This window comes from Pseudomonas sp. MDV22-iso1 (assembly GCF_058145095.1).
Genome location: NZ_JBYVMF010000039.1, coordinates 1 through 40,845 on the forward strand (window position 1 = coordinate 1; position 40,845 = coordinate 40,845).

31 protein-coding genes and 1 pseudogene are annotated in these 40,845 nt (G+C 58.7%); 14 read left to right on the top strand and 18 right to left on the bottom strand.

Annotated elements, in window-relative coordinates; genetic code table 11:
* From AC3ZVB_RS27495 to AC3ZVB_RS27510, 4 genes are all read right to left on the bottom strand, one after another.
* The coding region (locus tag AC3ZVB_RS27495; protein ID WP_490148323.1) for a hypothetical protein at window positions 1–167 on the bottom strand (167 nt) is incomplete at its 3' end.
* Window positions 168–176: 9 nt separating this feature from the next.
* On the bottom strand, window positions 177–560 hold the full coding sequence (gene gcvH, locus AC3ZVB_RS27500) for a glycine cleavage system protein GcvH (protein ID WP_490148299.1): 384 nt from the start codon (window positions 558–560) through the stop codon (window positions 177–179).
* 398 nt (window positions 561–958) lie between these two features.
* Entirely contained in the window at window positions 959–2,467 is a 1,509-nt protein-coding gene (locus AC3ZVB_RS27505) for a sigma-54-dependent transcriptional regulator (protein ID WP_490148300.1), read from the bottom strand.
* 69 nt (window positions 2,468–2,536) lie between these two features.
* Window positions 2,537–3,451 (bottom strand): LysR family transcriptional regulator, encoded by a 915-nt coding sequence (locus tag AC3ZVB_RS27510; RefSeq protein ID WP_162441160.1) that lies wholly within the window; start codon window positions 3,449–3,451, stop codon window positions 2,537–2,539.
* A 152-nt stretch (window positions 3,452–3,603) separates the two neighbouring features.
* Here AC3ZVB_RS27510 and speB point away from each other — a divergent pair, with 152 nt between their 5' ends.
* The 4 genes from speB to betA all read left to right on the top strand — a co-directional run bounded on the left by speB (window position 3,604) and on the right by betA (window position 9,661).
* Entirely contained in the window at window positions 3,604–4,605 is a 1,002-nt protein-coding gene (speB, locus tag AC3ZVB_RS27515) for an agmatinase (protein WP_428270604.1), read from the top strand.
* A 55-nt stretch (window positions 4,606–4,660) separates the two neighbouring features.
* Window positions 4,661–6,172, top strand: a complete 1,512-nt coding sequence (locus tag AC3ZVB_RS27520; protein ID WP_490148301.1) for an aldehyde dehydrogenase family protein — start codon at window positions 4,661–4,663, stop codon at window positions 6,170–6,172.
* A 226-nt stretch (window positions 6,173–6,398) separates the two neighbouring features.
* Complete coding sequence (locus AC3ZVB_RS27525; RefSeq protein WP_194693629.1) at window positions 6,399–7,976, top strand: purine-cytosine permease family protein; 1,578 nt, start codon at window positions 6,399–6,401, stop codon at window positions 7,974–7,976.
* Window positions 7,973–9,661 (top strand): choline dehydrogenase, encoded by a 1,689-nt coding sequence (gene betA, locus AC3ZVB_RS27530; protein ID WP_490148302.1) that lies wholly within the window; start codon window positions 7,973–7,975, stop codon window positions 9,659–9,661. Before AC3ZVB_RS27525 ends, betA begins: the two co-directional genes overlap by 4 nt.
* A gap of 48 nt (window positions 9,662–9,709) precedes the next feature.
* Here the strand turns inward: betA and AC3ZVB_RS27535 are convergent, their stop codons facing one another.
* From AC3ZVB_RS27535 to AC3ZVB_RS27545, 3 genes are all read right to left on the bottom strand, one after another.
* Window positions 9,710–10,180 (bottom strand): hypothetical protein, encoded by a 471-nt coding sequence (locus AC3ZVB_RS27535; RefSeq protein ID WP_490148303.1) that lies wholly within the window; start codon window positions 10,178–10,180, stop codon window positions 9,710–9,712.
* Window positions 10,181–10,427: 247 nt separating this feature from the next.
* Window positions 10,428–14,807 (bottom strand): response regulator, encoded by a 4,380-nt coding sequence (locus AC3ZVB_RS27540; protein ID WP_490148304.1) that lies wholly within the window; start codon window positions 14,805–14,807, stop codon window positions 10,428–10,430.
* A 43-nt stretch (window positions 14,808–14,850) separates the two neighbouring features.
* Window positions 14,851–16,008 (bottom strand): response regulator, encoded by a 1,158-nt coding sequence (locus tag AC3ZVB_RS27545; protein WP_490148305.1) that lies wholly within the window; start codon window positions 16,006–16,008, stop codon window positions 14,851–14,853.
* Window positions 16,009–16,248: 240 nt separating this feature from the next.
* Here AC3ZVB_RS27545 and AC3ZVB_RS27550 point away from each other — a divergent pair, with 240 nt between their 5' ends.
* Complete coding sequence (locus AC3ZVB_RS27550; protein WP_490148324.1) at window positions 16,249–17,094, top strand: helix-turn-helix transcriptional regulator; 846 nt, start codon at window positions 16,249–16,251, stop codon at window positions 17,092–17,094.
* Window positions 17,095–17,137: 43 nt separating this feature from the next.
* Here the strand turns inward: AC3ZVB_RS27550 and AC3ZVB_RS27555 are convergent, their stop codons facing one another.
* The 3 genes from AC3ZVB_RS27555 to AC3ZVB_RS27565 all read right to left on the bottom strand — a co-directional run bounded on the left by AC3ZVB_RS27555 (window position 17,138) and on the right by AC3ZVB_RS27565 (window position 20,958).
* Complete coding sequence (locus AC3ZVB_RS27555; protein WP_490148306.1) at window positions 17,138–17,647, bottom strand: YkgB family protein; 510 nt, start codon at window positions 17,645–17,647, stop codon at window positions 17,138–17,140.
* Window positions 17,648–17,823: 176 nt separating this feature from the next.
* On the bottom strand, window positions 17,824–19,068 hold the full coding sequence (locus tag AC3ZVB_RS27560; RefSeq protein ID WP_490148307.1) for a serine hydrolase domain-containing protein: 1,245 nt from the start codon (window positions 19,066–19,068) through the stop codon (window positions 17,824–17,826).
* 324 nt (window positions 19,069–19,392) lie between these two features.
* Window positions 19,393–20,958, bottom strand: a complete 1,566-nt coding sequence (locus AC3ZVB_RS27565) for a methyl-accepting chemotaxis protein (protein ID WP_490148308.1) — start codon at window positions 20,956–20,958, stop codon at window positions 19,393–19,395.
* Between the two features lie 266 nt (window positions 20,959–21,224).
* Here AC3ZVB_RS27565 and AC3ZVB_RS27570 point away from each other — a divergent pair, with 266 nt between their 5' ends.
* Window positions 21,225–22,130, top strand: a complete 906-nt coding sequence (locus AC3ZVB_RS27570; protein WP_490148309.1) for a LysR family transcriptional regulator — start codon at window positions 21,225–21,227, stop codon at window positions 22,128–22,130.
* On the opposite strand, the gene AC3ZVB_RS27575 is transcribed toward AC3ZVB_RS27570, so the two are convergent.
* The 3 genes from AC3ZVB_RS27575 to AC3ZVB_RS27585 form a co-directional block, all read right to left on the bottom strand.
* On the bottom strand, window positions 22,120–22,896 hold the full coding sequence (locus tag AC3ZVB_RS27575) for a substrate-binding domain-containing protein (RefSeq protein ID WP_490148310.1): 777 nt from the start codon (window positions 22,894–22,896) through the stop codon (window positions 22,120–22,122). The two genes, AC3ZVB_RS27570 and AC3ZVB_RS27575, sit on opposite strands and share 11 nt — an antisense overlap.
* Window positions 22,897–22,919: 23 nt before the next feature.
* Window positions 22,920–24,212 (bottom strand): MFS transporter, encoded by a 1,293-nt coding sequence (locus AC3ZVB_RS27580; RefSeq protein WP_490148311.1) that lies wholly within the window; start codon window positions 24,210–24,212, stop codon window positions 22,920–22,922.
* Between the two features lie 188 nt (window positions 24,213–24,400).
* Complete coding sequence (locus AC3ZVB_RS27585; protein ID WP_490148312.1) at window positions 24,401–24,943, bottom strand: DUF3833 domain-containing protein; 543 nt, start codon at window positions 24,941–24,943, stop codon at window positions 24,401–24,403.
* Between the two features lie 566 nt (window positions 24,944–25,509).
* Here AC3ZVB_RS27585 and AC3ZVB_RS27590 point away from each other — a divergent pair.
* Window positions 25,510–25,782, top strand: coding sequence for a hypothetical protein (locus tag AC3ZVB_RS27590; RefSeq protein ID WP_490148313.1), 273 nt, complete (start codon window positions 25,510–25,512; stop codon window positions 25,780–25,782).
* 68 nt (window positions 25,783–25,850) lie between these two features.
* On the opposite strand, the pseudogene AC3ZVB_RS27595 reads toward AC3ZVB_RS27590, so the two are convergent.
* Window positions 25,851–26,146: pseudogene (locus AC3ZVB_RS27595) on the bottom strand (avidin-fold protein).
* 255 nt (window positions 26,147–26,401) lie between these two features.
* Between AC3ZVB_RS27595 and AC3ZVB_RS27600 the strand changes: the two are divergent.
* Window positions 26,402–27,631, top strand: a complete 1,230-nt coding sequence (locus AC3ZVB_RS27600; RefSeq protein ID WP_490148314.1) for a hypothetical protein — start codon at window positions 26,402–26,404, stop codon at window positions 27,629–27,631.
* 416 nt (window positions 27,632–28,047) lie between these two features.
* On the opposite strand, the gene AC3ZVB_RS27605 is transcribed toward AC3ZVB_RS27600, so the two are convergent.
* Entirely contained in the window at window positions 28,048–29,085 is a 1,038-nt protein-coding gene (locus AC3ZVB_RS27605) for an AbiTii domain-containing protein (protein WP_490148315.1), read from the bottom strand.
* Between the two features lie 470 nt (window positions 29,086–29,555).
* On the opposite strand from AC3ZVB_RS27605, the gene AC3ZVB_RS27610 reads away from it, so the two are divergent.
* Entirely contained in the window at window positions 29,556–30,017 is a 462-nt protein-coding gene (locus tag AC3ZVB_RS27610) for a GNAT family N-acetyltransferase (protein WP_490148316.1), read from the top strand.
* A gap of 198 nt (window positions 30,018–30,215) precedes the next feature.
* Here AC3ZVB_RS27610 and AC3ZVB_RS27615 read toward each other — a convergent pair whose 3' ends face one another.
* Together AC3ZVB_RS27615 and AC3ZVB_RS27620 are read right to left on the bottom strand one after the other, a co-directional pair.
* Window positions 30,216–31,253 (bottom strand): AraC family transcriptional regulator ligand-binding domain-containing protein, encoded by a 1,038-nt coding sequence (locus tag AC3ZVB_RS27615; RefSeq protein WP_490148317.1) that lies wholly within the window; start codon window positions 31,251–31,253, stop codon window positions 30,216–30,218.
* A gap of 9 nt (window positions 31,254–31,262) precedes the next feature.
* Window positions 31,263–32,177 (bottom strand): GGDEF domain-containing protein, encoded by a 915-nt coding sequence (locus AC3ZVB_RS27620; protein ID WP_490148318.1) that lies wholly within the window; start codon window positions 32,175–32,177, stop codon window positions 31,263–31,265.
* A 393-nt stretch (window positions 32,178–32,570) separates the two neighbouring features.
* On the opposite strand from AC3ZVB_RS27620, the gene AC3ZVB_RS27625 reads away from it, so the two are divergent.
* From AC3ZVB_RS27625 to AC3ZVB_RS27645, 5 genes are all read left to right on the top strand, one after another.
* Window positions 32,571–35,114 carry a TonB-dependent receptor gene (locus tag AC3ZVB_RS27625; protein ID WP_490148319.1) on the top strand — a complete coding sequence of 848 codons (2,544 nt, stop codon included), beginning with the start codon at window positions 32,571–32,573 and terminating at the stop codon, window positions 35,112–35,114.
* Window positions 35,115–35,219: 105 nt separating this feature from the next.
* Window positions 35,220–37,082 carry a phytase gene (locus tag AC3ZVB_RS27630; protein WP_490148325.1) on the top strand — a complete coding sequence of 621 codons (1,863 nt, stop codon included), beginning with the start codon at window positions 35,220–35,222 and terminating at the stop codon, window positions 37,080–37,082.
* A 96-nt stretch (window positions 37,083–37,178) separates the two neighbouring features.
* Window positions 37,179–37,889 carry a protein TolQ gene (gene tolQ / locus AC3ZVB_RS27635; protein WP_490148320.1) on the top strand — a complete coding sequence of 237 codons (711 nt, stop codon included), beginning with the start codon at window positions 37,179–37,181 and terminating at the stop codon, window positions 37,887–37,889.
* Between the two features lie 22 nt (window positions 37,890–37,911).
* Window positions 37,912–38,358 carry a protein TolR gene (gene tolR / locus AC3ZVB_RS27640; protein WP_194693607.1) on the top strand — a complete coding sequence of 149 codons (447 nt, stop codon included), beginning with the start codon at window positions 37,912–37,914 and terminating at the stop codon, window positions 38,356–38,358.
* A complete protein-coding gene (locus tag AC3ZVB_RS27645) occupies window positions 38,355–39,176 on the top strand; it encodes an energy transducer TonB (protein ID WP_490148321.1) in 822 nt (273 codons plus the stop codon). The genes tolR and AC3ZVB_RS27645 overlap by 4 nt, the downstream gene beginning before the upstream one ends.
* Window positions 39,177–39,292: 116 nt before the next feature.
* On the opposite strand, the gene bamA is transcribed toward AC3ZVB_RS27645, so the two are convergent.
* Window positions 39,293–40,845 (bottom strand): outer membrane protein assembly factor BamA (gene bamA / locus AC3ZVB_RS27650; RefSeq protein WP_490148322.1); only part of this gene is annotated, 1,553 nt, incomplete at its 5' end.

Genomic DNA, 40,845 nt, shown 5'->3' on the forward strand with positions numbered 1-40,845 from the left:
TCCATGCCCAGGACGCTGGTGCCTTTGATGCTTTCCGGAATGACGCTGGCGCTCAGGGCTTCCAGGGAATCAAAGCCGAGGCTGTTGAGCATGGCCTGCTCATCGCCGGAACGCGGGCCGATGTGGCGGGCGATGAATTCGTTATGGGTGTCGAGGAAAGTGGTCATGGGCAGCCCTCACGCGTCGGTCTGGTCTTGGATCAGACGGTCGTAGGCGGTCTGATCCAGCAGTTGGCCGACAGCGGCAGCGTCAGCGGGTTTGAAACGGAAGAACCAGCCTTCGCCCAGCGGATCTTCGTTGACCAGATCCGGACTGTTGTCCAACACCGAATTCACTTCCAGCACCTCGCCGTCCAGCGGCATGCTGATGCTGCTGGCGGCTTTCACCGATTCCACCACCGACACTTCAGCACCGGCGTTGAAGCTTCCCAAATCAGGCACTTGAACAAACACCACATCCCCCAGCGCCTGTTGCGCAAACGCGGTGATGCCCACGGTGACGCTGCCGTCAGCTTCGGTGCGCAGCCATTCGTGTTCGACGGTAAAACGCAATTCGCTCATATCAACTCCTCATTGTTCTGACTCAACCGCTACAGGTGGCGGATGACGATTCGGCGGGCTCGTGTCGGGAAGCGAGCTTGGCTGGAGGAGAGATAGCAAGGGCGGTGCCAAGGTTAATAAGTTGTTTTAAATCAGTGGTTTAATGTTTTTATATGCAAGATGAGGTGTGTCTGGAGTATTGAAATCAATACAGGCAGTCGAGTGGAGGAGGTTGAAGCCCGGTCCAGACAGCTTGAGAGCGTCTCGTCTTGATTTCGATACGGTATATCGATTTGTATACGGTCTTGTAGGAGCTGCCGCAGGCTGCGATCTTTTGATCTTGAGTTTCCATGGGCCACCGAAGATCAAGATCAAAAGATCGCAGCCTTCGGCAGCTCCTACAGGGGATCGCGCAGGTATCAAGATTTGTTGGATATGCCGTACTTGCGCAGTCGAATGGCAATCGCACTGTGGGAGGTTTGCAACCGCGCCGCGAGCAGTCGGCTGGACGGATAACTTTGGTAAAGCTGTTCCAGCAAATTCCTTTCAAACCCTTCGACAGCCTCTTCCAGGCTGCCCACCTCGCCATCGTTCTTGCGCTCTACCGCCGTGCGCGCAATGTCGAGATCGTCGATGTCCACCAGCGGGTTTTCGCAAATCGCCGCCGCGCGAAAGATCACGTTCTGCAATTGCCGTACGTTACCCGGCCAGCGGTTGCCGAGCAGGGCGGGAAAGGTGCTGGGCGCCAGGCGGCAGACCGGGCGCTGGATCTGCGCGCAGGCCTGCTGCATGAAGTGCTGGGCCATCAACAGGATGTCGTGGCCACGTTCGCGCAGCGGCGGTACTTGCAGGTTGAGCACATTGAGGCGGTAGAACAGGTCTTCGCGAAAGTGCCCTTCGCTGACCATTTTTTCCAGGTCGCGGTGGGTCGCACTGAGGATCCGCACGTTGACCTTGACCTCACGATCGCCACCGACGCGACGAAAGCAGCCATCGCTGAGGAAACGCAGCAACTTGGCTTGCAGATACGGCGACATTTCGCCGACTTCGTCGAGAAATACCGTGCCCTGGTCGGCCAGTTCCAGCAGCCCGAGCTTGCCGCCCCGTTGCGCCCCGGTGAACGCGCCGGGGGCGTACCCGAACAGCTCGCTTTCGGCCAGGCTCTCGGGCAGCGCCGCGCAGTTGAGGGCCAGGAACGGCTTCTCATGCCGCCCGCTGATCGCGTGGCAGGCGCGGGCCACCAATTCCTTGCCGGTGCCGGTTTCACCCTGGATCAACAGCGGCGCATCGAGGGCCGCCACCCGTTGCGCGCGGGCCTTGAGCGAGCGGATCGGCAGTGAGTCACCGAGCAGCGCATCGAAACCTTCGGCGTGATCATGGTGCAGCGCCGACAGGCGTTCGCCGATGCGGTTGGGTTGATAGAGGGTGAGCAGGGCGCCGGCGTCGGTGATCGGCATGGCATCGAGCAGCAGGGTGTGGCCGCCGAGGCTGACCTCATGCATCGGCAGACGGAAATGGTGGGCGATCAAGGTGCGTTGCAATTCGGCATCGTCGAACAGCGCGCTCAGCGATTCACCGGCCGGTTCGCGACCGCACAAAGCGATCAACGCTGGATTGGCCAGCAGCACGTGACCGCGATCATCCACCGCCAGCACCGGGTCGGAGCTGGCGGCGAGCAGGGCATCCAGTTGCAGGCGCCGACGTTGCCCCGGAAGGATGTCGACCATGGTCACCGCCTGCACGCCGCGTACGCCGAACAGGGCCTCGCGCAACTCCTCCAGCACTTCGGTGCCGAGGGTCGGGGCATCGATGTAGACGTTCGGCGGCACCATCTCCACGGCATCAAGGTTGAAGCTGCGCCCGCCGAGCAGGGCCAGCACTTCCTGGGTGATGCCGACGCGGTCGATGAAGGTGACGTGGATGCGCATGACGGACCTGCAAGATTGGCAAACGAAAATCAGTATGCCGGGGCGAATTTGAATTTGGCGAGCGTCACGTCATCCGTTAGCCGTTTTGCGTGCACTGGCCGCCAGGTCCTCGAGGAACGCCTGGAGGATCGGCGGCGGTGCCACGCCGCGCCGGGTGATCACGTCGAAGGGAGATCGCAAGCGCAGACTCTCCGGGGCCAACTGGTGCATCTCGCCACTCTTGACCCATTGGGCGGCGAAGTGCTCCGGCAGGAAACCCAGGTAGGCGCCGGAAATGATCAGGATCGCCGTGGCTTCGATGTTGTCCACGGTGGCGGCCGCTTTGCTCACGCCCAGGTGTTCGAGGTCGTATTGCTGCATGTAGCCGCGCACGACGATGCGCCCGGCCGCGACTTCTTCGAGCAGTTCCTCGCCCTCAGCCTTGCTCCCGTATAGCGGATGCCGGCGCCCGCAATACAGCCCCAGTGCTTCCTGATACAACGGCGATTGCAGCAGGCCCGGCACATGGATCGGAAAGTGCCCGATGGCCAGGTGCAAGCGGCCGTCGAGCACCCGTTCCTCCAGTTCGGCGGGGGTGCCGACGTACACGTTCAGGTGCACATCGTGCCCGCGCGATACGAAGCGTTGGGTGGTGCGCGGAATGGGCGAATCCGGGTCGGTGATGGTGGTGTCGATGATGCCCAGGTTGAGCTTGCCGCTGATGTGCTGCTTGAGCACGTCGGCGTCCATGCAGAAATTTTCCACCGCCGACAGCAGGCGCTGGGTGGCCTCGTGAATCGCCACCCCTTGCTCGGTCAGGCGGAAACCGCTGCGCCCGCGCTGGCAGAGTTTGACCCCAAGGCGCGTTTCCAGATGGGTCATCTGTTCGCTGATGGTCGACTGCCCGGCATTCAACGCCGCCTGGGCGGCCGAGAAGCCGCCGCAGCGGACAATGGTGGCAAACACCCTGAGCAACTTCAGATCGACATCGTGCAGTTGAATCACGTTGACCTCCGGCCTGTGGATGCATCGGTAATGCCGATATGAGTATCTGATGTTTGGCATTTTTTCCACGAAAACCTGCGCCCATAGTCTCTTTCAACGGCGGTCGCCTTGCAGTTCCGCCAAGCCGATAACAAGAAGTGGAGAGGCTAGAAATGTCGAACAACGGTTATGAATCCGGTCGTCTGAACCTGCCATTTGTGGGTCATTGCACCTTTGGCAAATCCCCGGTGTGCACCGATTGGGATGCCCTGGATGCCGACGTCGCGGTGCTTGGCGTGCCCAACGACATGGGTACCCAGTGGCGCTCCGGGGCACGCTTCGGACCACGCGGTATTCGCGAAGCATCGACGCTGTTTTCCTTCGGCCACGCCGGCGCCTATGACCACGAAGATGACGTGATGTACCTCACCGCCTCGGACGTGCGCATGGTCGACGTCGGTGATGCCGATATCGTCCACACCGACATGGTTACCAGTAACAAGAACACCGAATACGCCGTGCGCAAAATCCTCGATGCCGGCGTAATGCCGGTGGTGCTCGGCGGCGATCACTCGGTTCACGCGCCGGTGATCAAGGCCTTCGAAGGCCGTGGCCCGATCCACATCATCCACTTCGATGCGCACCTGGATTTCGTCGACGAGCGCCACGGCGTGCGTTACGGCCACGGCAACCCGCTGCGTCGCGCCTCGGAAATGAACCACATCGTCGGCATGACCCAGATGGGCATCCGCAACGTCTCGTCGTCCAACCGCGACGACTACGAAGCGGCCCATGAAGCTGGCTCGAAAATCCTCTCGGTACGTGACGTTCGCCGCCTCGGCGTCGAGGGTGTGCTGGCGCTGATCCCGCAGAACATCAACTACTACATCACCATCGACATCGACGGTTTCGACCCGTCCATCGCCCCCGGCACCGGCACCCCGAGCCACGGCGGCTTCCTCTACTACGAAGTGCTGGAAATCATCCAGGCCCTGGCGAAACGCAGCAAAGGCAACATCGTCGGCATGGACCTGGTGGAAGTGGCACCGGTCTACGACCCGACCGGCATGACCTCGATCCTCGCGGCGCAACTGCTGCTCAACAGTATCGGTTTCATCTTCCACGAGCGGGGCAAGGTGCGGGCGGCCGCCGCCAGCGAAACCACGCCAGCCTGATCATCGAAACCACAGCGTCCCGGCAGGACCTGACTGCCGGGCAGAGAGCATAAATATGGACACGATCGTCAAGAGTTACCTGCAGAAATTCGGCGTCAGCGAAGCCACCCAGACCTTCCTCAGCAAGGTGCAGAAGATGTTCATCGGCGGTGCCTGGGTCGAAGCCAGCGACGGCCAGACTTCCGACGTCATCGAGCCGTCGACAGAAGGCCTGATCACCCGTATTCCGATGGGCACTACCGTTGACCTGGACCGCGCCGTGCAAGCTGCCCGTGCGCAGTTCGACGGTGGCGCATGGAGCCAGGCCAAACCGGCGCAGCGCGAACGCCTGATCCAGCGTTTGGCGGATTTGATCGAACAGAACGCCGCCGAACTGGCGGAAATCGAATCGATCGACATGGGCAAGTCGGTCGCCTTCGCCAAAGACGTCGACATCCAGGGCACCGTCGATACCCTGCGCTATTTCGCCGGTTGGGCGACCAAGCTCCACGGGCGTACGGTCGAGCCGTCGCTGCCGGGCAATTACCTGGCCTATACCCGCAAGGAAGCGGTGGGTGTGGTCGGTGCCATCGTGCCGTGGAACTTCCCGCTGCAAACCATGGCCTGGAAACTCGGCGCGGCGCTGGCCACCGGTTGCACCGTGGTGGTCAAACCCGCCGAACTGACCTCACTGTCGGCCCTGCGTTTCGCAGAGCTGGTGCAAGAAGCGGGCATTCCGGACGGCGTGATCAACATCGTCACCGGACGCGGCAGCGTGGTTGGCGCGGCCATGGCCACCCACCCCGGCATCGACAAACTGACCTTCACCGGTTCGACCCCGGTGGGCATTACCGTTGGCCGGGCGGCGCTGGACGAGATGAAGCGCCTGACCCTCGAACTCGGCGGAAAATCACCGGTCATCGTGTTTGCCGATGCCGACATTCCGGCGGCGGCACAAGCGGTCGCCAACGGGGTGTTTTTCAACTCCGGTCAGGTATGCGACGCCGGCACGCGGGCCTATATTCATAGCAGCGTCTACGAGCAATTCCTGAGTGAGCTTATCGCCTACACACGCACCCTGAAAATGGCCCCGGGCCTGGACCCGGACTGCTTCATCGGCCCACTGGTGTCGGCCCTGCAAAAGCAGCGCGTGACCGAGTACATCGAGACGGGCAAGGCCGAAGGCGCAGAACTGGTCTACGGCGGCCAAGCCGTCGATGGCCCTGGTTTCTTCGTCGAACCGACCATCTTTGCCCACTGCCGCAACGACATGCGCATCGTCCAGGAGGAGATCTTCGGTCCGGTGCTGGTGACCGCGCCGTTCGATGATGAGGAAGAGGCGCTGGCCCTGGCCAATGATTCGCTCTATGGCCTGGCAGCCGCCCTGTACTCCAATGACCTGGGCAAGGTGCACAGCCTGATTCCACGGCTCAAGGCCGGCTCTGTCTACGTCAATGCCCACGGCACACTCGATCCGTCGATGCCGTTCGGTGGCTACAAGCAGTCCGGCTTCGGCAAGGACCTGGGCGCCGAGCAGCTTGATTACCTGCTTGAAACCAAGGCCGTGTGGATCACGTTGCCAGGCTGACACCTGCCCTTTGTAGGAGCGAGCTCGCTCGCGAAGGACGTTAACGATAACGCGAGCATTCAGGATAAATGCGGCGCCCTTGAGTTCATCGCGAGCAAGCTCGCTCCTACAGGTTTTCGTCATTTATACGTTTGAACATCAGGAACGGCATGGAGGCCCCCCGGGCGTCGTTCACCCGAAAGAATGCGGTTATCTCGTCATGATCTTCCAACAATAAGAGTCCATCATGAACACAAACGCCAAGTCCGCCACGAGTGTGTCCTCCCTCGATGACAAATCCGTCGTCGAGGGGCATTCGATTGACTTCATCCCCGAGGACGAACGCACCGACAAATTGTCGAGCCAGGGTCCGTTCTGGTTTCTCGGCAACTTCACCTTCTTCACCATGACCATCGGCTTCGTCGGCCCGAGCGTCGGCCTGACCGCGCTCTGGACCACGCTCGCCGGCACCCTGGGCATCATGTTCGGTACGCTGTTCATGGCGTTTCACGGTTCGCAAGGCCCGCACCTTGGCTTGCCGCAGATGATCCAGTCCCGTGCGCAGTTCGGTTACCGCGGCGTGATTCTGGTGCTGCTGGCGACGCTGTTTGTGTTCGCCGGCTTCAACATCGTCAACCTGGTGCTGATGATGCAGGGCCTGCACACGCTGTTTGGTTTCAACCCTGCCGTGATCGCGGTGGCGGTGACCCTACCGGCGGCGGTGTTGGCCATCCTCGGCCATGACTGGATGCATCGCAGTTTCAAATGGGCGTTGTACCTGTCGCTGCCGTTGTACGGCCTGGTGACGCTGGCGGTGGTGATGGGCTGGGTGCCGGATGCGGTGCTGCCGGCACTGGCGCCAGGCGAGGTCGCGCGGGCGCCGCTGGGCTTCAACTGGACCGGTTTTATCGCGCAGTTCGCGGCGGCGGCGAGCTACAACATCGCCTATGCCCCGTACGTGTCGGACTACTCGCGTTACCTGCCGAAGAACACCTCCAGCGGCAAGCTGATCGCCGTGGTGTTTCTCGGCGCTTCGCTGTCCGGTGCCTGGATGATTTCCGTCGGCGGCTGGCTGGCCGATCACCTGCACTCAACCGATGTGCTGGTGGCCCTGGGTCAAGTCGGCAACACCGTGTCGCCGCTAATCGGCACCGCGGTGGTGGTGGTGACCATCCTGGCGTTCCTGCCGGTGATCGCGATGAACATCTACAGCGCCAAGCTGACCACCCTGACCTGTGTCGATTCGATCAAGCACATCGAGCCGACCCGCAAGGCGCGGATCCTCGCCATCGCGTTCGTGATCCTGCTGCAACTGGGCGTGGCCCTGAGCATCCAGAGTTCCGGCAAAGGCCTGTCGGTGCTCGGCATCTACCTGGTGGTGATGCTGTACTTCCTGGTGCCCTGGACCTCGGTCAACCTCACCGACTACTTCTTTGTGCGCAAGGGCCGCTACGCCATCCCGCACTTCTTCATGCCCCACGGCAACATCTACGGCAGCTGGGGCCTGCGCGGTATCGCCGCCTACGCCATCGGCTTCATCTCGATGATCCCGTTCTTCTACATCTACGACGGCGTCGAGCAGCGCGAAGTGTATGTAGGCCCGCTGGCCAAGGCGCTGGGCAGCATCGACATCGCCTGGCTGGTGGGGCTGATTGTCTCGGGCCTGGCGTACTACTGGCTGAGCCGTTCGATTGATCTGAAACGCGAAGAAGCGGTGATCCAGCAGATCGAAAAACACTCCCCGCAATACACCACCGGCGACACCCTGACGCACAAGCAAGCGCTGCCGGTATTCACTGAATCGACGGTCGGGAGATCATCATGACCACGCAAAAATACGACTACATCATCATTGGCGCAGGCTCGGCAGGTTGTGTGTTGGCCAACCGCTTGAGCGAAGACCCGGCCACCTCGGTGCTGGTCCTGGAATTCGGCGGCAGCGACAAGAGTGTGGTGATCCAGATGCCCAGCGCATTCTCGATTCCGATGAACACCAAAAAGTACAACTGGCGCTACGAAACCGAGCCGGAAACCTACCTCAACGGCCGGCGCATTCACTGCCCACGGGGCAAGGTGCTGGGTGGTTCGTCATCGATCAATGGCCTGGTGTACATCCGCGGCCACGCGCTGGATTTCGACGAGTGGGAATCCCTCGGCGCCCAGGGCTGGGGCTACAAGAATTGCCTGCCGTACTTCAAGCGTGCCGAAAGCTACGAGTCCGGCGGCGACAGCTATCGCGGGCAGACCGGGCCGCTGCATACCACCAACGGCAACAACATGAAAAACCCGCTGTACGGGGCCTGGGTCGAAGCGGGGGCCGAGGCGGGTTACATCAAGACCGAAGACTGCAACGGCTACATGCAGGAAGGTTTCGGGGCGATGCACATGACCGTGAAGAACGGTGTGCGCTGTTCCACGGCCAACGCTTATTTGCGTCCAGCCATGGGCCGTTCGAACCTGACCGTGATCACCCACGCGATGACCCGCCAGGTCATCCTCGAAGGCAAGCGCGCAGTGGGGGTCCTGTATGACCACGGTGGCCAGACCCATCAGGTGCATTGCAACCGCGAAGTGCTGATCTCGTCAGGGCCGATCGGTTCGCCGCACTTGCTGCAACGCTCCGGCATCGGCCCGGCCGCGGTCCTGCGCAAGGCCGGGATCGGCGTGCGCCATGACCTGCCGGGGGTAGGGGAGAACCTGCAGGATCACGCCGAGGTGTACATCCAGTTCGGCTGCAAGGAACCGGTGACCCTCAACAGCAAGATGGACCCGTTGAGCAAACTGATGATCGGCTTGCGCTGGCTGCTGTTCAAGGATGGCCTGGGCGCCACCAACCACTTCGAGGCCGGTGGTTTCATCCGCTCCGAAAAGGGCCTGCGCTGGCCGGACATTCAGTTCCACTTCCTGCCGGCAGCGATGCGCTACGACGGCAACAAGCCGATCAAGGGCCACGGTTTCATGGTGCTGACAGGCCCGAACAAACCGAAAAGCCGGGGGTATGTACGGGTGCGTTCGGCCGATCCGTATGAGCATCCGGAAATCCGCTTCAACTACCTGGAGCGCGAAGAGGACCGCGAAGGTTTCCGCCGCTGCATTCGCCTGACCCGGGAGATCATCGGCCAGCAAGCCATGGACCGTTTCCGCGACGGCGAAATCGCCCCCGGAGCCCTGGTGACCAGTGACGAAGACCTCGATGCCTTTGTCCGTGACAACCTCGAAAGCACCTACCATCCGTGTGGCTCGTGCCGCATGGGCGAGGACGACATGGCGGTGGTGGATTCCGAGTTGCGGGTGCATGGCATCCAGGGGTTGCGGGTGATCGACTCGTCCGTGTTTCCGACCGAACCGAATGGCAACCTCAATGCGCCGACCATCATGCTCGCCGAGCGGGCTTCGGATCTGGTGCGCGGGGTGAATATGTTGCCGGCGGCAGATGTGCCGGTGGGGCTGGTGGAGAACTGGGAAAACAGTCAGCGCACGTCATTGCCGGGGCGTAACGTGCGGGTTTGAGTGAGTGATCGTTCCCATGCCCCGCGTGGGAACGATACTGAAAAAAGCTTACCGACCGCTCGCCAAGGGCGGTCGGGTTTCGACCTGTTCGAGGCTTACACGGTAGGTGGTGTAAGTGTCGCCGTCCTTCAGGTAGAGATTGCTCCGGTAAGTGCTGACCGCGCCTTTGAGTTTGATGTGCAGGCCGTTGGCGACGGGTTGGATGACCACGTCTTTCAAGTCGGTGTCAGAGACCAGGAAGGGCGGCGTCTTGCCCAGGAGCACCTTCATCGATTCGTCAGTCGATTCACGGTGATCCATATAGAACTTTAGCGATTTGGGGTCTGATCGGTCCCTGGCCTCCTCGACGATATAAAGCCACTCCCCAGGTATGAAGTTTTGCTTGTGGACTATTTTCGGAGGAAGCTCCGGTTTGTGCACGTAGCCATAGATAAGCCCCCCCACAAAGCAGAGCGTGAAGATAATTGCGAAGTACTTTTTAAGCCTGAGCTTAAGGGCTGGCCATTCGATTTTATTCATAGACTTCAACTTTGGGCGTCAATGGTTGTCGTGATAAGCGCCCAGCGTGGCGCAGTGGCGACATTTGAACAGTCAGGCAGCAGAGCCATGATCCTTGTTCAAGGCAGTGTTGAGAGCATGCCACTGCGCACCGTTCTCCAGTCCGGTTGAGTCCTGAACGGCGCGCAGGCACACGATGCAGTCATTGCGGGCTATACATTAACGGTCAAAGAGGTGATTTGCTGGAAAAGCCACCTCCTTACACCACTCATTTCTCCTGCAGAAGCTTCAAGGCACGATCAAAGTCGAACAGTTCTACCTGCGCCGCGACCAGTGCCAGACGTTCTGCCAACGCCCGCTCGAGTGGCAGGTTGCGCAGTCCTGCAAGCGCGTCCAAAGCTGCCGTGTCACCTTCGTCCAACAGATCTTTGAGCCTGTTCATTTGCTCTCTGATTGCCGGGTCGTCCAGCAGGTAATCATCTGTGGCGGCCGGCGTATCTGCCTTGAGGCAGGCCAAAGCCGCTAAGGTCGGGAGCAAGAGATGGTCGACTTGCAACGCCAGCACTTGCACTGCCGTAGCCGGCTCGCCGTCCTGGCAGGCCTGTTCCAGCAAAGCGCAGGCCTGCGCCACGGCCTTGGCGCCGATGTTGCCGGCGCTGCCGCGCAAGCTGTGCGCCAGCCGTCTGGCGGCACCAGGATCCGGATCGATGAGTGCGGCCTGGAATTGCTCAGCAAAGTCTGTCTGAGTATCGCGAAACTTGCGGAGCAGACGTAAGTAGAGATCCCTGCGCCCCATGCAGGTGGCGAGACCCGCAGCCAGGTCAATGCCCTCAAGACGATCTGGAAACCCATCGACGAAACCTGCGTTCAACGGTGCTTGAGCGGCTCGTGGCTTGATCCATTTTGCCATGGTGGCGAACATGGTTTCGACATTGAGTGGCTTGGAGATATGGTCGTTCATGCCGCATTCGAGCGCGCGCGCGCGGTCACCATCCATAGCGTTAGCGGTCATGGCGATCACTGGCAGCGTGCTGAAGCGCGGTTGCTGGCGAATCTGCCGGGTGGCCGTGTAGCCATCCATCACCGGCATCTGGCAATCCATCAGCACGCCATCGAAGTCGCCATCCTCGGCGAGGATATCCAAAGCCTCCTGGCCGTGCGTAGCGAGTCGCAAGCGTATCCCGACACTTTCCAGCAGCTCGCTGGCCAGTTCCTGATTCAGCTCGTTATCTTCGACGAGAAGCAGCCGCGCTCCATTGAGACTGGCTACGGTAAAGGCATTCTGCTGGAAGCGTTCGCCAGCCCGAGTATCGCTGTTCGTGTCTCTGCCCAGCACTACGCCGATGGCTTCGAGTAAAGAGGACGGCGTGACAGGTTTGGTCAGTACCACCGGCAACTGGATGCCCTGGCGTTCGGCTTCTTCGCGGGCTTCTTCGCGGCCAAAAGCGGTCACCATGATGACCGATGGAGTGCGCATCAAACTGGCGGAATGCATTCTGCTCACGGCTTCCATGCCATCCATGCCGGGCATCCGCCAGTCCATCAAGACCAGATCGTATGGCAATGACTTGTGCTCGGCGTCGGCCAACATGTGCAGCGCCAGACTACCGCTGCGCGCGACATCCACTTCCAGGCCAAAGCTGCGCGCCATGCTCGAGAGGATTTCACGGGCGCTGGCGTTGTCGTCCACGACCAGTACCCGCATGCCCAGCAGTTCGTTGGCCTTGAACATCCGACGCGGCTGAACCTCGTGCTGCACGTTCAGCTGTACCTGGAAATGGAACGTCGAGCCGACTCCTGGCTCGCTCTCAACCCATATTCGGCCGGCCATCAGCTCCACCAGCTTCTTCGAGATAGACAACCCCAACCCGGTGCCACCGTATTTGCGGGTGATCGAGCTGTCCGCCTGGCTGAATGACTGAAACAGGCGTGAACACTGCTCGACGGTCATGCCGATGCCTGTGTCGCGCACCCAGAAATGCAGTTGCACACTGTCCGTGTGCGCCCCCACTTCCTCCACACCAACCACGATCTCGCCGTGCTCGGTGAATTTGGCTGCGTTGTTGCCCAGGTTGATCAGCACTTGCCCCAGCCGAAGGGGATCGCCCAGCAGCGCCGTGGGCAAGTCGGGCGTGATCTGGAACAACAACTCCAGGCCTTTGCCTTCGGTCTTCAGACCAATCATGGAGGTGAAGCTGTCGAGTACGTCCTCCAAGCGGAAAGGCACTTGTTCGAGGCTCATTTTGCCGGCCTCGATCTTGGAAAAATCGAGGATGTCGTTGATGATTCCCAGCAGGTTCTCAGCTGATCGGTGCACCTTTTCAATGTAATTGCGCTGGCGTTTATCCAGTTCGGTACGCAGCGCCAGGTGGCTCATGCCGATGATGGCGTTCATCGGTGTTCGGATCTCATGGCTCATGTTGGCGAGGAACTCGCTCTTGGCCAGCGTGGCCTCTTCGGCCGCAGCCCTTGCCTCAGCCAGTGCGGTGACGTCGATATTGATGCCGGTTGCGCGCAATGGCTTACCGTCAGGGGTGCGTGAGAAGCGATTCAGCGACCGGAACGTGCGCACCTGCCCATCGTTTTGACGCACGATGCGGAAGTCGAACTCGACGCGATCATCGTCACTCTGAACGGCGCTCTCGAAGGTGCTGCTGACCCGTGCCACGTCCGCGGGATGCACCAGCGCCTTCCAGTGCGCCAACGTGCCGCCGAATCCGCCAGGCTCAAGCCCGAACAGTGTTTCTAGCTGTGGTGTCCAATAGTTTGTGCCGCTGACCAGATCAACATCGAACAGACCGATGTCACCGGACTCCTGCGCCAGATTCAGGCGATCGCTGGCAGTGCGCAGCCTGGCTTCCATCGCCCTGCGCTCACTGACATCGCGCACCGAGGCGCACACACAGACCCCACGACCCTCCAGGCGGGGCAGGTGGGAAAGGCCGATTTCCACCGAGAACAGGCTGCCGTCTTTGCGTACGCCGCTCAGATCATCCAGATCGCCGCCCATCTGCCGGGTTCCGCCGCTGGCAATGAACCCGTCGCGTAACCTGACATGCCGCTCGCGGGTAGCCTGCGGTACCAGACGCTCAATGCTGGCGCCAATCAGCTCGCCCGGTGCGTAGCCAAACAAGGTGTCCATTTGCGGGTTGGTCATCAGGATGCGGCCGTCGGCTCCCAGCACTAGCATGCCGTCCGGCGCTGCCTCGATGATGCCACGGTACCAGGCCTCGGTGGCGCGCAGTGCGGCCTGCTGGGTCTCCAACTCGCTGGCCTGGAGTTCCAGTTGCAAGGTTTGCGCGCCCATTTCGTCTGCCTGACGTCGAGTCTCCAGGAGCAGCGCCTGGGCTGCCTCACTGCGTTCCATAATGGCCATGGCACCGGCCAGCCTGGGCAGGACCTCTTGCAGCAGCAGCGCTTCGTTCTCTTCCAGCTGGCGAAAACCGGCCATTTCCATAACCCCGAGCAGGCGTTCGCCACGCAACACGGGCTGAACCAAAAGGACGCTGGCGGGGGCTGTGCCCAATGGCGTGCGTACATGCCAAAACGGTTCTGGAAGATCATGAAGCTGGCGGGGTTGGTGATCCAGTGCGCACTGGCCAAGCAACCCTTCACCGAGATCGAGTTCAGCGGGTAGAGGGTGAACACTGTCCACCGCATAACCGCCAACCAGTTGCAGGCGTTCCGCGCCTTCATAGAGAACGTAAAGCGCTCCCTGGCACATGCCCAACCGCGGCGCGATGTAGCTGAAAAAAGCCTGGGCCAATTGCTGCGGCGTCTCCGCCTGTTGCAGATCCACTTGCAGGAGTGAGGTGTGGTTTTTGATCCAGCGCTGGCGCTCAAGCTGACAAGCCTCCAGCTGCAGCGTGGCGATGGCACGCGCCAGGTCGCCGGTTTCGTTGCGAAGATCGGTGTGAGGGATCCGACCGTCCAGCTTGCCGGACGCCAATTCGTCCACCGCCACGCGGACGCGATTCAACGGCACGCGAATGGAATAACTGACCAGCCAGGTCAACAGCAAGGCTAGCGTGGAACCGCCCAGCAGCAAGATGTAGGTGATCGTAGTGCTGCGCTCTGCGTACTCAGCCAGGTTCTTCGCCGTATCGTGGATGTCGGCTTCCTTGTTGTTCTCGATCTGGGTGAGCAGCCCGTCGCCTCCCTGTTCCAGCGCAAGAAAATCGTTACTGTTGAGCAACATCAAGGCCCGCCCCAGTGAGCCCTTGCCCGCCAATTCCAGAGCCTCACCGCCATCTTTTTGCAGACGCTGTAATACCACTTCGAATTCCAGCAGGCTGCTGACGCTGCTCTGCCTGCGCAGTGTTGGACGAACCTGCTCCAGCGCTTCATGGAGTCGCTGCTGGGCGACATCCATCTGGGCTCTGGCGCTGATACGGATGTCCGCGTTGTTGGTCGCGATTGCACGTTGCATGGCGAGCAACAGATGCGGCAACTGCACCCGAACCTCCTGCACATGCTGGATACCCACCAGGTCCTGTTGATACAACTGCTGCATTTCATTTCTGAGCGAATACTGGGTGCGCAGGCTTTGCACGCCCAGTATCAGGATCAATATCAGCAGCGCAGCGAAGCCGATGATCAATTTACTGCGCAAAGACAGGCGCTCGAGCATCTCGAACAGTCTGTTCATAAACGGCCTCTTTCAGCTGGATGTGCAGAGTGATGCGCGGGGCTCAGGGACGGTCGGCAATTTGCTCAAGCAGTGCTAACTGCCTGGCCATGTCCTGGTCGCTGTCGGCAAATCGCTCGGCAATTTCACGGAACTGCTCGGCATTGGCGAGAAAAGCGTCACAGATGTCCGGATCAAAATGCGAGCCCCGGCCATCGCGGATGATTTCCACCGCCTGCTCATGGGACATGCCGGGCTTGTACACGCGGCGGCTGATCAGCGCATCGTAGACATCTGCCACGGCCATCAACCTGGCGCTGATCGGGATGTCGTCGGTGGCCACGCCTTGCGGATAGCCACTGCCATCCCATTTCTCTTGATGGCCGTAGGCGATTTCCTTGGCCAAATGAAGGAAGTCGACGTTTATTCCCAATTGATCCTCGGCGTGCTGGATGGCGTCGCGCCCCAATGTGGTGTGGGTCTTCATGATCTCGAACTCTTCGGCGGTGAGCCTTCCTGGTTTGAGCAGGATGCGATCGGGAATGCCAATCTTGCCGATATCATGCAGCGGCGCCGATTTGAAAAGCAGCTTGATGGTCTCTTCGTCGAGGAAGTGCCGGAAGCGCGGGTGGTCGCGCAACAGTTCAGCCAGGCGTTTGATGTAATGCTGGGTGCGGCGAATGTGGTTGCCGGTTTCGTTGTCACGGGTTTCGGCCAGCGAAGCCATGGCGTGGATCGTGACATCCTGGATGGCGATCACCTCCCGGGTACGGCGTTGCACTTCCTGCTCCAGAAAATCGTTCTGATTGCGCAGGAAATCGGCAACGGCCTTGAGCTTGATCTGAGTGTCGACCCTGGCCATGAGCACCGGGGGGATGATCGGCTTGGTGATGTAATCCGCAGCACCCAGGCTCAGGCCGCGAATCTCGTCCTCCGTGGCCGTCATGGACGTGAGGAAAATGATCGGTATGTGGCGAATGCGTGCATCAAGTTTGAGCTGCTTCGCGACGTCATAACCGGACAGGCCCGGCATCATGATGTCCAGCAATATCAGATCGGGTAGTGGATCAGCCTGCAGGAGACGCAAGGCTTTCTCGCCGCTGTTGGCCGCCTTGACCCGATAGTTGTCCTTCAGCAACTCGGCGATCAACATCAGGTTGTCGGGGGTATCGTCGACCACCAGAACGGTCGCTGATGGATAAACGCCCTGAGTGCTATCCATGGTTGTTGGCTCCCTTGCCAGACAATTGAGGAGTCGGCGTACTTGCACCAATCTCTTGCTGGCAAGCGTAGCTAGAAAAGCTGCAATCGCTAGGTGAGGATCTGCAGGTTGGTTCGAAGAGGCGCTGCAGGCAAAGATAAATTGATGATGGGCAAACAGTTGATACAGCATCGGAGCCACGATGGTGTGCATTTCGTCGGTGATATGATCTGGCGTGTATTTCTTGCCAAGAGATTGCCCATGGATCGCTTGTCTACCTTGTTGTCGCAGTTCGGCGTGCGCGCAAAGCTGTTTTTCAACGGCAAACAGTGCGGCTTGGCGTCTTACGACGGCGCTGAAGGACGTGGCTATATCCACCTGCTACAGGCGGGCAGTGTTGATTTACAGAGAGCCGATGGTAGAGGGTTATTACTGACCCGGCCCAGCCTGATTTTTATGCCGCGTCCCAGCCGGCATCAACTGTTTGCCGGTGAGTCCGAAGGCGCTCAGTTGTTGTGTGCATCTATGGAGTTTGGGGGTGGGGTCGATAACCCGCTGTCGGCTTCATTACCCGACTGTCTGGTGCTGTCTCTAGATGAACTGCCAATGCTGGCCGATACGCTGAAATGGATGTTCCGCGAGGCGGCGGGCTCGCATTGTGGCAAGGAGGCAGCGCTGGAACGGTTGTTCGAACTGCTGATCATCCTGTTGTTTCGACATCTACTTGATCACCACCAGTTGCATACCGGGATGATGGCTGGACTGGCTGACCCGAGGTTGTCGCGCTCTCTTTCGCAGATTCACAACGCACCTCATCTTGCTTGGTCAGTTGCGGGAATGGCGAGCGAATCAAACATGTCTCGCGCGGCTTACGCAGTGCATTTCCGGGCGGTTATCGGGCAGACGCCCGCCGATTATCTGTTGAGTTGGCGTATCAGTCTGGCGCAGAAGCGTCTTCGTGAAGGCCGGTCGATTACATTGATCGCCGCCGAAGTCGGTTATGAAAGTCCCTCGGCACTTGCGCGCGCGTTTCGACGCAAGACTGGTTACAGTCCTCAGGAATGGATCAAAGACTTGGCAGGCGGAGAAAATCGGGCATTGACCTGAAAGTATCGAACTGCTTCAGGCCATTGCGGGGGCAGTCATCGGCTCAACGGCGTTCTATCGCCGTCAGAGAATGGCCGGCCACAAATATCGAGGCGGCAAGTAACCCGATGTCTTTGAGTAAAAACTGGCCTGGAACGACTGAAATAGCGGGAAAACCCAGGCCGGGCTCGATCACTCCGGGTGTCGAGAGCATGAAGCTCAAGGTGGTGAAAAACAGTCCGGCAGACAGCGCGCCACCTATCAAAGAAAGCTTCGGTGACATCAAGCGACCTGCAATCAGCGCACCGATCGAGACCTCCAGGACGCCAAGCAGATTGGAGAAGGTGTCGACACTGAAAATGTTGTAAACCCAACCCACGAAAGGGCTGTTGCTCACCAGCGGAACCAGCCCGACCGCTTCGTAGTGCGTGAACTTCATCCCGCCGAACCAGAAGTAAATGACGGCGAGCGCAAAATAGACTCCATAAATACCCAGCGCCATGGTTTTGAACCCAAGCGTTGAACGGGGTTGGGCGCTGTTGGTTTCGTGGGTCTCGATTCCGAAGGTTTTCATGATCAATGCTTCCAGGAGTGTGGTGAGGAACGCCAATAAGCAACCCTGCGAGGGTGTGCGTTGGGGGTCGACACAGTGTTGCCTTTGCTTCCACACTCGTGGCGTCTGAACGTATTGCATCCGGTGCAGATCGTCTTGACGCGTCGGATGAGATTAACGTTATCCGACGCGCAGAGTTACTTCAACGCAGCTACCACGGCATCGAAGAATGCCATCGGGTCGATCGGCTCTTTATCAACCGGCTTTGGCTGGGCACCGAAGGTGACAATCACCACGTTATTGGCGGGGTTGACGTAGATGTTCTGGCCCTGGATACCGACCGCTGAATAAGCGCCGTCTTTCACCGAAGGCTCGGTCCACGCCGTCCACCACATGTAGCCGTAGTCCAGTGACTTGCCACCTTTGAGGGTGGTCGGCAGGGTCGCCTCCTTGACCCAGCCCTCGGGCAGAATTGACTCGCCATTGATCTTGCCGCCGTTCATGAAAAACAGCCCGAAGCGTCCATAATCGCGCAACGTGGCGCTGATACCGCTGCCACCGATTTCGACGCCGTCAGGTGAATCGAGCCACCAGCGGGCATCGCTCTCCATACCGAACGGCTGCCAGATCTTCTGCGACAGATAGTCGGCCAGTGGCATCTTCACAGCGCCACGAACGATCTCGCCGAGAACCTGCGTTTCGCCGGTGCTGTAATTGTTGACCGTGCCGGGCTCAGCCGCTCGCGGCAAACTGGCCATCAACGCCATGGCCGAATGCGGTTTCTGCGATATCTGCGCCTTGAGGAGCGCGCGACGATCAGATGCCGGATCGGTGTAGGTCTCGTTCCACTTCACGCCCGAAGACATCATCAGCACGTCGCGCACCGTCACGCCCTCGTAAGCGCTGCCCTTGAGTTCGGGAACGTAATCCACCACTTGCGCATCAAGGCCCTTGATAAGGCCGTCTTTGATCGCGGCAGCCGCCAGTGTGGAGGTGATGGACTTGGCCACCGACATCGACATCCACCGGGTTTTCTCGGTGTTGCCGCGCTGGTAGGTCTCGAACACGATCTTGCCGTCCTTGAGCACGAGCATCGCCGTAATGCTGTCCAGTGCGACGAAGTCATACAGGTCGTACTTTTTGTCCCCGACAGTGAAGCGGACGTTGGGCAATTGTTTGTCCGATTTCGGCAGCGCATACGGATGATCGCCGGCCTTGATCCGGTGGGTAGGGAACAGCCGGTCAATGTTGCGGTAGGTACTGACCGCCAGATCCGGCAGCATGGCGCCGTCATAGATCTGCTCCACGGTGCCAATCGGTTCCTGGGCGTGGGGATAATCGTCAGCCCATGCGCCCGAGGATATACCCGCAGCGAGCAGACCCAGCGAGAGAAGCAGCAACCGACCAGGCACAGCCGGACGAGAAATAGCGGAGGAGTGCATAACCTATCCTTTTGTTGTTTTTGCCATTCACGGACGCCAGGGCGCGCGCCCGCTTGAACCATAGCCTACTCATTGGAATTGCGCCGCAGCGCTTGAATGAGCGACGAAAGTGAAGCGCAGGTAGTCGTCCACTTCCTCACCGTGGTGCTGGCGGACGGACGTGATCGATAAACGGTTACGGGCGCAGGCGTCGGAGTAAATAAAAACGGGCACCTTGAAGGTGCCCGTTTTTTTGTGGTCTTCGACTCCGTCGCAGCGTTGAAAGGCTAAGCGGGAAGTTTGATGTCGCAAAACTGGCCTTCGGGAAGGCCAGCAGTCGATAGGCTATCGATTGAATCGCTCGACCAATGAATATTGCGTATTAGCGGTCTGGGTCAGCTCCTTGCTCAGCGCTGCCGAGTGCCTGGCCTGTTCAGACGTCTGGTCTGCCAGATGGGCAATGGTCGTGATATTGCGGCTGATTTCCTCGGCCACGGCGGTTTGCTCTTCGGTCGCTGCGGCAATCTGGGTCGTCATGTCCGTGATGTTCGCCACTGCTTCGCTGATCCCGACTAATGCCTTATCTGCCTCAAGCACCCACGCCACGCCTTCTTCGGCCTGGCGATGACCGCTTTCCATGGTTTTCACCGCATTGTTGGACGACACCTGCAGCTTGGAAATCAGCCCATGGATTTGCGCCGTGGACTCCGTTGTGCGCTGCGCCAACTGGCGCACTTCATCGGCGACCACCGCAAAGCCTCGACCCATGTCGCCCGCTCGCGCGGCTTCGATGGCGGCGTTTAACGCCAGCAGGTTGGTCTGGTCGGCAATGCCCTTGATCACATCGACTACCGTGCCGATTTCATTGCTGTCCTTGGCCAGTTGGGCGACTGTCAGCCCGGTTTCACCCACTACCACCGAGAGGCGCTGAATGGCTTCTCGGGTGTCTCGTGCCACTTCGCGTCCACGCCCGGTCAACACATTGGCTTCCTGAGTGGCGTCGGCGGTGCGTTGGACGTGGCTGGCGACTTCCTGGGTGGTGGCGGCCATTTGATTGACGGCGGCCGACACCTGCTCGGTCTCGACCCGTTGACGGTCAAGCCCACGGGAGCTTTCAGTGGCGAGGCCGTCGGAGCGGCCCGCCAGACCGGTCAGTTGCTCAGCCGTATCCTGCAATCGGGTGAGGCATGTCTTGAGCCGGGCAGCCTGGCTGACAAACGCCGTTTCAAGGCGTGCCTGGGGGCCACGTTCGTCGCTGTACATTTTAGCCAGCAATGCGTCGCAGGTTGAGGCTTCAGCCATTGCCAGCAGACGCAGCGCGCCACGGTTTTGCCGGCTCGAGACCCACAGCCCGAGCGGCACCGATACTCCTACAGCCAGGATCATCGCCTCGGACATGCCGAGGAACACGCCGCCCAATGCACCCACCAGGCCCATCGCCAACACCGGTAGCCTGGCGAGCAGTGCGGGTTGCCATTGATCACTGACCGGGACGGCTGACTTGCCCAGGCTGATGCGTTTATAGAGGGCTTCGGCGCGACGAATCTGCTCGGCTGTCGGCTTGACCCTGACCGATTCATAGCCCACCACCTCTAGCCCCGCGAAAATCGGCGTGACGTAGGCGTTGACCCAGTAGTGGTCGCCGTTCTTCGTGCGATTCTTGACGATGCCCATCCACGGCTTGCCTAGCTTGAGCGCACCCCACATATGAGCGAAAACGGCGGAGGGCACGTCGGGGTGACGAACGATGTTTTGAGGCGCGCCGATCAGGTCCGACGTGTTGAAACCGCTGATTTCGACGAAGGCATCATTGCAGTACGTGATGACGCCCCGCGCATCCGTTGTCGAGATGAGTTTCTGTTGAGGCCCAAGGGCAACCTCGCGCTGCGTAACCGGTTGGTTGTTTCTCATCTGTATTGCTCCTATCCCTAAGCAAGGGGCATCGGCTGCGATAGGAGAAAGGTTAATGAGTAAGTCAGAAAGCGCAGGTCATGCGTCCGAAAAGAAGGTGTCGCCCTTTGATGGCTATGGCTGGCCAGAATAGGGCGTACGGCCAGCGTTGATCGTTGCCAGGGCATTTCGCACACAGTCTCCAACTCACCGGAACCTGCGTTGTGGAATAATTTGTTACATTCATAGGATAAGCTGATCAATCTGTCAGATCCCGAGTGCGCACCATGGCCATAAACTTCGACCTTAACGACCTGCAAGCTTTTCGCGCCGTGGTCGAGCAGGGCAGTTTTCGCAAGGCCGCTGACGCCGTGCGTATCTCTCAGCCGGCACTGAGCCGGCGCATCGAAAAACTTGAAGACGCCCTTGGCGTACGGTTGTTTGAACGCACGACACGTAAGGTCAGCTTGACTCAGGCCGGGCGCGGCTTCATGCCCAGCGTTGAGCGCTTGCTGGACGATCTGGACGTGGCGCTGCTGGGTATCAGCGAAGTCGCCTCGACCCGACTCGGCCATGTCACGGTGGCCTGCGTGCCCTCGGCCGCGTATTACTTCATGCCGCGCGTGATCGCCCATTACCACCGGCAGTTCCCGAAGATCAAAGTAAAAGTGCTCGACTCCAGCGCCCACGACGTACTCAGCGCCGTGGTCAATGGCGAAGCGGATTTCGGTCTGAGCTTCATGGGTACGCTGGAGACTGAGGTCGAGTTCGAGCCATTGGTGCAGGAAGGTTATGTCGTGGCCTGTCGGCGCGATCATCCGTTGGCGGGACGAACCAGCGTCACCTGGGATGAGTTCTATCAGCAGGATTACATCTCGCTGGACAAGACCTCGGGCAATCGCTTTTTGCTGGATCAGGCGCTGACCGGCGTCGTGCCACAACGACAGAGCATCTGTGAAACCCGGCATGTGACGACGATGATCGGCTTGGTGGAAGCGGGGTTGGGGGTGGCGGCGGTGCCGCTGATGGCGATGCCGACAGCGGATCACCCGATTCTGACGCGGGTGCCGCTGACCGACCCGCAGGTCATGCGCAGTGTCGGCCTGATCAAGCGCCGGGGCCGCACGTTGACCCCGGCGGCGCTGGAACTGGCACGGCTGGTGGTGGAAATGAAAGTTCAGGTCAGCGACTGACCGAATCCAGCCCGGTGGCCTTTACATCCGGTTGAGCGGCCGAAGACGCCAGGTATTCCAGCAACGCCCTGGCTTGCGCCGGGTGTTGCGCGCCCACGGGAATGCCCGCAGCGAAACGCGTTACCGATTGCACCGACTCTGGAATCTTCGCCACAAAACTTACGCCCGGCACCGGCAGCAATTCGCTGACCTGCTGGAAGCCCAGTTGGTAGTCGCCGGTGGCAACCACCGAACCCACGGGGATCTTCGGAATCATCCTGGATTTGGGTTTGAGCTGGTCTTCGATGCCCAGGCGCTTGAACAACTGTTCCTCGATGTACACGCCGCTGGCGCTGTCGGAATAGGCGACGGATTTTGCGTCGAGCAAGGTCTTCTTCAGTCCGTCAACGGAGCTGATGTCCGGCTTCGTCGCGCCCTCACGCACGACGAGCCCGATTCGGGAATCGGCCAGTTCAACCCGTGAAGCGGGATCGACTTTGCCTTGCTTGATCAGGTCATCGAGGGCGTAGCCGACCATGATCACTACGTCAGCTTTTTCCCCGCGAGAAAGACGATTCGGAATAGCTTCCGGCGCCTTGCCCATTGATGGGCCAAGGGCGGTGTCCAGGGTGTTGCCGGTGGACGCGGCGAATTTCGGCCCGAGCACTTTGTAGGCCGCGGTGAAACCGCCGGAGGTCATCACGCGGATCTCTTCCGCCTGGGCGACGGTGCTCAAACCGAGGCTGGCCACCAGGCCGAGGGCGGCAAAATTTAATAGCTTGTTCATTCGTGTTCTCACAAAGGGCAGGTTCAAGACATCGCTGGTTGCAGGCGGCCGGTGGAGCGGCGGTAGAGATACAACGTGGCGCACAGCGCGCAGAGCGCGGCGAAACTCATCCAGTAACCGGGTGCGGCCTTGTCACCGGTGTACTGAATCAGGAACGTCGACATCGCCGGGGTGAAGCCGCCAAACACCGCCGTAGCCAGGCTGTACGCCAGGGAGAAACCGGCGACCCGAACTTCGACCGGCATGATTTCCGTGAGCGCCGCAATCATCGCGCCGTTGTACAACCCGTAAATGAACGACAACCACAGCAAGACCAACAGCATGTTGACGAAGCTCGGTGCGTTGACCAGATAAGTCAGCGCTGGATACGCCGTGGCGAGGGTTAACAGCGCCATGGCGATCAGCACCGGGCGTCGACCGATGCGGTCAGACAGCGCGCCGCCAATGGGCAACCAGAAGAAGTTCGAAACACCCACCAGCAAGGTCACCAATAACGCATCGGACGTACTCAGGTGCAGCACGGTTTTGCCGAAGGTGGGCGCGTACACCGTGATCAGGTAAAAAGCCGTGGTGGTGAGGGCGACCATCATCATTCCAGCGAACACGATGACCCAATTCTGCGCGAGGGTGCGGAACACATCGCCCATACTTGGCCGATGTTTGCGCACTTCGAATTCCTCGGTTTCTTCGAGGTTACGGCGCAGGAAAAAAATGAACGGCACGATCATGCAGCCGACGAAAAACGGAATCCGCCAGCCCCAATCGGCAATCATTGCGGGCGCCATCCACTGGTTCAACCCGTAGCCCAACGCAGCCGCGACAATAATCGCCACTTGCTGGCTGGCTGACTGCCAACTGGTGAAGAAACCTTTGTTGCCTGGAGTAGCGATCTCCGCGAGGTACACCGAGACGCCCCCCATTTCCGCACCGGCCGAGAAGCCTTGCAGCAAGCGACCGACCAGCACGAGGGCGGGTGCCAATAACCCGATGGTTTCGTACCCGGGCACCAACACAATGAGAATCGTGCCGCTGGCCATAATCGACAGCGTCACGATCAACCCTTTGCGCCGACCCACATCGTCGATGTAAGCACCGAGTATCACCGCGCCCAACGGACGCATCAGGAAACCCGCGCCAAACACCGCGAAGGTCATCATCAGAGAGGCAAACTCACTGCTGGCCGGGAAGAACACGGCTGCAATCTGCGTCGCGTAAAAGCCGAAAAGGAAGAAATCGAACTGTTCGAGAAAGTTGCCCGAGGTCACTCGAAAAATCGCACCGGCGCGTGAACGTCCGGAAGGGTTTGATGTTGTCATTGACCTGTACTCCACCGCTTTTATGACGTGCACCGCCTGGACGCGGCGCACGGTTCTTATTGGGGCGAATGGTGGAGCAGGGTGATCGATATGATAAGTGCATTGTTGGCATGCATTAATGCATGAAACGGATCAACGGGAGCTAAGGAGAGGGCGGGTAGGCGTGGAGTCCAGAAGAGCGCCGCCTGTTACTGGCTCGCTCCGACGCCCTGGCGACGAAAGAACAACGTCACCTGGCCGACCTCTACCCCGAACTTGGACATGCTGGTGCGGTTGATCAAGGTGTCCTCGTCCATCAAGTACATCCAGTCGTCCATGCTCATTTCGTAGGTCGAGTCGTCGACCGGCAGGTTCAGGCGATAACGCCAGTGCAACGTGTTGCCAGCGACCTGACCCTCGGCGACACCCACCACATCGTCCGCACGCCCGCTCCAGCGGCCCTGGCCCTCAGGCGTCAGGGTCCAGACACGGCGTTGGCGAGTGCCGTCGCTGTACACGAAGCGCTCGTCAAGAATCAGGTTGTTGCCCTCACGACGGCTGACGATGTCGACCTCGAAACGCTTGGCCACCTCACCGCTGCGCTTCTGAAACATCCCCCAGGCTTTGACGGGCTGGCTGAAAAAATGCGCCAGATCCAATGCCGGTTTTTGATCCGCGTAATGGGCGACGTCTACGCTGCCGCAGCTTGCGACGCTGAGTGCCAGTGTCAGTAACAGCAGAAATCGGGTCATTGCCTTACTCCCTGAGTGCGCAGGTGATGAGGGTGAAGTTTTGAATCATGTTGTTGTACGGTTTTCAGTCTTTCGTACAGGTTTATTGCCGTGCAATGAGCTACAGGAGCGCTTGGCGTGTCGCCGAACTGTCGCGGAAAGCGCCCGGCAGTTAATGCGTAAAGGTCAATCGAGAGCGCGATAGTTGTACGTGTCTAGGTTAGTTGTATAGGTTTTATTCAAGATAGGCGTAAAAAAGTCACCTGACAATGATCGGGTAGTCGGCCACTTCCTCTTTGCTGATAGGACCTGACCTTGTCCGCCGTTCCGATGACGCTTATAGTCCGCCCCGTCGCCCACAATGGCGATTCAGGTTTGGCGACTTGATCGATCGGGTGCGACAGCTCTGTGCTTTTTGCAGGTGCTGTTGCACGCTCGCAAAAGCTGTCTTTTATGGCAGCTGTGCGCGGGAGACCTTCGGGTCTGCCGGTATTCCGATCCCGGTTCGCCAACCTGCGTACAGCTGTCACCCATTCGTTTGGCGACGATTGGGGGCAGTCAACTTTTGCTTGATCGGAGTTTTACCTATGGACAGATACACCCCTCTTTCCGGACTCGACGAGATCCCGGCCGCACTGCTCATCGACACCCAAGCCCCACTCGACGTCCTCCAAGCCATGGCCGATTACCGCATCCGCACGGTCACGCAGGTGCTGGAAAACATCGCCTTCCGCGCCGAGATTGGTTGCGACACTGTCGTGCTGGCGGACTTTTCAAAACTGCTGGCCATTCCGCTGCGTGATGGTTGTGATTTGCTGGAAGTGATCGGTAAACGGTTACGGGCGCAGGCGTCGGAGTAAATAAAAACGGGCACCTTTAAGGTGCCCGTTTTTTTTGTGTTTTTCGATACCGTCGCAGCGTTGAAAGGCTAGGGGGGAAGCTCGATGTAGCTGGATTCACCCCCGCCAGTGGCACCTGACAACCAATCCCATACGAAGGACCGGGTGGAAAAGCCTTCGTGATCAACACCGACCGTGCCGCGAGACGCGCCAGCCAGCATTTCACATTACGTAGTCAAGCTCAGAAAAGCAGCTCAATACTATCGGGGCCTATTGCGCGCCGACTCGTTGACCCATGCGGATCCGGCCATCTTCGTAGGTGCCCGAAATTGCATTTTCCCGGACCTTGATAGTGAAATACAGTGCCATAAGAATGGTAGTGGATAGCCCAAAGCTGCCCTTCGGGAAAGGTGGCTAACGGCCAAAAGGCGACGGTCAATTTCCTGCCGTTTTCTTCTAAGATTCCAATGCTCGGAGGCCGGGTTCGACAATTTCTTGTTTCAGCTCTCGAGTTCGCGCAGGGATGATGGCAGTTCAATATTGACCTTCTAGCTCAGGGAACGTAGTCTCAACGTACTGTTTCGCTTGGACTAGTTTCTAATTTGCAGGCGGTTAATATTGATTTTAATAAGGTTATCAAGTGACTGACTTAAGCTTGGAAATAAGGACAGCGTCTAAGCGGGAAATACCTAGTATAGTAAATCAAGCAACAGAACAAGATCTCGTAAGCTTGATGAGCTCAAGCTCGCAGGAAACACTTGATGCGGTTTTGCAAGGTCTAGATCATCAGTCTTTAGGCAGGCTTTTTGCAATAATAAATATAAGCACGCTGCAGCAAGTCTTGCTCGACGCTAGCGAGTCAGCTATTGCTAATCTGATAGAGATAATCCAGCCTAAACAACTATCTAAGCTATTATCGAATGCCTCTGACGAGCTCATCGGGAAGCTTGTAGATTCAGCTAGCTCTAAGAAATCGCGACTTTCTATCGCATCGGCACTTCCAAATGATCGGAGAAAGCAGTGGTCCGAATATATTCAAAGTCAAGAAAAGCTGATATTGCAACTTAAGCAAAGCACTACTGATTCCTCACAATCACTGCTGGATGAAAAGCGAAGATTATTAAGTGATATCGAAGCAGCCATTCGTGACAAAGAAGACATGCTTCGCGGCTTTGATGATGAAGCACGCATTAAACGCGAGCACTTCGAATCAATGTCCAGCGAAGCAAAAAATCGTCTAATAGACCTACAAAACCACATTGCAAAACAGGAAGATGAAATAAAAAATCGCGAGCTTGAGCTTGCTAAACGAATAAAAGAGTTTGAGCGTACCACTAGCAAGCAGGTTCAACAGCGGATTGAATTGAAAGTCCCAGAATATGTTGCAGCAGCGGTAAATGTTCTGGAAGCAAGAGAGGCGCACTACCGAAAAAAAGCTATGCACTGGAGCATTCACGGTTCGGTTGTACTAGCACTAGCGATTGCTGGAACCATCGGGATTTCTTTATATGGATATGTCTATGGTGAAAAACTATCTAACCTTGCATGGCAAAGTCTACTTTTCGTTTCGTTCAAAGGCCTAGTGGTTCTAGGGGTTTTGGGGTTGTGGGCAAAGCACGCATTTACTGTGAGCAACGCATACATGCATGAAGCGATTAAAAGAGCCGATCGAGCGCACGCCATTAATTTTGGGAAACTCTACTTGGAGATATACGGAAACTCAGTAGACCGCAAAGAGTTAATTGATATCTTTGAGAATTGGAATATTGCAACCGAAAGCGCCTTTTCTAAAATAACAACCGATGGATTCGAACCGAAGGTGCTAGATAAGCTCGTAGAGGTCCTCAAAATCACCAACCGAAACAAGTGACAAAATGAGCTTTCTTAAGCCCTGAGGTACCTTAAATTTAATACAAAATGGCGATAACCGGTCGATATTTGGCCGGGGAAGAAATTAATCGAATGTTTTATTCGCTTTAGTTTACTCGGGGGGCCGTGGCTCTAGACCTACTGAAGGTCCGCTATGCGTCGTTTTCTATTGAAAAATTCGGTTTGCCCAAACTGTTTGGTCATTGGCTGGTTAAAACGCCTTTTTTTGCACACTGCTACGTGAAATTTGAGTAGAGTCCTCTGTCGAAAGTGAAGAATTCAATCTGCTTTTCTGCTGCGGAAACTATGGTCGACTTTTTCAACAGAATCTGTCGACTGCTGTCTCTCGTGACAGTACAGGCAGTAATCGGCCAGAAACAGTCAGTCGTTGAAAGGATAGCGGGGATGAGTCAGTAATCAGATAGGGTCAATCATTATCCCCTTCTCAACTTCATTTTTTAGTAGAAGAATATCGCCTATAACCAAATATGTATAAATAACGTAACGATCGGCCTCGTCCTGTGACGAGATCACGTGGTGAGATCCTTTTTGGGCGGCCTGAAAAATCGAGTCTAGTCTTTCGCCTAAATATCGCATGTGGGAGCCGACTATTTCATTAAAGCGATCCGAGTCGGAATTCTCTTCAATATAAGCAATTAGTCTATTAATATAATTATCTGGGCCAAGTTTAACGGTTTTTTGCTTTCCGCCTATTCCTACTTCCTTATCCGCTCTAGGCGGATATACGCCGTCAGCTGTTTCTTGAAGTATTCGGCGGCAGCTATGTACGGCATTCGCCCAGTCCTCATCATTTTCTGAAACCAAATTTTCGTAAACTGCAGAGAATTTCTTGATCGCCCCTGGGATCAATTCACCGATTTTTTTGTCAACTTTAGATCTTGTTCTTTCGAATATATCGCTTGGTATGGAAGAGAACTTAAGTTCAAAGTATACAGAGCTAACGTAGGAGTGAATGTATGCTCTACGAGCAGCTAGCCACTTGGATCTATCACTGACGATTTCCCGCAAAACTGTCCTTTCTCGAGCGTTGCCTATCGGGTTAGAAACATATTGATTTGGGTTGGCAGATGAAATAGACGTACTAACATCAGCCGCCGCAAGAATATTCTCTTTGGCTGTTACCATTTCGAGTTCTATTTGCTCCAGAGAATCGCATTTGCAATATTCTTTTTCTTTGTCGTCCTTGATCTGCTTATAAGTTCTGCCTGCCAATGCTGCAAGCTGCCAAACGCTCGATTCAATTCCCTTTGGCGTCTTTGGATAACCACTTGCTTCATACATCATGATTTGTTGCTGGTCGAAGTCTCCCACAAGCCTAGCGAGCCTACTAGCCTTCAAAGCGATTGACGTTAACGGTGCCTGGCTTAACTCAATTTCCGATAAAATCGCTTCGCTTAATGGAAGCGCTTCCTTTAGAGTGCCGTACTGATTCATTTAAGCTCCAAAGCATAATTCCGACAATATAGGAAGTAAGGTTCACTGTTAAACTTTAAATTATTTACATCCTTTCTTTACAATAGCAATGAAAGTTGTTTTGCAGGAAGCATGAGCTGATGTCGAGATTATAGTTGGCGGCACCTAAAGGGCAAGCGCGGATTTAAACTGGATTGATGAATTCGCTAAGAGGGAACAATCAGCTCGTCTTGTCTCCTTTAGACTAGAGAAATTGGTGAGCTGTATCGACGCGCGCTGGCCGACTACATTGACTCGTCTTTCGCACACCTGACAGGCCGCAATTGGCCTATTGCGGTCCGCCGCTAACTTCAGGTGCGCCCGCCCATATCCCTGAGCACCTCGGGCAAAAAATTTGCAGTCACAAGCACCCAGGTCCTTACGCCGGCGAAGGCCCTAAAGGCCTTATAGTTTTCCAATCAACGCCCCACAGATCATCCCCAGGAATCGCCATGAGTGAACCAACCAAAATCCGCCAAGCCGTCGCAACAGACGAACCCGCAGTCCGCACCTGCGCCGAGCAAGCCTACGCCCCCTACATCGGCGTCATCGGCCGCAAACCTGCCCCAATGCTCGCAGACTTTGCCTCTCAAATCGCCGCAGGCCACGTCTACGTCGCCACCACCGAAAACAACGAACTCCAAGGCTTCATCGCTTTCTTCGCGGTCGACCAACACATGTTCCACGAAAACGTCGCCGTTTCAGCCTCAGGCCGGGGGCAGGGGATCGGCAAATCACTCATCCAATTCTGCGAGGCGCAGGCAGTGCGCCTGGGCCTCACCAGTGTCCATCTCTACACCAACGCAAAGATGACCGAAAACCTGTCGATTTACCCTCGACTTGGTTACATCGAAGTCAGCCGGCATTCGGAAGATGGATTCGATCGCATCTATTTTGAAAAAACACTGGGTTGAGACCTAATGCCGGTCAGTCAAGCGAAAGTGATTCCTGTAGGAGCGAGCTTGCTCGCGAAAAAAACGCCAAGGAAACGCATTCATTCTGAACAAACGTGGTTGCCCTGAATTCTTCGCGAGCAAGCTCGCTCCTACAAAATCCTTAACTGACTGACATTAGCGTTGAGACCTGACGTGTCGGCGCCACAGACTCGCGACTCACCCCATACTAAACAACTGCCGAATCAAATTCGGCGTACTGCCCGTCCAGCGTTTAAACGAGCGACGAAAGTTGGCTGCATCGCTGAAGCTCAAATAGTCCGCCACTTCCTCATTGCTAAGCCCTTTGACTTGATACAGATACAGCGCCACCTGTTTGCGCACCCGATCCACTTGCTGTTGAAACCCGGTGTCGTGTTTTTGCAGTTTGCGTTTGAGGGTGGCGGGGCTCATGGCGAAGGCTTGGGCGGCTTGTTCCAGGCTCGGGGGTTGGCGCACCTGTTCCAGCAGGTAGGTGTAGAGGCAGTCGGTGAAGCTCTCCGCAAACCCAAGCTGGTCGATTTGCCCCACGGCTTCCAGGCGAGCGACCTGGCCGGCGGTGGCTGAGGCGTTGGGCCAGGGTTGGGCGAGGTATTCCCTTGGGATGCGCATCAGGTCCAGTGGACGTTTGAACTGGGTGTCCTCGCCCAGGTGCACCCAATACTGTTCGACGTATCGCGGTTCGGCGTGGCTGAGGCTGCACACCCACGGCAGGCGGCGGCCGCTGAGCCACTGACTCATGGCCACCAGCGAGGTCATGCTCGCTTCCAGCAGGAATCGCCATTGCTCGCCCGCGCCGCAACTGTCCAGCCAATAGACGTAGGCGAACTGTTCATCCAGCAGCAAGCGCGGTGTGGCCAACGGGCTGAGCAATGCCTGTTGCTGCACCAGCGTATCGAGGGCCTGGTGCAGGTTTTGTGCGTGGCGCAAGGCGTGGCTGACGGCGCCGTAGTGTCCGGGCAATAACCGTTGGCCGAACAGGAAACTGCTGTCGTCGGCGTCCAGCAGGCGTCGGCTGTTGCCGATCAGTTGCAGAAACTGCTGCGGGCTGAGGCGAGTCTGGCCCGCCAGAATGTCTTCGTGAAACAGCCCAGTGCCGCGTAGCAGGCGATGGCTGTCGATGTCTCGGGACAACGCGAGATCGATCAGGGTGGCGGGTTGGTAATGCCCGGGGATGAATCGGCTGTCGGCTTCGTACCAGGTGGTTTTGACGGTCATCGCCGGGCCTCAGGCGCTTTTGGCGAGCGGTTGCTTGGCCCGAGCCAGTGCCAGGTTGAGGCGTTTGAGCAGGGTTTCAGGCGTCTCGTCGAGGGCCATCACCACCGCCGTACTGGCCGCCAGTTGCAGGCGTTCACCATGGTGGCGGGTCTTGTGCGCCAGGCTGTGCACGGCGTGTTGCAGCTCTTGCGCCAGGAGTTGCGCCTGACGCTCGCCGGTGTTGGGCAGCAGCACCACAAAACGGTCGCCGGCCAGACGGCAGAGCAGGTCATGACGGCGTAGGTTGAGCAGCAGCAAATGACTCAGGGCCTGCAGTACGGCGTCGCCTTCGGCATGGCCGAAGTGCTGATTGATGGAGGCGAAGTTGTCCAGGTCCAGTACCAGCAGCGACAGCGGTTGTTGTTGGCTGATGCTGTCGGCGAGGCTGTCGGCCAGTTGCCGTTTGAGGTAGTCGGCACTGCCCAGCGGCGTGAGTTTGTCGAACAGTCGGTGTTCGCGAAACAGCCGCTCGCGTTTCTCCATTTGTGCGCTGATCGCCAGTTGTTCGCGATGCCAGTGATAGATGCCGATGGTCAACAGAATCATGCCCACCGGCATCGGCCCGGACTCCAGCCAGTGATCCCAGGTGATGCTGTCGGGTAGGCGGATGAACTCGTCAAGGCTGTCGATCCACCAGGAGAAAAAGATGCAACTGAGCCCCAGCGCCAGGTAGTTGGTGACCCGTCCGGCGGGGCGGCTTTTGAGCACCAGCCCCAGCCAGACCAGTGCCAGCAGCGCCGAGCCGCCTTCGCCGATGATGTCCAGCCAGACCCACTCACTGACGGTTTTCAGATCGCCGCAGGCCAGGTGCAGCAGCAACCCGAGGTTGGCCGCCAGCAGCAGGGCGGTGAGTTTCCAACGGTGGGGCTTGAGCACTGAGAACATGACAGCGGTCCTTGGATGAGGAAGCGATGCGCGCCAGCACAGCAGATGTTTGTGACAGTCGGGTGACGAGGCGCGAAGGGAGGGGGGAGGTCGAATCAGCTCACCGTGAATTGGTTTTTCCGCGCCGCGCCGTGCGTTCCCATGAGCGCTCCCTTGCTTCGAACGGCGTTCCGACGCGGGTGTCCGCACATCCGACAGCGAGCCTGACCGACTCACCGTTATTGCCAGCAGGTCAATTCAGCTCATTCCCACCCCCAATGCCCGGCAAACAGGCGGTTTAAAGGGCTTGCTGCCCGGTGCTGTCACAGAACCGTCACGCCCCGTGCCTAGCTTGCCCTCCCAGTTGCCGGGCCACTTGCCTGGCGTTAAGGGACTCTTTGGGGGAGGACATTCATGGACCAGCGCAGCAGTCATCCGCGCCGCGGCACCGTCGGGATCTTCAGTTTCACGCTCACGGCGTTGACCATGGCATTGGTCAGCGAACGGTTGAGCGCCGCAGACGCCACGGCCAATGTCGAGCATGTCGAAGTGGTCGGTCAGGCGGCGAGCATCAATTCGGCGCTCAAGGAGCAGCGCCGCTCTGACAACATCGAAAGCGTGGTGCATGCCGATGGCATGGCGCAGTTGCCGGACGAGAACGTCGCCGAAGCGGTGCAGCGCCTGCCGGGTGTCAGTGTCGAACGTGATCAGGGCGAGGGGCGGTTTGTCAGCGTGCGGGGCTTGGGCCCGGACCTGAACAGCGTGACTATCAACGGTACGCTGGTGCCGTCGCCGGAAAGCGAACGCCGCGCCGTGGCCCTCGATGTATTGCCGTCGGAGCTGGTGCAATCGCTGTCGGTGATCAAGACCTTGACGCCGGATATGGATGCCAACTCTTTGGGCGGCACGGTGGATGTGCGCAGCCTGTCGGCTTTCGATCATCCGGGTCTGTTCTACACCGGCAGTAGCGAGGCCAGTTACGACAAGAACACCCACCAGACCAGCCCGAAATTTTCCGGCGCGGCGAGCGACCGTTTCAGCTTGGGCGACGGCATCGATAACTTTGGCGTGGCGGCGGCCCTGAGCTGGCAGAAGCGTGACTTCGGTTCGGACAACGTCGAAACCGGCGGCGCCTGGGATTTTCAGCGCGGTGCGCGCCTGGAAGAATTCGAGCAGCGCGACTACGACATCAGCCGGGAACGCACCGGCGGCGGCCTGAACTTCGACTACAAGCCCGATGACCTGAGCAGCTATTACCTGCGCACCTTGTACAGCCGTTACAAGGACAGCGAGACCCGCAACTCCACCAGCATCGCGTTCGCCGACCCGCAGGCGGCTGGCGAGCTGGGCGATGCCGAAGGCAAACGCAAGCTCAAGCAGCGCGAAGAGACCCAGGAAATTCAGTCCTACGTGTTGGGCGGTGAACGCCTGTTCGGCCTCTGGACCCTCGGCGGTCAGGCCGGTTACAGCCGCTCCAGTGAAGACAGCCCCGGCCACATCGCCAACGCCGCGTTCGATGCCAATGACGATTTCACCGACAGCGGTTTTTATAGCAACGACAAGCCACGGCCGATCATTGGTCAGGGGTTCTACGACCCGAACAATTTCACCCTCGATAAAGTCGACTGGGAAAAACAGAACACCACCGACACCGAGAAAAACCTGCGCCTGGACCTGGCCCGGGATTACGACCTCAACGGGTACGCCTCGCAGGTCAAGTTCGGCGGCAAGGTCAGCCGGCGCAACAAGGACAACGACCTCGACGCCTGGGTCTACGAAGACTTCGACGACCTGGGGTTCAACGATGAACAGCTCAACCTCAGCCGGTTCCGCAAAGGCTCGGTGGATTACCGTCTCGGCCAGTTCGGGCCCGGCATCAGCGGCGGTGCGATCAAGCAGTTGATCGGCGGGCTGAACCGGGACGACTTCTACGACCCCGTGGAATCGACGGTCAACGACTTCAAGATGAGCGAGGACATCAACGCCGGTTACCTGATGAACACCTTCGACATCGACGATTGGCGGTTCATTGCCGGCTTGCGCTACGAGGGCACCGAGTTCGATGCCAAAGGCACCGGCGTCAGCGATGGCGAGTTCGAAGCCACCGACACCAAGCGTAAATATCACCACTGGTTGCCGGGCTTGCATGCGCGTTACCAACTGGACAAGAACACCCAGGTGCGTGCGGCCTGGACCAAGACCGTGGTGCGCCCGACTTTCGGTCAATTGGCGCCGGGCTTTGTCATCGACGGCGACGAGGCGACCTTTGGCAATCCTGATCTTAATCCGCTGGAGTCGAGCAACCTCGACCTCGGTATCGAGCACTTCATGGGACGTGCCGGCACGGTCTCGGCGTTCGTGTTCTACAAGGACATTAAGAACTTCGTCTACAACACCGACCTGGCCGGCACCGGCGCCTGGGTGGACTTCGCCGAAGCCCACACCTTTGCCAACGGTGACAGCGCAAAACTCTACGGGCTGGAGCTGGCCTACTCGCAGCAGTTCGACTGGCTGCCGGCGCCGTGGAATGGCTTGCTGGTCGGGGCTAACGCTACCTTCAGTCGTTCCGATGCCGAGATCGAAGGCTTCGACGCGGCCAGTGGCACGAACCTCAAGCGCAGCATCGATTTGCCGAACCAGTCGGACACGGTCGGCAACCTGATGCTCGGTTGGGAAGACGACAAACTCAGCCTGCGCCTGTCGGCCAACTACAAATCGGACTACCTCTATGAGCTGGCCCCGATCAACGACAAGGCCCACGACCTGCACGTCGATGCCCAGACCTTCGTTGATTTCAGTGCGCGCTACTCGCTGACGAAAAACCTGCAAGTGAGCTTCGAGGCGCAAAACCTCACCGACGAGTCGTACTTCGTCTACACCGGCAACCGTTCCTACAACGGCCAATACGAAGAGTACGGCCCGACCTACAAGCTCGGCCTGACTTTCACCCACTTCTAAGTGCCGGGACGGTAGCCTGGTGCTGCCGTCGTGACGGATGCACAACAAGGATTTTGCCTGTTCATGACTATTTCTTTGCGACACACACACTGGCTGCTGGCGGCGATGATCAGCCTGGCCGCTGGCCCGACCCTGGCGGCGACGCCTGGCCTGACGCTCACGCCGTGGGCGCCGAACCTCAAGGTCGAGGAACTGGCGTTCCTGTCCGCCGATCAACGCCTGGCGGTCAGCCCCCGTGATGGCTTGCTGTTGCTGGACGCCAAAGGCGTCGAACTGGCACGCATGAACGGTGCATTCAGCAGCCTCGACAGCCGTGCCACCGCGCAGCAGGTGTTCGTTGCCAGCCTCGACACCAGCCGCCAGCAAGCGCTGGTGGTCGGCCTCGATTCGGCCAAGCGCACGTGGGGCACGCCGTTGTATTTGCCGACCCGGGACTTCGGGGTGAATGGCCTGTGCCTGTACCGCGACGACGCCAGCAACCTGTTTGTCTTTCTGGTGGGCGAGGAGGGCAAGGGTGAGCAATGGCTGCTGGGTAACGGCAACGTTCTGAACGCCCAGGCGCAAAAGGTCCGCAGTGTGCCGCTGCCGCCGTCGGCGCAATTTTGTCAGGTCGACGACGCTGCGCATCAACTGGTGGTCAACGAAGAAAACGTCGGTTGGTGGGCGTACCCGGCACACGCGGAAGCCGATGTGACCCGCACGCCCGTAGCGATGCGTGACCCCTTCGGCGACATCAAGGGTACCGCCGGTGCGCTGGCGTTGGTCCCCGGTGGCGTCGTCGGGCTCGATCCGAAAGCGGCGCAACTGCACCTGTATCAGCAACAGGGCGAGCGCTGGACGGCCCAGGCCACCTTGCCGTTGACCGGCCTGAAGGAACCGGAAAGCCTGGCCCTGCGTAACACCGACAAAGGTGTGCAGGTGTTGGTCCGTGACGATGCCGACGGGCGTGTGTACCAGGGCCAGATCGACTGGCAAGCCCAACCGGTTCCGCTGGCGCCGGTGTTGCCGAGCGTGGCCGCGCGTGTTCAGACCGATCCGGTGGCCCGTCAGGGAGATGCGGCGGACGATCCGGCGATCTGGATTCACCCGCAACAACCGTCCCTCAGCCGGGTGCTGGGCACCAATAAAAAGCAGGGCCTGTTGGCGTATGACCTGCAGGGAAAACTGCTTCAGGAGTTGCCGGTCGGGCGCTTGAACAACGTCGATGTTCGACCCCACTTCAAGCTCGGCGAGCAGACCGTGGACCAGGCGGTGGCCAGTCACCGCGATCACAACAGCCTCAGCCTGTTCGCCATCGACCGCAGCAGTGGCGAGCTGCGCGACATCGGCGAAGTGGCCACGCCGCTCAAAGACATCTACGGCATCTGCCTGTTTCAACCGGCCAGCGGCGAGATCTACGCGATCGCCAACGACAAGGACGGCACCTTCCTGCAGTACCACCTCAGTGCAGCGAATGGCCGGGCCCAGGGTGAGTTGGTGCGCCAGTTCAAGGTCGACAGCCAGCCGGAAGGCTGTGTCGCCGATGATCAGCGCCAACGACTGTTTCTCGGTGAGGAGGATGTCGGGGTCTGGGCCGTGGACGCGCGCGCCGATCAGCCGGCGACGCTGACCAGCGTGATCAAGGTCGGCGCGCAGTTGCAGGCGGATGTCGAAGGTCTGGCGCTGTATCAAAGCGCGGGGCGGGATTATCTGGTGGTGTCGAGTCAGGGCAACGACAGCTACCTGGTGCTCGACGCCGAGCCACCGTACGCCAGTCACGGCGCGTTCCGGGTCGGTTTGAACGCGGCGGCTGGCATCGACGGCGCGTCGGAAACCGATGGCCTGGAGGTGACCTCGGTCAACCTCGGCGGCCCTTGGAGTCACGGCATGCTGGTGGTGCAGGACGGCCGCAAACGCATGCCCGAGCAAGCCCAGAACTTCAAATTCGTGCCCTGGGCCGAGGTCGTCCAGGCGCTGAAGCTGCCCTGATCCTGACCGTCATCATTCGGTCATCAATTTTCCATCGAATAGCCTCGCGACCGTTGCGCATCAACGTTCGCGCGGCACCTCACAAGGAGTTTCACCATGCAGGCCACGCTCGAACACATGACGATCTGGGGGCTGATCAGCGATGCCAGCCTGTTGGTCAAAGCTGTGATGCTCACGCTGTTGCTGGCCTCGTTGCTCAGCTGGTACCTGATCATCCAGCGCAGCCGTGTGCTGCACCGCCGCGAGCGCAGGTTGAACAGCTTCATGCAGCGTTTTCGCAGTGCATCTGAGTTGCTGCCATTGCTGCGCGAAACGGCACAGGTCAAGGACGTGGACGCCGGTATCGAGCCCATTTTTCGCGCCGGTTTTCAAGAGTTTTGTCACTTGAAACAGCAAGCCGGTCACCACCCCGACGTGGTGCAAGAGGGCGTCGAGCGAGCGCTGTACGTCGCCATCAGCGAGGAGGAAGTGCGCCTGGAAAAAGGTCTGCAGTTTCTCGCCACGGTTGGCTCGGTGAGCCCTTACATCGGCCTGTTCGGCACGGTGTGGGGGATCATGAATTCGTTTATCGGCCTGTCGCAAGTGCAGCAGGCGACGCTCTCTACCGTCGCGCCCGGCATCGCAGAAGCGTTGATCGCCACGGCGATTGGTCTGTTCGCGGCGATCCCTGCAGTGATCGCCTACAACCGCTTCGCGGCGCGCAGCCAGACCCTGCTCACGCGCTACTACGCCTTCGGCAACGAACTGCAAGTGCGCCTGCACCGCACGTTGCACGGTGCGCCGTTGAACCTGGCCGCTGCGGCCTGAACGGACTTCAAGGAGAGACGAGATGCTAGTCAGGCCGCAACGCAAACATGGGCCGAAGGCCGAGATGAACGTGGTGCCTTACATCGACGTGATGCTGGTGCTGTTGGTGATCTTCATGGTGACCGCGCCGATGCTGACCCAAGGCGTGAAAATCGAATTGCCCAAGGTCGCCAGTGAGGCCTTGGCCAACGACACGCGCCAGCAGATCCTCACGCTGTCGGTGAAAGCCGAGGGCGGCTATTACTGGAACCTCGGCGGTGAACTCGACACCCAACACCAGACCGACAGCGCCGTGGGCCTCGATGAACTGCGCGCCAAGGTCGAGCAGATCATCGCCCAGCGACAGGACACGCAGGTGTATATCCGAGCGGACCAGGACGCCGGTTACGGCAGTGTCGTGGCGGCCATGGCGGCGTTGCAACAGGGCGGCGTGAGCAACCTAGGGCTGGTGACCGAGGCCCCGCAATGACCACGATGATCCTGCACGACACTACACCGCTGGCGACCGGGGGGTGGACATCGATGAAGCGCAGCGACCTCTGGCAGCACAGCTTTGCGGCGGGGCTGGCGGTGGCGCTACATGGCGTCGTGGTGCTGTTGTTGATCAACAACTGGTCCCCCGAAGTGCCAGCAGTAAAACCACCGAACGTCATGACCACACAGTTGGTGATGGTGGCGCCGACGGTGCAGCCGCCTGCGCCAGAACCCGCACCCATGCCAGTGGCCGAACCTGTGGTCGCGGCCCCAGCCGCCGTGACGCCGAGTGTGCCGGTTGAACCGGCCAAGCCGCAGATCGACCCGCAGATCCAGGCGCGCAAGCTCGAGCAGGCAGCCTTGGCGCGCAAGCGTGTCGAAGAGCGCCAGCGCGAACAACTGGCCGAGCAGCAACGTCAGCAACAGGCCTCTCGAGTGCGCGAGCAAGCCGCAGAACAGCAGCGCCAGGCGCAACAGCAAGCGCAACAAGCGGAGCAGTCCCGGCTGAACGCCGAGCGCGCCCGGCAACAAGCCGCTGCGGATAGCCGTCAGTACCTACCACTGAGCAAGGAAGCGCCGGAGTATCCGGCACGGGCGCTGGACAAAAATATCGAGGGCGACTGTTCCGTCGAATACACCGTCAACCCGAAGGGCCAGATCGAAAATCCCAAGGTGCTGGACGGCTGCCACCCCTTGTTCATTCGTCCCTCGCTGGCGGCCGCGCAAACCTTCCGTTATCAGCCGCGCATCGTCGACGGTGTGGCCGTTGCCGTGCCGTCGGTGCGCAATACCTTTCATTTCAGGATCAAGTGAGGGAGAGGGGCCGGGCTGTATCTAGTCTCTCAGGGCAGAGGGCTTGGGAAGACCTTAGGGAAAACAGTACCTCCCACTGTGTGAATATTGGCTTTGCTCATGGCCATATCCGCGGCTCAGAACGTCTGTCCCAGGGAGAACTGGAACACTTGCTTGTCGGCATCCTCAGGCGTTCGAACCGGCAGCGCCAGGTTAAAGCTCAAGGGCCCCAGCGGGCTGTACCAAGTGAGGCCGACCCCCACTGAGCTGGCCATTTTGCTGAGATCAATACCGTCGCAGCCCTGGGAGGTGCTCAGGTTGCACTTGTCCGAGAAGACATTGCCGACGTCCCAGAACAAAGAGGTGCGCAAGGATCTGGTGTCTTTGATGAAGGGCATCGGGAACAGGTACTCCACCCCAGCGGTGATCAAGATGTTACCACCCAGTGCTTCGGTATCCCGGTCGGAGTAGTACGCTTGGCCGGCGCTGGCATAAGTGCCGGTGGCCGGGGTATTGCGCGGTCCGAGGGTACCGCTTTTAAACCCGCGCACTGAACCTTCGCCGCCGGCGGTGTAGTTTTCATAGAAGGGCAGGCTGTCGGTTGAGCCATAGCCATTGCCATATCCGAGTCTGGTATGGAAACGCAGCGAAGTGGAGCTTCTGATCGGGAGGAAGGTCTGCCCGGTGTAATCGATTTTGTAGAAGCTCAAGTCGCTGCCAGGCACCGTCACCATCATGTTCAGGTTCTGCGAGTGGCCGCGGGTGGCCAGCAGGCCTCTGTTCAACGTCGATTCCGACCAACCGAGGCTGGCTTTGAAATTGTTGAATTCTTTACCTTCGCGCTGAATAAAGTCGTAGATCTCATCGGCGCTATAGGTGGCCGGCTTGATACTGTCGTGTTGCATTGACAGGCCGAAACTCAAGCGAGAGGTTTCACTGATCGGGTAGCCGAGCGTCGTTCCGGCGCCATAACTGTCAATGGCGTAGTAGGTAGCGCTGTTTTTATAGTAATCGCTGTAATCGGTCGCGCTGTAGAAAATGTTGTGACCCAGGCTCACGCCATCAGCGGTCCAGTACGGGTCGACATAACCGAAGTTATAACGGCTCTGGTATTTACTGCGGGTCAAACCGATGCTGACCTTGTTACCGGTACCCAGGAAGTTGTTCTGGGTGATCGAACCACTGAGGATCAAACCGGCGCTCTGAGCGAAACCAACGCTGGCGGAAATCGAACCGGAAGCCTGTTCTTCAACGCTGTAGTTCACATCAAGCTGATCATCGACACCTGGCACTGCCGGCGTTTCGACGTTGACTTCCTTGAAGAAGCCCAAACGCTCAAGACGGGTCTTGGACTGGTCGATCAGGTAGGTCGAGGCCCAGCCCCCTTCCATTTGACGCATTTCACGACGCAACACTTCGTCTACAGTCTTGGTGTTGCCGCGAAAGTTGATGCGATTCACGTAAGCACGCTTGCCCGGATCGACCGCGAAGGTGATGTCGACGGTGTTGTCATCGTCGTGAGGCACCGGTACGCCGTTGACGTTGGCGAAGGTGTAACCCTCGTTACCCAGGCGACGTGTGATCAGTTCGGATGTAGTGCTCATTAGCTTGCGCGAAAACACCTGGCCTTTCTGGACCAGCAGGAGCGACTTGACCTGGTCTTCAGGGACTTTCAGGTCACCGCTCAACT

Coding starts and splice junctions, on each gene's coding strand:
- AC3ZVB_RS27625 (WP_490148319.1), top strand. CDS start 32,571: ATGGACCAGCGCAGCAGTCATCCGCGCCGCGGCACCGTCGGGATCTTC.
- AC3ZVB_RS27570 (WP_490148309.1), top strand. CDS start 21,225: ATGGCCATAAACTTCGACCTTAACGACCTGCAAGCTTTTCGCGCCGTG.
- AC3ZVB_RS27565 (WP_490148308.1), bottom strand. CDS start 20,958: ATGAGAAACAACCAACCGGTTACGCAGCGCGAGGTTGCCCTTGGGCCT.
- AC3ZVB_RS27615 (WP_490148317.1), bottom strand. CDS start 31,253: ATGACCGTCAAAACCACCTGGTACGAAGCCGACAGCCGATTCATCCCC.
- betA (WP_490148302.1), top strand. CDS start 7,973: ATGACCACGCAAAAATACGACTACATCATCATTGGCGCAGGCTCGGCA.
- AC3ZVB_RS27545 (WP_490148305.1), bottom strand. CDS start 16,008: ATGGATAGCACTCAGGGCGTTTATCCATCAGCGACCGTTCTGGTGGTC.
- tolR (WP_194693607.1), top strand. CDS start 37,912: ATGCTAGTCAGGCCGCAACGCAAACATGGGCCGAAGGCCGAGATGAAC.
- AC3ZVB_RS27520 (WP_490148301.1), top strand. CDS start 4,661: ATGGACACGATCGTCAAGAGTTACCTGCAGAAATTCGGCGTCAGCGAA.
- AC3ZVB_RS27630 (WP_490148325.1), top strand. CDS start 35,220: ATGATCAGCCTGGCCGCTGGCCCGACCCTGGCGGCGACGCCTGGCCTG.
- AC3ZVB_RS27620 (WP_490148318.1), bottom strand. CDS start 32,177: ATGTTCTCAGTGCTCAAGCCCCACCGTTGGAAACTCACCGCCCTGCTG.
- AC3ZVB_RS27605 (WP_490148315.1), bottom strand. CDS start 29,085: ATGAATCAGTACGGCACTCTAAAGGAAGCGCTTCCATTAAGCGAAGCG.
- AC3ZVB_RS27585 (WP_490148312.1), bottom strand. CDS start 24,943: ATGACCCGATTTCTGCTGTTACTGACACTGGCACTCAGCGTCGCAAGC.
- AC3ZVB_RS27580 (WP_490148311.1), bottom strand. CDS start 24,212: ATGACAACATCAAACCCTTCCGGACGTTCACGCGCCGGTGCGATTTTT.
- gcvH (WP_490148299.1), bottom strand. CDS start 560: ATGAGCGAATTGCGTTTTACCGTCGAACACGAATGGCTGCGCACCGAA.
- AC3ZVB_RS27525 (WP_194693629.1), top strand. CDS start 6,399: ATGAACACAAACGCCAAGTCCGCCACGAGTGTGTCCTCCCTCGATGAC.
- AC3ZVB_RS27505 (WP_490148300.1), bottom strand. CDS start 2,467: ATGCGCATCCACGTCACCTTCATCGACCGCGTCGGCATCACCCAGGAA.
- AC3ZVB_RS27540 (WP_490148304.1), bottom strand. CDS start 14,807: ATGAACAGACTGTTCGAGATGCTCGAGCGCCTGTCTTTGCGCAGTAAA.
- AC3ZVB_RS27645 (WP_490148321.1), top strand. CDS start 38,355: ATGACCACGATGATCCTGCACGACACTACACCGCTGGCGACCGGGGGG.
- AC3ZVB_RS27560 (WP_490148307.1), bottom strand. CDS start 19,068: ATGCACTCCTCCGCTATTTCTCGTCCGGCTGTGCCTGGTCGGTTGCTG.
- AC3ZVB_RS27590 (WP_490148313.1), top strand. CDS start 25,510: ATGGACAGATACACCCCTCTTTCCGGACTCGACGAGATCCCGGCCGCA.
- speB (WP_428270604.1), top strand. CDS start 3,604: ATGTCGAACAACGGTTATGAATCCGGTCGTCTGAACCTGCCATTTGTG.
- AC3ZVB_RS27555 (WP_490148306.1), bottom strand. CDS start 17,647: ATGAAAACCTTCGGAATCGAGACCCACGAAACCAACAGCGCCCAACCC.
- AC3ZVB_RS27575 (WP_490148310.1), bottom strand. CDS start 22,896: ATGAACAAGCTATTAAATTTTGCCGCCCTCGGCCTGGTGGCCAGCCTC.
- AC3ZVB_RS27535 (WP_490148303.1), bottom strand. CDS start 10,180: ATGAATAAAATCGAATGGCCAGCCCTTAAGCTCAGGCTTAAAAAGTAC.
- AC3ZVB_RS27550 (WP_490148324.1), top strand. CDS start 16,249: ATGGATCGCTTGTCTACCTTGTTGTCGCAGTTCGGCGTGCGCGCAAAG.
- tolQ (WP_490148320.1), top strand. CDS start 37,179: ATGCAGGCCACGCTCGAACACATGACGATCTGGGGGCTGATCAGCGAT.
- AC3ZVB_RS27610 (WP_490148316.1), top strand. CDS start 29,556: ATGAGTGAACCAACCAAAATCCGCCAAGCCGTCGCAACAGACGAACCC.